This window comes from Duganella fentianensis (genome assembly GCF_964031615.1).
GTDB lineage: Bacteria > Pseudomonadota > Gammaproteobacteria > Burkholderiales > Burkholderiaceae_D > Rugamonas > Rugamonas fentianensis_A.
Window position 1 is genome coordinate 1 of the sequence record NZ_CAXIQN010000004.1, and the last position, 57,671, is coordinate 57,671.

Genomic DNA, 57,671 nt, shown 5'->3' on the forward strand with positions numbered 1-57,671 from the left:
TCCGCTCAATGTCGTGAGCAGAATTGTGTCGTATACGTGGGTCAGATTCGTTTGCAAATTACTGGGGTAAGTGGGTCAGATTTCGCTGCAAATCAACACGCCTGTATCTAGCTACCGTTTTAACTGCCGCAGCGACCTTGCAGCAATGGTAGCGCGCAGGGCTGCAGACTTGGTTTGCACTCGACCATACTCTAGACGACAGATATTGCAGCGCCCTGTGGTAAAGACATAATCAAGTAAAAAAAATTTGACATGAAAAGATCGTACCTACTGATCCTTTTAGCGATTCTATTATTTTTAATATTTTCTTTTATCATGGAAAATGAATCGCACTCCTCGTCAATAAATATCGCTAAGGAGCAAGGCATATCTGACAAAATAGAAGTAATGAAATCCAATGCAGAAAAATTATGCTTTACAAGATTCATCATTAATTTTCCTATTGGTTCAAAAATTTCTTTCGGTCGAATGACTATCAATTCAAAAATTTATAGGCTTCCCGGCGAAGCAGATAATCTTGAAAAGATAATAGATCGCGAGATAAAAGATAATAAAGACAGTGCCAGGATTTTTAACAAAGGACGAGAAATGGACAAAATTTCAGGAACTCCATTTTCTTCTTCTGATCCAAGATTTCTGCATTTACTCGGAATAGTCGGAACTTATAACTATTCAATTCATACGTTTGTTAAATTAGATCAGGATATCTATATTCTTGAAACTCCCGGGCTGGATAAAGATTTTGTAAAAAAGGCACTCGAATCGGATACCCAGATTGCAAAGAGTCTAACGTCACAAAAGCAATTCGATATTCCGAATGTACCAGGAATATGCATCGACCATGCGTTTTCATCCATCGAACCAACATTCGAGAATATCGAGTTTGGTATCAGGCTCAAAGACTTTCCAGACGTGCATTTTTCGGTCCAAACAATAAAGAACGGAGACGGCGTGATACCAGTAAATTTGGCACATGAGAAATCCGAATCAATGAAGCAAGGAATGACCTCAGGCCTCGAAACATGGCTTAGCCGCTTAAAAACACTTCGTGAGGGAAAACGTGTTGTAAGCGACTGGCACGGTGAGGAAATGTTGCTGAGAGTTCCGGGAGGCTTTGGAAAACCATCCATCCATAAATTCATTTTTAGGGCTAGCGGATTACCGCATGATCCATTGCATCCCTTTGTTGAATTAACCATGGATAGTGGCGTTGAGGGCAATCAAACTGCCTCCCGAGAACCGAGCCTTTCCGACGAAGAGGCCGTGGCACTATGGGACTGGTTACTGAACTCCATCCATGTACGCCCGAATGCTGTCGCGCACCGCTCAGAAATACCACAGCCCAATGAATAGGTGCCGCATTCAATCACCTGTTCGCCGAACGCAGCGCGACCTGCTAATGAACGAACTCCCATCCAAGGAGCAGACCATGACCGCAACGCTCAAAGTTTTGTGGACCGAAGGCCTCACGCTCGACGCCCAGCACCTGCAGCAACAGGACCGCTATCACGAATCGCGCCTGCAGCACGTGGCTGCCACCATCGAGCCGCACCACTGGGGCGTGCAGCACGCACGCTGGGCGCTGCCCGACATCACCAGTAACACCCTCTACGCACAGGCACTTAGCCTTATCTTCAAAGACGGCGAAATCTATCAGGCGCCGCTGGCGGATGCGCTACCGCTAGCCGTCGATCTAAGCAAGCTCCCCGCCGACGCACACTGCGTTACCTTCTACGCTGCGCTGCCCGTCACACACGCGCATGGTGGCAATCTCACCACCGAGGGCAGTGCGCGCAGCGAAGCGCGTTATACACTCGACAGCCGCGAAACACCCGACCTGTTTTCCGACAGCCTGCCAGCCCATATCGGCTATCTGCGCAAGGCTGTGCGCCTGCTGTCGGATTTCGATGTACGCGAAGGCTACGACTGCCTGCCCGTAATCCGCCTGCAACGCCGTGCTGACGGCAGCTTGGCGCTCGATCCTCACTTCATGCCGCCCTGCGTCAGCATAGGCGCCGACGCCGCCATGCAGGATCTGCTGCGCAGCGTGCTGGCCAGACTCAGCGCAAAGTGCGATTCACTACACCGCCTGCAACGCCAGCCGCGCGGCCACGTAGTGGAGCTGCACAGCGGCGACGTAGCGTCGTTCTGGATGCTGCAGACCATCATGTCCGCCAGCGCCACGCTGATGCATCTGTCACGCAGCGGCCACTGCCACCCCGAGCGCCTGTTCGAGCGCCTGATGGCCTTAGCGGGTGGCCTGATGGCCTTCTCGCGCAAGTACACCGTCACCGATCTGCCCAGCTACAACCATGAAGAACCTGCTAGCGGCTTCCACACCCTCAACGACATCATCCGCGATCTGCTCGACACCGTGGTGTCGTCGAAATACATCAGCATCCCGCTGTCCATCAGCGATCAGGGCATGCGCTACCACCACGCTACGCTAGACCCTACGCTAATCGAGCGCAAGGCAGCGCTCTACATTGCCGTCAACGCCAGCATGCCCGCGCTGAATCTGGTGGCCGAAGTGCCGCGCCAGCTCAAGATCGCCTCACCACACGAGATCGATGCGCTGGTACGCAGCGCCTTACCCGGCGTGCCGCTCTCGCACATGCCGCAAGTACCGATGGAAGTGCCAGTACGGCCAGAGACCTATTACTTCTCGCTCGAACATCGCAGCGACCTGTACGACGCCATACTCAAGGCGCAGGCGATCGCCATCTACGCGCCCGCCACGCTCACTGATCTACGTCTGGAATTATTCGCCATCTCGCCCTGACGGCGCTGGCGGTAGAACTAGCGCAGTGCGCGGCGCATATCGCCGCCCGTCTGTTCGAGCAGGCTTTGCGCCTGCTCCACATCGAGATCTTTGCGCAGCGCCACGATGGCCAGTTTGACCTGAAAGTGGCAGCGCTCCAGCATGGCGCGCGCACTTGTCTCATCGGCGCCGGCTACCCGCATGGTCAGGCGCAATGCCCGCTCCACCAGCTTGGCATTGGTGGCATGCAGATCCACCATCAGATTGCCGTACACCTTATGCAGCCGCACCATCAGCGCGCTCGATAACGTATTGAGTACGATCTTCTGCGCCGTACCCGCTTTCAGCCGCGTGCTACCGGCAATCACTTCGGGCCCCGTATCGAGACAGATACCCACATCGGCATCACGCAGCAGTGGCGTGGCGGGATTATTGGCGATGCCGATGGTCAGTGCTCCCACCGTGCGTGCTGCCTTGAGCGCACCTAGCACGTAGGGCGTAGTACCGGATGCCGCAATCAGCAGCACCACATCGTTATACACGGGATAGACCAGGCGCAGATCGGACGCACCTTTGCTGTCGTTATCTTCAGCGCCTTCCACCGCATCGAACATGGCACCGAGGCCACCAGCCAGCAGCGCCACCGCACGTTCATGCGGCCATGAGAAGGTAGGGAATAGTTCAACGCTATCGAGGATGCCGAGCCGGCCCGAGGTGCCTGCGCCCACATAGATCAGCCGTCCACCGGCGGCAATACGCGGCGCCATGGCGGCAACCGCAGCGCTGATGGCCGGTGCTGCCGCCTGCACGGCGCGCACCGCCAGCGCGTGATCGTCCACCAGTGCTGCCACCAGTTGGTCCACGCCGTACAGATCGAGTTCGGCATGTTCCGTGCTGGGGGTTTCGGTCTTCAGCATGGTGGCGCTGTGCCGTGCCTCAGGTGGCGCGGCGCATCTCCGCAACGAAGTCATAGTGGTCGCTATGACAGTAGGAATGAGTCAGTTCCATCGCTTCACCCGATTCCAGATAGGCGATACGGGTGATGTACAGCACGGCCTGACCTTCCGGCACGCCCAGCTGGCGCGCCAGATCGGCCGAAGCATTCATCGCACGGATGTGCTGCAAGGCGCGCACCGGCGCCTGACCGATACTTTCCAGATACTGGTAAAGCGAGTTGCCAACCGCATTCGGATCGTTCAGAACCGTCTGCGGCAGCACCGACACTTCGTAGGCCATCACCACATCGTCGGCCAGACGCAGACGTTCGAGCCGCGCCACTTTGGAGTATGGCGACAGACCCAGACTGAGCTGCTCTTCCGGCGTCGGCGTGACGACGGCGCGCTTGAGCCAGCGCGAACCCGGCACGTGGCCGCGCTGCTGCAGCTGCTCGGAAAAACTGGTCAGATTGGACAGCGGCTGCTCGATGCGGGGGGCAATATAATTGCCCGAACCGCGACGGCGCACCACCAGCCCCTGATCGACCAGCTGGTCGATGGCTTTACGGGCCGTCACGCGCGATACGTTCAGCAACTCCGACAGAGTGCGCTCGGACGGCAGCGCCTGGTCCACCTGATAGCGGCCATTGTGCACATCTTCGCTCAACTTGCGCGCAATCTGCATATACAGGGGCGAACTGTCGTTGGCGTCGGCTTTGAATTCGAAACTGGTCTGGCTCATGCAAAAATTCTCCTCACGCCTCTAGTGTAATAGCGTTACGGAAAAGGTGTGACCCCGTACCCCTGAATTTAGCAATATTTATTCAACTACCAGTCCGGCCAACGCGGCGCGGGGCCGTCATTTGACGGATAATGCTGGCTTGTTACACCAGTCCGACCTTGCTGCCATGTCCAAAAAGACCTCCGCCGCCCCTGCCTGCCCCTGTGGCGGACCTGCGCTGGCCACCTGCTGCGGCCCGTATCTGAGCGGCGCCGCCATCCCGCCCACCGCTGAAACCCTGATGCGCTCGCGCTATACGGCCTATGTGCAGGGCAATGAAGCCTATCTGTTATCAACTTGGCATGCCAGCACCCGACCGACCGAGCCCATCATCAATAGCGAAGAAAAATTGCAGTGGCTGGGACTTGAGGTAAAATCCGCTTTACGTTTACGTCAACGTAAAGCGGAAGACGATGAAAACCGCGATACGGTCGAATTTGTGGCCCGCTTGCGGGTGAATGGGCGCGGCCAGCGGCTGCACGAAATCAGCAACTTCGTGCGCGAGCCGGCTGAAGGCGGACTGCGCTGGTTTTACGTTGACGGTAGTTTTCCAGAATAAATCAGACGACGCGTCGGAGACCACGCGCATAAAGGAAAAGCAATGCCGCAGATCGAAAGCAAACTCAATCCCCGCAGTGAGGACTTCAAGGCCAACGCCGCCGCCATGCAGGCCGTGGTGGACGATTTGCGTGCCAAAGTGGCGCGTATCGCCGAAGGCGGTGGTGCCGCAGCCTGCGCCAAGCACGTGGCACGCGGCAAACTGCTGCCACGCGACCGCGTGCAGATGCTGCTCGATCCCGGCACGCCCTTCCTCGAACTGTCGCAGATGGCCGCCTATGGCATGTATGACGATGCCGCACCGGCAGCGGGCATCATCACCGGCATAGGCCGCGTAGCGGGGCAGGAATGCGTGATCGTCTGTAACGACGCCACCGTCAAAGGCGGCACCTACTACCCAATGACGGTGAAAAAACACCTGCGCGCGCAGGAAATCGCCGATCAGAACAACCTGCCGTGCATCTATCTGGTCGATTCGGGCGGCGCCAACCTGCCCAATCAGGATGACGTGTTCCCCGACCGCGACCACTTCGGCCGCATTTTCTACAATCAGGCCAATCTGTCGGCCAAAGGCATCCCACAGATCGCCGTGGTGATGGGCTCCTGCACGGCCGGTGGCGCTTACGTGCCAGCCATGAGCGACGAATCCATCATCGTCAAGGAACAGGGCACGATTTTCCTCGGCGGCCCGCCGCTGGTGAAAGCCGCTACCGGCGAAGTGGTGACAGCAGAAGATCTGGGTGGCGGCGATGTGCACACCCGTCTGTCCGGTGTGGCCGACCATCTGGCGCAGAACGATCTGCATGCGCTGTCGCTGGCGCGCACCATCGTGTCGAATCTGAACCGCAGCAAGCCGCAGCAGGGCGCTTTGCGTGCAGCCGAAGAGCCGAAATACCCGCCCGAAGAACTGTATGGCGTGATTCCCGTCGATACCCGCAAGCCATTCGATGTGCGCGAAGTCATCGCCCGCATCGTCGATGGCAGCGAATTCGATGAATTCAAGGCACGCTACGGCACCACGCTGATCTGCGGCTTTGCCCACATCTTCGGCATGAAGGTCGGCATCATCGCCAACAACGGCATTCTGTTCTCGGAATCGGCGCTGAAAGGCACCCACTTCATCGAACTGTGCGCCCAGCGCAAAATCCCGCTGGTGTTCCTGCAGAATATCACCGGCTTCATGGTGGGCCGCAAATACGAAAACGAAGGTATCGCCCGCAATGGCGCCAAGATGGTGACGGCGGTGGCCACTGCCGCGGTACCGAAATTCACCGTGATTATCGGCGGCAGCTTCGGTGCCGGTAACTACGGCATGTGCGGCCGCGCCTTCTCGCCGCGCTTCATGTGGATGTGGCCGAATGCGCGTATCTCGGTGATGGGCGGCGATCAGGCCGCGTCCGTGCTAGCCACCGTCAAACGCGACGGCATCGAGAGCAAAGGCGGTAGCTGGAGCGCGGAAGAAGAAGCCGCCTTCAAGCAGCCTATCAAGGAACAGTACGAACATCAGGGTCACCCTTACTACGCCACGGCGCGTCTGTGGGATGACGGCGTGATCGATCCGGCCGACACCCGCATGGTGCTGGGTCTGGGCTTATCCGCTGCACTGAATGCGGAAATCCCCGATACCAAATTCGGCGTATTCCGGATGTAATAGGGGGCTGACCATGACTTACACCACCCTTAACATCAGCCGCGCAGGCCACGTTGCCACCGTGACGCTGGATCGTCCCGACGTGCGCAACGCGTTCAACGAACTGACCATCGCAGAGATTACCCGCGCATTCCGCGAACTGGGCGAGCAGAGCGATCTGCGCGCTATCGTGCTGGCGGCCAATGGCCCCGCCTTCTGCGCCGGTGCAGACTTGAACTGGATGAAGAAAATGGCGGGCTATACGCACGCCGAAAATCAGGCCGATGCTCTGCAACTGGCTGAAATGCTGCGCACCATCTACCTGTGCCCGCACCCTGTGGTGGCGCGCGTGCAGGGCGATTGCTATGCCGGCGGTATGGGGCTGGTAGCGGCCTGCGATATCGTCATCGCGGCCGAACCGGTGCAGTTCTGCCTGAGCGAAGTGCGACTGGGTCTGATCCCCGCCACCATCGCGCCGTATGTGATCAAAGCCATGGGCGAACAGGCGGCACGCCGCTACTTCCTCACGGCTGAACGCTTCGATGCAGCGCAGGCGCTGCGCCTCGGCTTCGCCCACGAAGTGGTAGCCGTGGAAGCACTGGACGACAAGGTAGCCGAGATCGTCAAAGCGCTAGTGAATAACAGCCCGCACGCCGTGCAGCAAGCCAAAGTGCTGGTGCGCGAAGTCAGCGGGAAAACCGTCAACGATGCACTGCTGGCCGATACGGCCCAGCGCATTGCCCATATCCGCGCTTCGGAACAGGGCCGCGAAGGCGTGGCCTCCTTCCTCGAGAAGCGCAAACCCGCGTGGCTGCTGTAACGCGGTAGAACAGAGTCTGGAGTCGTTTTGGAATTGAATCAACAGAGTGACTGGGTGGCCCGCAGCCTACGCAGCGTATGGCACCCTTGCACGCAAATGCAGCACCACGAAACCGTCCCCCTGATCCCGGTAAGCCGGGGGCAGGGTGTCTGGCTGTATGACCATCAGGGTAAGCGCTACCTCGATGCCATCAGCTCGTGGTGGGTTAATCTGTTTGGTCATGCCAACCCGCGCATCAACGCGGCGCTCAAGCAGCAGCTCGATACGCTGGAACACGCCATGCTGGCCGGCTTTACCCATGAACCGGTCATCGAGCTATCGGAAAAACTGTCGGCGCTGACCGGCCATGTGCTCGGTCACAGCTTCTACGCCAGCGATGGTGCATCGGCCGTGGAAATCGCCCTGAAAATGAGCTTCCATTCGTGGCGCAATCGCGGCCATAGCGCCAAACAGGAATTCGTCTGCCTCAAAGGCAGCTACCACGGCGAGACCATCGGCGCGCTGGCCGTCACCGATGTGGCACTGTTCAAGGATGCCTACGGCCCGCTGCTGCGCGCCTCGCAAACGGTGATGTCGCCCGATGCACGTCAGGCTAGCGAAGGCGAAACGGCGGCCGATGTGGCACGCCGCGCGGCTGCCGACGTGGAGCGCCTGTTCATGGAAAAGAGCGATCGCATCGCCGCCATCATCATCGAACCACTGGTGCAGTGCGCAACCGGCATGGCCATGCACGATCCGCTGTATCTGCAACTGGTGCGCGAACTGTGCGACCGTTTTTCCGTGCACCTGATCCTCGACGAAATCGCCGTTGGCTGTGGCCGCACGGGCACTTTCTTCGCCTGCGAACAGGCCGGTATCTGGCCGGATTTCCTGTGCCTGTCCAAAGGCATCAGCGGCGGCTATCTGCCACTCTCGCTGGTGCTCACGCGCGATGAAATCTATCAGGCTTTCTACAGCAGCGACGTGACGCGCGGCTTCCTGCATTCGCACTCGTACACGGGCAATCCGCTGGCCTGCCGCGCGGCGCTGGCCACGCTGCAGATTTTCGAAGAGGACGATGTGCTGCGCACCAACCGCATCAAGGCGGAGCGCCTGACCGCGGCCTTGCAGCCACTTGCCCAGCATGAAAAAGTGCGCAACTTCCGCCAGCGCGGCATGATCTGGGCATTCGATGCCATCGACGCAGCACCGGACTTCTCGCGCCGCTTCTTTGCCACCGCCGTCGAGCACGAACTGCTGATGCGCCCTATCGGCGCCAGCGTCTACATGATGCCGCCGTATGTGCTGAGCGACGAAGAAATCGACACACTGGCCAACAACACGCTGGCCGTGTTCAATCAGGTCATGGCGGGGTAGGCATGCAACTACTCCAGCAACTTAGCCAGCAACTGCAGACGCTAGATCAGCACAACCTGATCCGCCAGCGCCGCACGGTGGACTCGCCCTGCGGCCCGCGTGTGCAGGTGGACGGGCGCGAACTGCTGGCCTTCTGCAGCAACGACTATCTGAGTCTGGCCAACCATCCGGCCATCAAACAGGCCTTGCAGGAAGGCGTGGAACTATATGGCGCCGGCAGCGGCGCTTCACACCTGATCAGCGGCCATGGCCGCGCCCACGTGCAGCTGGAAGAACGGCTGGCCGCCTTCGTGGGCGACCATCTGGAAGCGCCGCGCGCGCTGACTTTCTGCACCGGCTATATGGCTAATCTGGCCATCATCACGGGGCTGACGGTCGCCGATGCCGACGCTGCCATCTTCTCCGAATCGCTCAACCACGCTTCGCTGATTGACGGTGCTCGGCTGTCGCGCAAACGCGTGCAGGTCTATCCGCACGCCGATCTGGCCGCGCTCAAGCAGTTGCTGGCCGACTCCAACGCCGCCACCAAAGTGGTGGTGACGGACAGCGTATTCAGCATGGATGGCGACCTGGCTCCGCTGCCGCAATTACTGGCACTGTGCGAGCAATACGGCGCGTGGCTGGTAGTCGATGACGCACACGGCTTCGGCACGCTCGGTGCGCGCGGCCACGGTGCGCTCGAACACTTCGATCTGCGCTCGCCGTATCTGGTCTACATGGGCACGCTGGGCAAAGCTGCCGGCGTTGCGGGTGCTTTTGTCGCTGCCCACGAAACCGTGATCGAAACCCTGATCCAGAAAGCCCGTCCCTACATCTTCACCACAGCCACGCCACCGGCACTGGCGCATGCTCTGCTGACCAGCCTAGATCTGCTGGAAGGCGATGAAGGCGTGGCGCGCCGCGCTCACCTGCAAAGCCTGATCGCCCAGCTGGATAGCGGCCTGCAACTGCAGCGCTGGCAGCGTATGCCATCCAGCACCGCCATCCAGCCCATCGTGATCGGCGATAATGCTGAAACCATGCGCGCTGGCGCCGCCCTGTACGCACAAGGTCTGTGGCTGGGCACAATCCGCCCGCCCACCGTGCCAGCAGGTACGGCGCGCCTGCGCGCGACGCTATGCGCAGGCCATACCAGCGCCGATGTAGAACAACTGATAGTCGCGCTCAATGCGCTGGAAAGGACTTGAGATGAGTCTCGATGATCCGCTAATCGCCCAACCGGAGCACCAACTCCAGACCCAGCCTGCTGCTGCCAGCGCCGGTTTGCCGCCCCGCTTCAGCTGCTTCGTCACAGGCACGGATACGGAAATCGGCAAGACGCTGATTTCTTCGGCCATGCTGCATGCGCTGGTGGCGCGCGGCGTACGTGCCTGCGGCATGAAACCCGTTGCTGCCGGTGCCGAACTGCGCGACGGCGTATGGCATAACGATGATTGCGACCAGCTGGCCGCTGCCGGCAATATGCACCTGCCGCAGTCCATCACCACGCCTTTCCTGCTGAAAGAACCGGCAGCGCCGCACATCGCCGCTGCACTGGAAGGCAAAACCATCACCGCCGTGCCGATACTGGCGGCGTTCGTGGAAATCAATGCCGCCGCCGACGCCACCGTGGTGGAAGGCGTGGGCGGCTTCCGCGTGCCGCTCAATGACGATTTCGATACAGCCGATCTGGCCGCGCAACTGGAACTGCCCGTCGTACTGGTGGTCGGTCTGCGCCTCGGCTGCATCAGCCACGCGCTGCTGACGGTGGAAGCCATCGCCGCGCGCGGGCTCAAGCTGGTTGGCTGGGTCGCCAATGAAACCGTGGCCGATATGGCTTTTGCCGATGAAAACGTAGCAGCCCTGCAGCAGCGTATCGAAGCGCCGCTGCTGGGCCGCGTGCCCCGTCTGGCCGAACCGACTGCGCAGACAGCAGCGGCCCACCTCGATTTTACGCAGCTGCCCAACTGGCCAGCTCACACCAAACTCTGAAACTAGAAGGAAACACGATGTCCCAGAACACCCTGCAAGAACCTAAGACCGTCGAGCTGCACCGTCCTGCCGCCGCCATCAAGCTGCCGGAAGCAGCTACCTGGCCACTGGACGAAGTGATGGCCCTGTTCGATCTGCCGTTCACCGAGCTGATGGCGCGCGCTCAGGATACCCATCGTGCCAACTTCCCTGATGGCGACGTGGAGCTGGCGACCCTGCTGTCGATCAAAACGGGCGGCTGCGAAGAAGATTGCGGCTACTGCCCGCAGGCGGCACGCTACGACACGGGCGTGGAAGCGAAAAAAATCCTCGACATCGACACCGTGCTGGAAGCAGCCCGTCAGGCCAAGGACAATGGCGCGACCCGTTTCTGCATGGGCGCCGCATGGCGCAGCCCGAAAGACCGCGACATGGACAAGGTCGAAGAAATGGTGCGCGAAGTGAAGGCACTGGGCATGGAAACCTGCGCCACGCTGGGTATGCTGGAAGAAGCACAGGCCCAGCGCCTGAAAGACGCAGGCCTCGATTACTACAACCACAATCTGGACACGGCACCAGAGTTCTACGACAACGTCATCTCCACCCGCGAGTATCAGGACCGTCTGGACACGCTGGGTCGCATCCGCGAAGTGGGTCTGAAAGTCTGCTGTGGCGGCATCGTCGGCATGGGTGAAACCCGCTTGCAGCGCGCCGGCCTGATCGCCCAGCTGGCCAACCTGAATCCGTATCCGGAATCGGTGCCGGTCAACCATCTGGTACAGGTCGAAGGCACACCGCTGCACGGCCTCGATCCGCTCGATCCGTTCGAATTCGTGCGCACCATCGCCGTAGCCCGTATCACCATGCCGAAAGCGCGCGTGCGTCTGTCCGCAGGCCGCCGCCAGATGGGCGAAGCGGTGCAGGCCATGTGCTTCCTCGCTGGCGCCAACTCGATCTTCTACGGCGACAAGCTGCTGACCACCGACAATCCGGAAGCCGACGACGACCGCAAGCTGCTGGCCAAACTGGGCCTGAAAACCCGCGGCACGGTACTGGAATCGGCACCGAAGGAAAAGTGCGGCTGCTAAGTAGCCCAAGCCGCTATCTGCACCGACGTCTATCGCACCACAATAAAAAAACTTCCAGCCATAAGCTGCAAAGAGAGAGACCATGTTCACAAAAATACTGATCGCAAACCGGGGTGAAATCGCCTGCCGTGTGGCCGCTACCGCGCGCCGCATGGGCATCAAGACTGTCGCCGTGTATTCCGAAGCGGATGCCAATGCCAAACACGTCGCCGTATGCGACGAAGCTGTGCTGATCGGCCCTGCCGCTGCCAAGGAAAGCTATCTGCGCGCCGACAAGATCATCGAAGTGGCCAAGGCCACCGGTGCTCAGGCCATCCACCCCGGCTATGGTTTCCTCTCCGAGAATGCGGAATTCGCCGACGCCTGCGCGGAAGCAGGGCTGGTATTCATTGGCCCGCCCGCTTCGGCCATGCGTGCCATGGGTTCCAAATCGGCTGCCAAGTCGCTGATGGAAAAAGCCAATGTGCCACTGGTACCCGGCTACCACGGCGACCAGCAGGATGCCGACTTCCTGCACACGCAGGCTGACCGCATCGGCTATCCCGTGCTGCTGAAAGCTTCCGCTGGTGGCGGCGGTAAAGGCATGCGCGTGATCGAAAGCTCCGAGCAGTTCAAGGACGCGCTGGCCTCGTGCAAGCGCGAAGCGATCAGTTCCTTCGGCGACGACAAGGTGCTGGCAGAGAAGTATCTGCAGCGCCCGCGCCATATCGAAATTCAGGTGTTTGCCGATACGCTCGGCAATTGCAACTACCTGTTCGAGCGCGATTGCTCGGTACAGCGCCGCCACCAGAAAGTGCTGGAAGAAGCGCCAGCGCCGAACATGACGGCCGAACGCCGCGCAGCCATGGGCGAAGCCGCCGTGGCAGCCGCCAAGGCAGTGGGCTATGTGGGCGCCGGTACGGTGGAATTCATCGCCAATCAGGATGGTTCGTTCTACTTCATGGAAATGAACACGCGCCTGCAGGTAGAACATCCGGTTACGGAAATGATCACCGGTACCGATCTGGTGGAATGGCAGTTGCGCGTGGCCGCTGGCGAAGCGCTGCCGAAGAAACAGGACGAACTGACCATCCACGGTCACGCTATCGAAGCCCGTATCTACGCCGAGAATCCCGAGAAGGGCTTCCTGCCGTCGATCGGCACGCTGCGCCATATGCAGACGCCTGCCGCCGTCAGCTTCGAACTCGGTGGCACGGCATTCGAGCCGGCCGCTGTGCGGGTGGATTCCGGTGTGCGCAGCGGCGATGCGATTTCGCCGTTCTACGATCCGATGATCGCCAAGCTGATCGTCTGGGGTGCCGACCGCAAACAGGCGCTGGCCCGTATGGCGCAGGCGCTGGCGCAGTACCAGATCGTCGGTCTGGCTACCAACATCGCCTTCCTCAAACGTCTGGTGGAAGGGCAGGCATTCTCTACCGCCGATCTGGATACGGGGCTGATCGAGCGTCACCACGCCAGCCTGTTCCCTGCTGCGGCAGCAGCACCTGCCAGCGTGCTGGCACTGGCCGCTGTGGCATTGATCGAAGCGGAAAAGGATGTTTCGGCTGCCCAGTCGGGTGCCAACGCCGCCGATCCGTGGGGTCAGGCACTGGGCTGGCGCATGAATCAGGCGTATCTGCGCAAGCTGTCATTCAGCGACGAATTCAGCGCGGAACAACCCTACTGCGTGGGCGTGCGCTACCGCGCGCACGACTGGCTGTTTGGCGTAGGCGAGGCCGAGCCGCAAGTTCTCAGCCTGATGTCGCAGCAGGGCTGCGATTACAGCGTCAAGCTCGGTGATCTGGCCGTGCATGGCAGCGTGCGGCGCGATGGCGAGTTGCTGCATGTGTTCTGCAATGGCGCCCACTATCCGCTCCACTATCATGATCCGATGGCCCATGCGGGCGAAAGCGAAGCAGAAGGCGGCCGCCTGACGGCGCCTATGCCGGGCAAGGTAGTGGCGGTAATGGCCAGCGCCGGCCAGAGCGTGAAGAAGGGCGATGCGCTGGTCATCATGGAGGCGATGAAGATGGAGCACACCATCGCCGCGCCGCATGACGGCGTGGTGGAAGAAGTGCTGTACGGTGTGGGCGATCAGGTTGCCGACGGCGCTCCGCTGCTGGCATTCAAAACGGCTTAAGGAGTAGGTATGCGGATTCTTTTGCATCGCGCGGATGGCAACACGGGGCCATGGATAGAGGACTTTGCCCGCCATCTGCCGGAAGCTCAGGTAGAAGTGTGGAGCGAGGAGCATAGTCAGGGGCCATACGACTACGCCGTAGTGTGGTCGCCACCGCAGGCCATGCTGGCGCAACTGGCACAGGTCAAGGCGATTTTCCTTACCGGCGCCGGGGTCGATGCGCTGATGCGCTACAACGACGAAATCCCTGCCCACATACCCGTGATCCGGCTGGAAGATGCCGGCATGGCTGCGCAGATGGCCGAATACGTGAGCTACGCCGTGCTGCGCTACTTCCGCCGCCTGGACGAATACGAAGCGCAATCGCGCGCCGGTGTCTGGCAGCCGCTGGCGCAGCATGAGCGCGCCGATTTCAGCGTCGGCGTGCTGGGCATGGGCGTACTCGGTAGCCGCGTGCTGGAAGCGCTGAAAACCTTCGGCTTCCCGCTGCGCGGCTGGAGCCGCAGCCCGAAACAGGTGGAGGGTGTGGAATGCTTCCACGGCATGGATGGTCTGGACACCTTCCTGCGTGGCAGCCGCGTACTGGTCTGCATGCTGCCGCTGACGCCGGAAACCAGCAACCTGCTGGACCGCAGCAATATGAGCAAGCTGCCCGCTGGCGCTTACCTGATCAACGTGGCACGCGGTGCTCACGTGGCTGAACCGGATCTGCTCACGCTGATCAAATCCGGCCATATCAGCGCCGCCACACTGGATGTGTTCCGCAACGAACCGCTGCCGCAGCAGCATCCGTTCTGGCAGGAGCCGCGCATTACCATCACGCCGCATATTTCCGCGCTGACGCTGCGCAGCGAAAGCATTGCGCAGATGGCAGATAAGATACGCGCACTGGGCGCCGGCCAGAACGTGGCCGGTGTAGTCGACCGTAGCAAGGGGTACTGATATGAGTTTGAACAGCCACCTGCCCAAGCAGGTCAAAATCGTCGAAGTAGGGCCGCGCGACGGCCTGCAGAACGAGAAGGAAAACGTACCGGCCGAAGTCAAGATCGAGCTGGTCAACCGCCTCACCAGCGCCGGCTTCCGCAATATCGAAGCGGCGTCGTTCGTGTCGCCCAAGTGGGTGCCGCAGATGGCCACCAGCGCCGAAGTCATGGCCGCCATCGAACGCCGCCCCGGTGTGATCTATTCCGCGCTGACGCCGAACATGCAGGGCTTCGAAGCCGCACTGGCCGCCAAGGCTGACGAAGTGGTGATCTTCGGTTCTGCGTCGGAAGCGTTCTCGCAAAAGAATATCAACTGCTCGATCGCCGAATCGATTGCCCGTTTCGAGAGCGTGGCCAAGGCCGCCAAGGATCACGGTCTGCGTCTGCGCGGCAGTATCAGCTGCGCTTTCGGCTGCCCGTATCAGGGCGAAGTGCCGCTGTCGGCAGTGGCCGATGTCGTGGGGCGCATGCGCGATCTGGGCTGCGACGAGATCGACATTGCCGACACTATCGGTGTAGCCACGCCGCGCAAGACGCAGGCGGTGATGGAAGAGGCGATCCGCGCCTTCCGTATCGATGGCCTGTCCGGCCATTTCCACGATACCTACGGTCAGGCGCTGGCGAATATCTACGCCAGTCTGGAAGTGGGTATCTCGATTTTCCATTCGTCCGTCACGGGTCTGGGCGGCTGCCCATACGCCAAGGGCGCGACCGGCAATGTGGCGACCGAGGACGTGCTGTACATGATGCAGGGGCTGGGTATCGAGACGGGCATCGATCTGGACATCGTGGTCGATGCGGGCCAGTACATAGCCCAGTTCCTCGGCCGTAAGGGCAATAGCAGAGCGGGCAATGCGATTGCTGCCAAACGCGTAAGCTAATTTGAATAACTTGCGCGGCCATTGTGCCGCGCAAGGTTCAGATTCTGTCGGGGGAATAAAAAAAAGACTCAGGAGCCGAAACTCTTGAGTCTTTTTTCTTGAATCTTGGTCGGAGTACAAGGATTCGAACCTTGGACCCTCTGGTCCCAAACCAGATGCGCTACCGGGCTGCGCTACACTCCGAAGAAGCAAGATAATACCTTCCTGCGCTGCAGTCGTCAAGTGCCTCGCACACATTCAGTCCCACTTAAGCCTTTTTCGACGCTGTATGTAATCATGGCGCCTGCAGATCTTAGCGAAAATGCCATGAATTTCTCTCTCGCGCCTCACTCATCGCTGGCTGCGCCACGTTCGCGCATCAGTGCCGGTGTGGCCATTTCGCTGATCCTGCATGCCTTGCTGATACTGGGCTACCGCTACACCCGACCTGCGCCCGCCGAAAATCTGTCGCCGCCAAACCGGATGACAGTCTGGCTGCAACCGCTCAAGCCGACGCAGGCAGCATCGGCCCGCAGCACGACACCGCAAGCCAGCGTAAATCGCAGTCACACCAGCCCATCGACTACGAGTAAAGCCCCGACGCTACAGCGGCAGCCAGCGCCCATCGTGGCCATGCCAGCCGCCGCCGATGCGCCATCGGCCACAACAGCAACGGCTGAGGCCAGCACCAGCAAAGCGGCCGATCCGCTGCATCCGGAAACCCGCAGGGAGGGTTTCGATATGCAGGCAGCGTTAAAAATGGCGCGCAAGGAAGCGAACCGCAAAGATCCGGCGCGGGCCGCCATGCCGGTATCCCAGCTGGACGACCATCCGCTGTATCCGGAGCAGAGTGCCAGCGAACTGGCGCGCAATATCGATAGCGCCAAGCGCCCCAGCTGCCTGAAGGGCGGCAGCATTTTCTCGCCGCTGATCTGGCTGATGGATAAGAAGGATAGCGGCTGCAAATTCTAGTCAGCCGCTAGGGCAGACTAGGCTTCGTCCTTGAGCTGCAGGGCGCGCTCGTACAGCGCATTCTTTTTGCGCCCCGTAATCTGGGCCGCCAGATTGGCCGCCTGCTTGACGGGACATTCGGCCAGCAGAATTTTCAGGATACGTTCAGCCTCGGCGTCGTTTTCCTCGTCGGCCGCCGGTGCGCCTTCCAGCAGCACGACAAATTCACCTTTTTCGCGGTGGCCATCGGCCTTCAGCCACGCCTCGGCTTCGGACAGCGGGCAGCGGTGGATTTCCTCGAACATCTTGGTCAGTTCGCGCGCAAACACCACCTGCCGTTCCGGCTCGAATACAGCCGCCAGCGCGCTGGCGCAATCGAGAATGCGGTGCGGCGCTTCGTAAAACACCATGGTGGCGGTGACCGCACGCAACGTGCCGAGGAAGTTCTCACGCTGCTTGGCTTTGGCGGGCAGGAATCCGACAAAATAAAACTGGTCATTCACCAGTCCACTGGCCGACAGCGCCGTCACAGCCGCCGAAGCGCCGGGCAGCGGCAATACGCGCAGACCGGCCGCACGCACGGCATCGACGATGCGCGCGCCGGGGTCGGACACAGCCGGCGTGCCGGCATCGGACACCAGCGCAATGCGTTCACCGGCCTGCAGACGGGCGATCAGGGTTTGCGCCACTTCGCGCTCGTTGTGCTGGTGCGCGGCAATCAGCGGCTGGTGCAGGCCGAACCGGGTCATCAGCTGGGCTGTGTTGCGGGTATCTTCGCACGCTACCGCATTGACCAGACTCAAAACATGCAGCGCACGCAGACTAATATCAGTCACATTGCCGATCGGCGTCGCCACCACATACAGGGTTGCGCTAGGATAGGTCTGGTGTGCCATTTCGCCCATCACGGGCAGGTTGGCGATAGAGCTGGTGGCTTGAACAGTCATGGAGGTCGGATGAAAAGAATGAAGTGGTGGCCGTTGTGCATACTAGCGGCGCTGGTTAGTGCCTGCAGCACGCCGTTCTGCAACACGCCCGATGGATTGTGCGCGCCCAGCACGGCAAATACAAGTGCTGTGCCGATGCCCGTGGTGACGCCCCCTGCGCCAGCGCCGATATCAGCCCCCTCGGCTGCTCCTGTGGTAGCCGAGCCGGCGCCAGAAGCGCAGGGCGCGCAGGTGTTCGCTATCCAGCTCCCCCCGCCTGCACCCGGCGTCAGCGCCAACCCATCCTACGTTTCGGCACCGCCAAGCGGCAACGATGTTGCCCCTCGCGCGCAGACCGAGGCAGCCACCAGTGCGAGCGAGGGCAGCACGTCCGCTGCCAGCAGGAATTCGGGCACGCACGTACGCATTGCCCTGCTGCTGCCACTGCAGGCCGAAGCACTGGCGCAGGCTGCGGGCGCGGTGCGTGACGGCGTGCTGGCCGCGTGGCAGCGCGAACCGGACAACATAACCATCACGGCCATCGCTACCAGCGACGTGCCGCAGGATGTGCTGTACAGCTACGCCCACGCCGTTCAGCAGTACGATATGGTGATCGGCCCCTTGTCGCGCGCTGCCGTCGGCACGCTGGCCGACAGCGTGCTGGTGACCAAACCCACCATCGCCCTCAACCTGCCGGAAGCACATGGCAGCGCCAGCACGCTGCCGCCGCTGATGCTGGCCATGGGGCTGTCGCTGGAAGAAGAAGCGCGCCAGCTGGCACGCCGCGCCCTGCGCGATGGTGTCACGGCCAGCGCCAGCATCCTCAGCACCACCACCACATGGCAGCGGCGCGTCGCCAGCGCGTTTGCCGACCAGTGGCAGGATGATGGCAAGGTGGCCAATATCGAGGAACTGGGCACGCCCGACGGAGCAATCAGCGAAGCCGAAATCCTGCAATGGTATGCGCGTCTGCGTACCGAGCGCCCCGGCCTGCTGTTTTCCGCCATGGGCGCCGAGCAGACCCGCCGCGTACTGGCACTGCTGGCCGATGCCGATGCCGCAGAACCCGATCCCGTGCTGCCGCAACTACGCCTGTACGGCACTTCGGCGCTGAATAACGGCAGCACGCTGCCCGCCCTGAACGGCGTGCGCCTGCTCGATCTGCCCTGGCGACTGCAGCCCGACCATGCGGCGGTGATGAGTTATCCCCATCCCGCCAGCGCCATCGGGCCCGATCTGGAGCGGCTCTACGCGCTGGGGATCGATGCCTACCGTGTGGCGCGCGCCATTAGCCGCCAGCCGGACGGCGTGATCCAGCTGGACGGCGTGACGGGCCAGCTCAGTGTGGATTTCGGCCATGGGCCGGCACGCTTCGAGCGACATGAAGCCATGGCCGAATTCCGCAACGGCCAGCCGCAGGTGCTGATTCCGTAGGCTCGCCATGGCCAGCACTCTGCAGCAGCAGCTAGGCCAGCAAGGCGAGGACAGGGCGCTGGCCTATCTGCAGCAGCAGGGGCTGCAACTGCTGGAGCGCAATTTCCGCTGCAAGGTGGGCGAGCTCGATCTGATCATGCAGCACGGTGCGGTGCTGGTATTTGTCGAAGTGCGCCAGCGCGCCAGCCACCGTTATGGCGGTGCGGCCGCCAGCGTCACGCCGGCCAAGCAGCGCCGCCTGCTGCGCGCCGCCCAGTACTTTCTGCTACGCTATGCGGCACTGCCGCCATGCCGCTTCGATCTGCTGGCAATCGACGGGGAAAACTTGTCGTGGATGCAAAACGTGCTCGAAATGTAAGCATTTTTTTCAGCACTTGTCCGGCGTGCCGAACGCCTGCACTATAATCAGCACACTATGAATAATCAACGCATCCTCTCGCACTTCCACGAAAGTGCCGAAATCAAAATCCAGTCTGCCACCGTGCTGGCGCCGCATATCGCTCAGGCCATCGACCTGATGTTCTCGGCGTTGTCGAATGGCAATAAGATTCTCGTCTGCGGCAATGGCGGTTCTGCGGCCGATGCACAGCACTTCGCTGCCGAACTGGTGGGCCGCTTCGAACGCGAGCGTTTCCCACTGCCAGCACTGGCGCTGACCACCGATACGTCCATCCTGACGGCGGTGGCCAACGATTACAGCTACCGCGAGATTTTCTCTAAGCAGGTACAGGCTTTCGGCCAGGCCGGCGACATTCTGCTGGCGCTGTCCACTTCGGGCAATTCGGCCAACGTCATGGCCGCCATCGAAGCAGCGCTGGAGCGCGAAATGCGCGTGGTCGCGCTGACCGGCAAAGGCGGCGGCGCCATCGGCAAAATGCTGACCGATGCCGACGTGCATATCTGCGTACCGGCGGACCGCACGGCACGCATCCAGGAAGTGCATCTGGTAACCATACACTGCATTTGCGACGGTATCGACGTCGCCCTATTCGGAGGAGATGTGAATGAGTAAGTCGTCCACCATCTGGCAAACCATGCGCCGACCGCTGGCCATGAGCCTGCTGTGCGCCGGTCTGGTCAGCTCGCTGTCGGGCTGCGTCGCACTGGTGGCCGGCGGTGCCATCTCCGGCACGCTGGCCGCCACCGACCGCCGCACCTTCGGTGCCCAGACGGAAGACCGCGCCATCGAAGTCAAAGGCGGCATCAAGCTCAATAATGTGATCGGCTCGGCCGGCCACATCAACATCAATGCCTTCAACCGCCGCGCCCTGCTGACGGGCGAAGTGCGTGACGAAGCCACCCGCGCGCAGGCCGAACGCGAAGTGGCCGGTATCGAGGGCGTGCTGTCGGTGATCAACGAACTGGAAATCGCCGGTAACACCAGCTTCTCGTCGCGCTCGAACGACACCATGATTACCACCAAGGTCAAAGCCAGCCTGATCGACCGCAAGGACATTTCGGCCAATTCCTTCCAGGTCGTGACGGAACGCGGCAACGTGTATCTGCAAGGTCGCGTCACCCAGCGTGAAGGCCAGATCGCGGCCGATATCGCCCGTGGCGTGAGCGGCGTGGCCAAAGTGGTCAAAGTCTTCGAGTACATCAGCGAAGAAGAGTGGAAATCCTTCCAGCCCCGTCCAGCTAGCAACTCCTGATCATGTCTACCACGCAAGCTTCCAAAGGCTGGGTCAAACCCGTACTGGCCGCTGTCGTTCTGGCACTGGCCGGTGCTGGTGCCTATGTCAGCCTGAACCAGCGTCCATCTGCGCCGCAGGTGGCGTTCGTCAGCATCAAGGGCGAGAAAATCGCGCCCGAGAGCCTGAAGGGCAAGGTGGTGATGGTGAATTTCTGGGCCACGTCGTGCACCACCTGCGTGGCGGAAATGCCGAAGATGGTCGAGACCTACAACAAGTTCAAGGATCAGGGTCTGGAGTTTGTCGCCGTGGCGATGAGCTACGATCCGCCTAACTATGTGCTGAACTATGCGGAAACCCGTGCGCTGCCATTCAAAGTGGCGCTCGATGCCGATGGTTCGGCCGCGCGTGCCTATGGCAACGTGGCCATGACCCCGACCACTTTCGTGATCGGCAAGGATGGCACCATTCTCAAGCGCTATCTGGGCGAACCGGATTTCGCCGCCCTGCACAAGCTGCTGGAAGAATCACTGCACGGCTAAGCCGTCAGAATCCCGCCTGCACCGATAGATAAGCACCACGCTGACGTTTCGGGTTGAATACGGTGATGTCGCCCAGCACCGCATAGGCCAGTGTCAGCGATAGCTGCTTGTTCGGGAACCACGCGACAAACGCATCGTAGTAGGCCTTTTCGTGATCCACGCCGAGGTTGTGCGGTTTGCGCCGGTATTCCGCACCGATGGCCAGTTTGCGATCGGGCAGATAGGCGACAGAAAATTCCGGCATCAAACGCATACGGTTGCCCTGATCGCCGCCGAAGCCTAGCAGTCCCATCTGGTTGGCGCGGGTGGCGCGCACGGTCGCATTCAGCAGCAGGCTATGTTCTAGCATCAGCTTGGTCGCGGCCAGATAGTAATCGTAGCCATGGTCGTCACTGGCGCCTAGTTGCTGCACTTTGCTCACCCCGAGCGCACCCAGCCCGCCCAGCCGCTGATGGCGCTTGTATAGAATGCCCGCTGCCACTTGCGGCATGGCGCTATCCTGATCGTAGACGATATCGCCAGCCAGCTTCACTTTGACACCGACGATCTGCTGGCGGATATCGAGCTGATCCAGCGGCGCCAGACTGCCTTTGAATTGCTGATCAGCCAGCGAGATTTCCAGCCGGTCGGCGATGCCGACCGCCACGCCGTAGCTGGCCAGCTGATAATCCTGCGTGCCCAGATAGGTGTAGTGGGCGTTAGCGCCCCAGCTATCGCGCGTACCATAACCGCCGATCAGGGCCCACGGCACGATGCCGCCGCCCGCCGCACCTTCCACCGTACTGACGCCGCCCGTGGCCAGTAGCTTTCCCATGTCCGGCATGGCCGGTGTGGCACGGGCCGTCACGATCTGGCGCTGCATGGGAGCCAGTAGCGCCAGCAGACGATTCGATGCGCTATTGGCTACGCCGTGCTGCTGCAGAGCGATCTGCAGATCCTCGGCCAGCGCATTGAACATGGCGTTACTAATCTGCAGATCCTGATGCACGGTCGTCATATCGCGGACCGTGCCCACGCCGTCCATGGTTTTATCACGGTGTTGACCGGTATAGCGGCACGGCCCGCCACTGAGCTCGCAAAACTGCTCCTGCAGGCGCTGATTCAGCTGCTCCAGATCGAAGTCGGCAAAGTTATCCTTGATGCGGGCATCGGCCAGCACCAGCGGCAGGAAAGTATCAACCACCTTGCGGATGCCCTGCTGGCCACCCAGCGCGCGGTAGAGCGTATCGTCGGTAGCCGCGATAGCAAAGGGGGACTGTGCCAGCACCGATGCCAGCAGCAAGCTCAGGCCATAATAGCGGACAGCTTTTCGCATCACTCGCCCGCCTTATTTCGGATACAGAATCATCTGGGTGCAGCGGAACAGCGCCATGACTTTACCGCTGGCCTGACACACCACCGTGGCATCCCACACTTGCGTAGTGCGGCCCAGATGCACCGCCTTGGCAGTGGCCACCACCACGCCTTCGCGTGCCGTACCTAGATGATTGGATTTGAGTTCAATGGTAGTGAAGTTCTGCGCGCCATCGGGCAAGTGGGCAACGCAGGCATAGCCGCAGGCGGTGTCGGCCAGCGTCACCACGCTGCCTGCGTGCAGAAAACCATTCGGTGCCAGATGGTGCGGTGTCACCGTTAGCTGCGCTACCACTTCGCCTGCGCTGACGCTGGTGATCGTGATACCCAGATGATCGGGCAGGGTACCCTTGCCGAACTGGTTGAAATATTCCGGAGTAAATTTGCTGGCATCCATTGATGACTTTCGTTTTCGCAAGGCAGAGCCCGATAGTCACGATGATAGCAAGTTGTGGCCGGCGCTGCGCGGGGCGGCCAGATTCCGCTGCGGGCCAGTTACCAGCTAGGGCGGCGAAGCAACATAACCCAGCCCGTCGGCCTTGACGATGGTGGTGGCCGTGGTCAGCGTCAGGTTCAGCTGCACCCATGGAAAAATACTATCCAGTGTCACCGGCTGGCAGACCACGAGATCGGCCACATCGCACAGGCGTACCCGCACAAACTGCACACACTGTGCGCTGTACAGATCCGTGGTACAGGCGACGCGGTTGGCTGCCGGTGAGGCGGGCAGCAACACCATCGGCTGCAGGCTCAGGCTGCCATCCGCACTGCGGGCTATGCTCAGGTAGTCGATGCGGACATGGGCATCGCTGAGCGGTGCCGCGAACAGCAGTGGGCCGGGGCTGTTGCGGAACACGGCATCCTGACGGATCTGCTGTAGCGCCATGGCATCGGCCGGATCCGTCTTGGCAGCGGCCACAGCGGCGCGCCGGCTGACTTCCAGCACCATATTGCTGGCATACAGGCCCTGAGCGATGGCCATCAGACCGAACAGCAGCAGCAGAAACACCCCCAGCACCAGTGCAAATTCCACCGCCAGTGTGCCGTGCTGCTTGCGCCTTGTGGCAAGGGCATGCATTTACTGCCCCACGTAAAGCATGGTGACGTTAGCCCTGAGTAGCAGGCCTTGATCCCCCAGAAAAGTCCAGCTGAACGGTGTCAGCAGCTCGTCCGTCACCTGCATCTGTACCAGCACTCTGATCTTGTCCGGCACACTCAGTCCGGTGCAGCCATCAGGCACGCAATCGATCACCACCGCCAGCGTTGATGGCCCCGGATGCAGGCCCGCGGTTTCCTGCTGGGCGATATTCTGTGCCAGTAATACCGCCGGCACCTGCGCCGTGCCGGCCACCTGCGATTTGAATTCGCGGCGCGATACGGTGGCCAGATAGCGCGCCGCATCATGAGCAGCCTTGTGCGCCGCCGTGTAATAGGCGAAATAGCGGCCAAAATACACCATCGCCGCTAGAAACAGCAGCAGCACAGGCAGAGTCAGCAACAATTCCAGCGTCGCGACACCAGCCTGCGGACGCCAGCGCCCGCTCATCGCACAATCTCCAGTGGTCCAGCCAGCGTCTGCTCGGCGGCGATGCCGGCAAATTCCCCATACAGGTGACTGCTATCGGCCGGCACCGTCATGAAGAATTTCCCCACCGCTAATGCGGTCGCCATACTGATGCCTGTGACCGCGACCGGACAGCTGAGCAAAGCCACATTCAGCACACGCCGCCCGCGCTGGCCCGGTGCACCGGCAGCAGGCGCAGCAAAGAAATTGCCGCCACTGGCCTGATACGGCGTGGCCGTCGCGCCAGCCGGATAGACTGCCGTTTTCAGGCTGGGGGCCGCGCTGCCGCTATTGACGGGATAGAGCAGATTCCAGCTCGTCTGGGTGGCACTGTATGGCAGATAACCGCTCGCTGGCTCGGCTTCACTGGCCACATAGGCAGAAAACGGCACGGCCCGTGCATAGCTCCACAGCGGACCGTATTTATCCGCGCTCGTATTGGCCGGCAGTATGGCCGGATCGGCATAGGTCCACAACGCTTCCGTCGTACCGGACGGCGCCGCCGGATAGGTGGTTGCGGCCTGGGTACTCAGGGGTGGCACGCTACCATTCATCCATGCCGCCGCGCCGTTGAAAAAGCTGCTGACGCCATAGGCTTTGACGTTCACATCCGGCGGTGCCGTACTGGCATTACAGGGCGCCGCGTACTGGCCAAAACGCGAATTCAGCTGGGCATACAGCGCGGCTAGCGGAAAAGGCCCCTGCACAGTCAACGTTCCGCCCGTCACGCGCGCCATGGCCAGCGTGCCGCTGCAGACAAATGGCTTGACCGTATCGAGTGCAAAATCCTGCGCCATGCCGGCGTTACCGGGTGGCGCGACAGGATCGATCAGATAATGCGCCCCGACACCATCCGTGTCCGCCGGATCGAGCTTCATCAAATCATAGCTGACACCACGGCGGAAGCCATATTGCACCAGCTCCGTGCCACGCGCCGCAGCGGCCTGCGGCGATAGTGCGCAGATGGCCAGTGGCAGCACGTTGATGGCGCCAGGACCGGCGATGCTGGGGGCTCCCACCGCCACCTGTGCCAGCGCGGCCGAAAATGCCCGTATAAAGACTGTGGAGAACAGGGTCAGCGCGGGGTCCAGCTGGAATGGATCGACTTTTACGTAGGCCAGCCCCTGCGCTGCACTGGCCGCAGCCGATGCATCCAGCCACGGGCCCTGTGCGCTGGCGGCAAATGCCAGCGCCGCCGGGTTCCAGCTGATACGCGCACGGCCATACTGGTAAAGCAGCCCATCGGTGCTCGTCAGGCGCTCGCTGGCTGCTGCCAGTGCCGCGTTCACACCGCTACTACTGCCATTCAACTGGCGCGCGGCAGCCAGCGCCAGCGCTTCTGTCAGACTCTGCACTTCGGCACGCCGGTTAAACAGCTGCCCCGTTTCCAGTGCTAATCCGGCCAGCCCCAGCAGCACCATCAGCATGGCGGCAAACAACACGATGACGGCGCCATGCTGGCCAGCATGCCCGCTACGCCGCCATCCCCCTGTTTGCACACGCATGGTCCGCTCCTCGCGCCGTCAGGCACTACAGAAGTTGCTATCAGGAGAGATTTTAGGCAGACCGGACCCTGTGTTCTTGCGTGTACTCAAGAACACGGGATAAAAAAAATGCCGGCCTCGATTGGCCGGCATCATCGCGCTTACAGTGGCTTATTCCACTGTGACGGATTTGGCCAGATTGCGTGGCTTATCCACATCCGTGCCACGTGCCAGCGCCGCATGGTAGGCCAGCAGCTGCAGCGATACCACGTGCAGGATAGGCGACAGCAGACCATAGTGTTCCGGCAAACGGATCACATGCAGGCCTTCGCCAGAAGTGATGCGCGAATCCACGTCAGCGAATACATACAGCTGGCCGCCGCGCGCGCGCACTTCCTGCATATTCGATTTCAGCTTCTCGATCAGGGTATCGTTAGGCGCGATCGTCACCACCGGCATTTCTTCCGTCACCAATGCCAGCGGGCCGTGCTTGAGCTCACCGGCCGGATAGGCTTCCGCGTGGATGTACGAAATCTCTTTCAGCTTGAGGGCACCTTCCAGCGCGATCGGATAGTGCATGCCGCGGCCGAGGAACAGGGCATTTTCCTTGCGGGCGAAATCTTCTGCCCATGCGATGATCTGCGGCTCCAGTGCCAGCACCGACGAAATCGCTACCGGCAGGTGGCGCATGGCTTTCAGGTGGGCTTCTTCTTCCGCATCGCTGAGCAGGCCATTGACTTGTGCCAGCGACAGCGTCAGCAGGAACAGCGCGGCCAGCTGGGTGGTGAAGGCTTTGGTCGAAGCCACGCCCACTTCCACACCGGCGCGGGTGATGTAGGCCAGTTTGCATTCGCGCACCATGGCGCTGGTGGCCACGTTACAGATGGTCAGCGTGTGTTCCATGCCCAGACTGCGCGCATGTTTGAGTGCGGCCAGCGTATCGGCCGTTTCGCCACTTTGCGAAATCGTCACCACCAGCGTGTTCGGGTGCGGCACGCTGTCGCGGTAGCGGTATTCGCTGGCGATTTCCACGTTGACGGGAATCTTGGCGACCGATTCGATCCAGTACTTGGCCGTCAGACCGGAATAGTAGCTGGTACCGCAGGCCAAGATCAGCACGCGATCGATCTGCTTGAAGACATTGTAAGCGCCGTCGCCAAACAGTTCCGGCATGATGCCGGTGACGCCTTCGAGCGTATCGCCAATCACGCGCGGCTGCTCGAAGATTTCTTTCTGCATGTAGTGGCGGTAAGGGCCCAGTTCGGCTGCACCCGTGTGGGCGTGCACGGTTTTCACTTCGCGCTCGACCGGCTTACCGGCACTATCGACCACCCAGATACGGCCCAGTTGCAGGTCGACCACATCGCCTTCTTCCAGATAGATGATCTGGTCGGTGGTGCCGGCCAGCGCCATGGCATCCGAGGCGACGAAGTTTTCGCCTTGGCCCAGACCGACGATCAGCGGTGAACCCTGACGGGCTGCCACCACGCGGTGCGGTTCTTCGCGGGCGAACACCGCGATTGCATAGGCGCCATGCAGACGCTTGACGGCTTGTTGCACGGTATCGAACAGGTCGCCGTTATACATGTGATCAACCAGGTGGGCGATCACTTCCGTATCGGTCTGGCTCTGGAATACATAGCCGAGGCCCACCAGTTCGGCGCGCAGTTCGTCGTGGTTTTCGATGATACCGTTGTGGACCAGCGCAATGCGGGCCTGTTCCGTGCTCGGCGAAAAGTGCGGGTGAGCGTTGTGCGATGCCGGTGCGCCGTGAGTAGCCCAGCGGGTGTGGGCAATGCCGGTGAAACCGTGCATACCGGCTTCTTCGATCTGCTTTTCCAGATCCGCTACACGCGAGGTGCTGCGCGAACGCTGCAGCTGGCCATCCAGATGCAAGGCCACACCGCAGGAGTCATAGCCGCGGTATTCCAGGCGTTTCAAGCCTTCGATCAGAATAGGAGTGATGTTACGCTGCGCAACTGCGCCGACGATGCCGCACATAGAAAACCTCGACTAGAAAAAGGAATCAACATGCTAGTGCAGGCATCATGAAATAAGCTTTCTATTTGATGTATATTGTGGAATATTATTTCACGATCACATTGATGTGAAATTTTCTTTCATTTTATTGGAAAATTTTTATGGATGAGATAGATCGTCGCATATTAAATGCCCTTCAAGTTGACGCTTCGCAAACAAATGCGGAACTGGCGCAGGCGGTGCACGTCTCCGCGCCCACTTGTTTGCGCCGAGTAAAGCAATTGACCGAGAACGGCTTGATCCAGCGGCAAGTGGCTATCATCGCACCGGAAAAGGTCGGCCCCAGCCTGACGGCAATTGTCGAAATCTCGCTGGACAATCAGGCGGCCGAACGCATGAGCGAATTCGAAGCTCATGTGGCTGACGAAAGCGCCGTCCTGCAATGCTACCGCGTGGCACCGGGGCCGGACTTTGTACTCATCGTGCAAGTCAGTGATATGCCCGCCTATCACGCGCTGGCGCACCGTCTGTTCACGGCCCATCGCAATGTGCGTAACGTGAAAGCCTATTTTTCTACGCTACGTAGCAAATTCGAAACGCGCATCCTGCTATAGCAACTTATCCTCTGACTATCCCCTGCTTATCCCTGCGCTTACTCACAGCTTTATACACAGGTAATTTCCAGCAGGGATAGTTTTCCCGCATTTCCCACCGACTATTCCCACGCTATCCACGGGCTTATGCCCAGCCTTATCCACAGTTAAAACTTATCCAGTTCAATCCACAGCATTTTCAACAAGCTTATCCACAAACCCTGGAAAAGCGCCTGAATTCGTATCTCGGAAACATTTCCAGTATTCGTATGCGCTTTTTATGCACTGCTTATCCCATGCTTATCCGCTCACTACACACCTGATATACGCAAGCTTCTCCACATGTTTATCCACAAGCCGATAGACTTGGAAAAAATATAGACGGCAATAAAAAAAGCCGGGACAAGTCCCGGCTAGGCTAGCGCAATGGCTGGCTTATTTTGGCTTCTTGACTGGACGGCTCCAGTTTTCGATGGTCACCTGACGGGGACGCGAAATGGTCAGCTTGCCGGCCGGCGCATCCTTGCTCAGCGTAGTACCCGCACCCAGCGTCGCGCCTTTGCCCACCGTCACGGGAGCGATCAGCTGGCTATCGCTGCCGATGAACGCGTCGTCTTCGATCACGGTACGGAATTTATTCGCGCCATCGTAATTGCAGGTGATGGTGCCAGCGCCAATATTTACGCGCGACCCCACGGTGGCATCGCCGATATAGGCCAGATGGTTGGCCTTGCTATGGGCGGCCACCTGACCATTTTTGATTTCAACGAAGTTACCCACATGGACGTCTTCCGCCAGCACAGTACCGGGACGCAGGCGCGCATACGGGCCGATAATGGACACCGGCCCCACCACCGCTTCTTCAATATGGCAGAAGGGCTTGATCTGGGCGCCAGCTTCGATACGGGCATTTACCAGCACGCTATGCGCGCCCACCTGTACGCCATCGGCCAGTTCGACCGTGCCTTCGAATACGCAACCGACATCGATCACTACATCGCGCCCACAGATCAGTTTGCCACGTACATCGATACGGGCCGGATCCATCAGCGTCACGCCCTGTTCCAGCAGTTTTAGTGCGATATTGCCCTGATGGATGCGTTCCAGCTCGGCCAGTTGCACTTTGCTATTCACGCCCGCCACTTCCCACTGGGCCGACGGCTGTGCCGCCACCACTGGGACGCCATCGGCTACAGCCATGGCAACGATATCGGTCAGGTAGTACTCGCCTTGCGCATTGTTATTCTTCAGTGCGCCCAGCCATTGCTTCAGGCGCGCCGTCGGCACCACCATGATGCCGCTGTTGATTTCCTTGATCGCGCGCTCGGCCTCGGTGGCATCCTTCTGCTCGACGATACGCTTGATTTCACCGTTTTCGCGCACGATACGACCGAGACCGAATGGATCATCCTGTACCACCGTCAGAATGCCCAGCTTGTCCTGACCGGCCACATCGATCAGGCGCTGCAGCGAAGCCGCCGTGGTCAGCGGCACGTCGCCGTACAGAATCAGGGTAGGCACCTGATCATCGAGTTCCGGCAAAGCCTGCATCACGGCATGGCCGGTACCCAGCTGAGGTTCCTGCAGGGCCGTTGCCACTTTTTCTGGCTGTTTAGCCAGCATCTCCAGTACGGCTGCGCCACCGTGGCCGTAAATCACGCATAATCGGCTAGCCGCAAGACTACGTGCCGTATCCAGTACATGCGACAGCAGGGGCTTGCCCGCCAGCGGATGCAGAACTTTCGGCAAAGCCGATTGCATGCGTTTGCCCATGCCTGCTGCGAGGATCACTACGTTCATAGGTGCCAGTTCAAAAGAGTTAACGAATGCGAAAGTTTAACATGGCCGTTCCAGCTTCTAGTGCACTCTGGCGTTACACCTGCGGGCTATTATTGCTGCTGGCGCTGGGCGCCTGCAGTTCGCTGCGGCTCGCCTACAACCATGGCGATACCCTGATCTACTGGTGGCTGGATGGCTATGTTGATCTCGACCATGATCAGAAAAACCGCGTCAAACAGGATATCAACCAGTTATTCCAGTGGCACCGCAGTACCCAGTTGCAGGATTACGCGCTATTGCTGCAGAACAGTCAGCAGCAGCACCTGAACCAGCCCACTGATGCGGCACGACTGCGCGCCAGCTGGAACGAAGTACGCCAGCGCAGCCGCCTGCTGCTGATGCATGCAGTGCCACAACTGGCCGATCTGCTGCGCTCGCTGCGGCCGGAGCAGATCACCGCACTGGAAAAGAAGTTTGCCGCCAACAACGCCGAATTCCGCCAGAAGTATATGCAGGGCGATAGCACCGCCCAGCATAAAGTACGCTACCAGCAGGCGCTGGACCAGTTCGAACTCTGGTTTGGTGACTTCAGCCGCGCGCAGGAAGCCCAGATCCGCCGCTATTCCGACGCCCGTCCCCTGATCAATCAGCAGATACTGGACGACCGCATCCAGCGCCAGCACGATATCGTTGCGCTGGCCCGCAAAGTCCAGAAGGAGCAGCCGGACCGCGACACCACCATGGAATTGCTGCGCCAGCAGATCAACGAGACTTTCCGCCACATGGAAACGGGCGCCCGCGCACCCGAATTCGACGACTACGAAGCTGCCACCACCCAGATGGTACTGGGCGTGATACAACTGGCGACGCCGGCCCAGAAGGCCCACGCCAGCAAGAAAATCCAGGGCTGGATCCACGATCTGCGCCTGCTGGCGCAGGAAGGCCAGAGCGGCAGGCCGTAAAGTTCCGTATGTTATAGTCGCGCCTGATTATCAATGACCAGCAAGTCGCCGCATCATGCCTAGAAAGCCCCCCAGCAAACCCGCCAAACCGGCCAAAGTTCCCGTCCATGGCCCGCAGCACAGCCATCAGGTGCGCATCATCGGCGGTAGCTGGAAACGCACGCCGCTGCCCGTACTCAGTGCTTCCGGCTTGCGCCCGACGCCGGATCGCGTACGCGAGACCGTGTTCAACTGGATCAACCACCAGCGCGATGCCAACTGGAGCAACGCCCGCGTGCTCGATCTGTTTGCCGGTAGCGGCGCACTGGGCTTTGAAGCGGCTAGCCGCGGCGCGCTCAGCGTCACCATGGTCGATACCGTTGCACCCGTGATCCAGCAGCTGGAAGCCATCAAGCAGAAACTCAAGGCCGACAACGTGCAGATCATGCGCGGCGACGCGTTAGCCGTGGCCCAGTCGGCCGCCAGTCGTGGCCAGCGTTACGACCTGATCTTCCTCGATCCGCCTTACCAGCAAAGTTTTATCGAACGCGCTTTGCCGCTGTGCAGCAATTTGCTGGAAGAGGGCGGGCTGGTATATGCCGAATCAGGCATACCACTGGAATTTGCCGATGACGCCACGCCGGAATGGATGGCGGGCTGGGAAGTAATCCGCGCCGATAAAGCGGGCATGGTGCATTTCCATTTACTAAAACGCAAGATTTAACCCACCCGCAACGGAAAAACCGACCGACCGTCTGCCGCAAATGCGGGCAGCCGGCATTTTTCAGGCATAATGGCGCGTTCTAAATTGGTGCACTGCAAGGAGCCGACATGGTCGTAGCTGTTTATCCGGGAACTTTTGATCCGCTGACCCGTGGTCACGAGGATCTGGTGCGTCGCGCATCGGGTCTGTTCGACACGCTGGTGGTCGGAGTGGCCGATAGCCAGAGCAAAAAACCATTCTTCACGCTGGAAGAACGCCTGACCATCGCCAACGAAGTGCTGGGCCACTATCCCAACGTGAAAGTGCAGGGCTTTTCCGGCCTGCTGAAAGATTTCGTGCGCGAGCATGACGCCCGCGTGATCGTGCGCGGCCTGCGCGCCGTGTCCGACTTCGAATACGAGTTCCAGATGGCGGGCATGAACCGCTACCTGCTGCCCGATGTCGAAACCATGTTCCTGACACCGTCGGACCAGTATCAGTTTATCTCCGGCACCATCGTGCGTGAAATTGCCGTACTCGGTGGTGACGTCTCCAAATTTGTGTTCCCCTCGGTCGACCGCTGGCTGCAAAAGAAAATTGCCGCCACCCGTGACCAGTAAGCAGCGAGTACTAGCATGGCCTTAATGATTACCGACGACTGTATCAATTGCGACGTTTGCGAGCCCGAGTGCCCCAACGATGCGATTTTCATGGGCGCCGAAATTTACCAGATCCACCCTGACAAATGCACCGAGTGCGTGGGACACTTCGACGAACCGCAGTGCCAGCAGGTCTGCCCGGTGAGCTGCATTCCCTTCAATCCTGCCATGCGGGAAAGCAAAGAAGAACTGCAAGCCAAGTTCGAGCGCCTGCAGGCCACCAAGGCCTGAGCGGCCACACCAGCATGCCGCAGCGGCCAAACGGCGCCGCTTGCGGTATTCCCTGCCTGCTGTCACCCTGACGGTGGTATATTCCGATCGAGTCCTGCCCGCTCTGAGCGCCGGCCCTACTATCTTTCGGAGACCCACTATGAAACGCAGAAATATCCTGAAAAGCCTGTTTGCCGCCACCATGCTGGCTGGCAGCTGCTGCCTGCCCGCGCTGGCGGCCGTAGACGTGGCAGGTGTAAAGTTTGACGATAGTATCAAGGTCGCCGGCAGCGAACTCAAACTCAATGGCGCCGGTGTGCGCACTAAAGTGATTTTCAAGGTGTATGCGGCGGGCCTGTACCTGACGGAAAAGAAAACCACGGTGCCGGAAGTGCTGGCCACCAGCGGCCCGCGCCGAGTCGCCATCACCATGCTGCGCGAAGTAAGCTCGGATGATTTCGGCAAGGCCTTCATGGAAGGTCTGAACAACAATACCGACAAGAGCGAGCGTACCCGCATCCTGCCGCAGACCATGAAATTCGGTGAGGTGTTCGCCCAGATTCCCGCCCTGAAAAAAGGCGACCAGCTGACGCTGGACTGGACCCCGAACGAAGGCACCCAGTGCTATCTGAACGGCAAGAAGATCGGTGAACTGATGCCCGACGTGGCGTTCTACAACGCCGTGCTGCGCATCTGGCTGGGCGAGCATCCGGTCGATAGCGACCTGAAGCCAGCCCTGTTAGGAACGAAGTAAGTACCTACTTATGCTTAGCTGAACTGATTCAGACGCGCGAAGCAATCGCGCGCAGTTCGGCTACGTGGCTGGGTTCGCCTTCGATGGAATTCAGCATACGCTTGAGCAGCATAGCGTCGCGCATCTGGCGACGCTGCAACTGCTCTTCCTTGCTCAGTTTCGGGCGCACCAGCAGCATGGCGGCACGGCCCAGACCCAACAGCAGCGGCTTGAACAGGACCAGTACGGCGCACACGGCGCCGCTGGCCAGCGCCAGCTCGCCAGCGCTAATCAGCGAGATATTTTGTAGAGCAGAAATCAGAGTAGACATGGTGTTACAAGGCATTTAGAATCAGGCGGTACTATAGTGCAGTGCAACATAAGTATCCAATTTACTTCCCCGATAACAATTATTCATTTGGTGAATGGAATGTCGTATCATTGATAAAAAATGATATTTCTTCTCCCACCCACCATCTGAGCCACGACTGAGCCGCCATGAGCTTTCTGACGCTAGACTTGAACCTGTTACGCGTCTTTGACGCCGTGATGACCGAGCAAAATCTGACCCGCGCGGCCGGCCATCTGGCCATGACCCAGCCGGCTGTCTCGAATGCCATCAAGCGTCTGCGCGAAAGTCTGGGCGACGAATTACTGATCCGCACCGCCTACGGCGTGAAACCGACACCGCGCGCCGAATCGCTATGGCCATCCGTGCGCAGCGCGCTGGCCAGTCTGGAAGCAGCGGTCGCACCGGAGACCTTCGATGTGTCGGCCGCCCACGCTACCTTCCGTATGGCCATGGCCGATGCCACGGCCGCATTCTGGCTACCCGCACTGATGCGCTCGATCGAAAACGAAGCGCCGGGCGTGAATGTGCGCATGGTGCCGCTGACCACGCGCGAACCGCGCCCCATGCTGCTGCGTGGCGACATCGATCTGGCGGTAGGTTTCTTCCCCGGCGTCGCCGCCCAGCTATCGTATGAAACGGGTTCACCGATCCGCCACGAGCGGCTGTATTCCGGCCATTATGTGTGCGTGATGCGGCGCGACCATCCGCTGTCGAAAGTCGAGCTAACGCTGGATAACTATTGCGCGGCTAATCACTTGCTGGTGAGCTTCTCCGGCCGCGCCCACGGTCTGGTGGACGAAGCGCTGGCCCAGATCCAGCGCGAGCGCCGGATTCTGCTGACAGTGAACCAGTTCTTCACGGCCGGACGGGTGGTCGCCAACTCCGACCTGATTACCGTGCTGCCGCGCCACCTGATCGCCTCGACGGGGATGACGGATGCGCTGATTTCCAAGGAATTGCCGTTCCAGCTGCCGGCCGTCCACCTCGACATGCTGTGGCACGAACGCGATGCCCGTAGCCCGGCCCACAAATGGCTGCGCCGCCATCTGGAAGGCATGAACAGCGTGGCCCAGCGCACGGCGCCCGGTTCGGCGCCCCGTAGCGATACCTACTAACACTACGCAGCCATAGCGCGCTAGCTGTGGCTGGAACGGTAGCCGACGCGGAAGCCGCCCCAGTGGCGGCCATTCACATAGATGGGCACGGACAGATCGTGCATCACTTCGCCCGTATCGCGCTTATAGGTCTGTAACAAAAACGGTTGGGTATTGCTGCCGCAGCGCTTGCCTGTACGGTCGCTAAAAATCCGCTTGGTGCGGTTATTCACCATATCGATGTCGTAGTTACCCGTCAGCGGCTGGGAGAATTTGCGATTATGGGTGGGGAAATAGCCATTGCTATCCACAGCCCCCGCATAGGCCAGTTGCGGCATGGCTTCCAGCACAGCTTCCTGCAGGGGCGGCAACACCCGATCAGTAAAGTCATCGAAACGCGATTTGTGTTTTTGCGGATTGGTGTTCGGTATCGGCGTGTAATGGCGGTCGAACAGGGCATCCTGACTGATCTGACCGCTGGCAATCGCCGATTCGAACAAGCGCCCCACATCGCGCGCAGCCTGCTGGGCCGCAAGCCGGATCGGATCATGCGAACTCTCGATGGCCGATGCGCTTAGCGCACGGGTAATCACTTCGGCCCGTTCAGCCAGCGCCTGCGCCGAACCGGCCGCACGCGGCAGTTGCTGCTCGGTCGAATGCAGGCTGTCACGGATACTGCCCACACCCTGCGCGATGAATTCACTGGTATCCACATGCTCGCGCGCAGCCTGGGCGATCTGGCCAATCTGCTGTTCCGATACGCTGGACGACTGTTCTATATTGCCCAGCAATCCATGCACGGTTTCCACATTGCCGGCCGCTACACTAACGCTCTGGGCCAGTATGGTCATGCCGCTGGCAGCCTGCTCGGCCTGCAAGTTAATTTCGCGCACCATGGCGCTGATTTCATCGGTGGCTTCCTTGGTACGGAAAGCCAGCTGGCGCACTTCATTGGCCACGACAGCAAACCCTCGTCCCTGTTCGCCGGCGCGGGCCGCTTCGATGGCGGCATTCAGCGCCAGCAGATTGGTACGGGCAGAAATCTCGCTGATGGCTTCGGTAAAGCTGTAGATTTTGCGGGCATTCGTCTGCAAGCTGGCCATCATGGTGGCAGCGGACTGGGCTTCGGTGCGTGCCGCCTTGATGCGCTGCAAGCCCAGATCGACTTCATTGCGTCCCGCCACCGTTTCGCCTTTGACTTGCGCGGCAATGCGCGCGGCCTGTTCCGCATTGGCGGCGATGGTACTGGAGGATGTGAGATTTTCCGTGGCGCGGTCGGCAATTTCGGTGCTGGTGCCGACATCGAGCGCCACTTTGGCTTTGACGGAATCGACAAAGAAGGAAGTTTCCGCCGCGCCTATCATGATGGCGTCGATTTCATCGCCCACTACGCGGGCAAAACGGCGCGCGCCATCTTCCCTATGCTGGCGGGCGTCCAGCCAGCGGATCAGCCCGGCAGCAGCCAGTGCAGCAGGGATGCTTAACGCTGCGGTGGCGAGCAGGGACAGGGGGCTATCCGTCAGCCAGCCCAGTAAGAGAGCGATTACCGTGCCGAGCAGCGCTGCCGCGCCCAGCCCAAGTCCCCTGAACAGCCAAGGCTGCTGTAAAAGCTTCATCTGTCTCCCCCGTTACGGTGTACAGCAGGAGAACGGTGTAAATTTCGTTCTCTGCTGCTATTTTATGGGCAACTTGGTGGTATTCTTCACCTCTTCCATAACGGCGTAAGTGTGGGTTTCACGTACACCTTTCTGGAGCAGGGTTTTGCCAAGGAATTCACGGTACGCCGCCATGTCCTTGACGCGGGCTTTAACCAAGTAGTCAAAACCACCAGCAACCATATGGCATTCTAATACTTCTGGTATCAGCTGAACGCTATGTTTGAAGGCATCGAACACTTCGGGGGTGGTGCGATCGAGCACAACCTCGATGAAAACCAGTAAGGAAACGTCCAGTAACTGGGGATTGAGCTGGGCCGTGTAACCCATGATGTAGCCGGATTCGTGCAATTTGCGCACGCGTTCCAGGCAAGCTGCTGGTGACAGATTCACCCGCGCAGCCAGTTCTACGTTGCTGATGCGGCCATCGCTCTGCAATTCCATCAAGATTTTTTTACTGATCTTGTCTAGCATTTCCGGGGACTCCAAAATTAATATTATTTGGTTAAATTGTCTCACCAAAAACAATCTATTGCTAGTCCCTTGTAATACCAGAATTAATCCAGAAGAAATCGCTTTACAATCGAATCATTAGCAGTTCACTTCGAAACACGCTCGCCAGCACTCGCCGGTCGAGCGTTTTTTCTAATGTACGGCACTAAAATTTCTTACTGAAAGTTATCCATGTCTGCTGCCAACAGCCCACGTTTTACTCCCTTCTCCGCGCTACAGGACGAGATTCTGCGCGACCCGATTCCCCTGCGCGCCGCAGTGACCGCCGCCTACCGGCGCGATGAAGTCAGCGCTGTACAGTGGCTGCTGGAACAGATAACCAACAATGACGATGCCACCCTGAAGCAGTCGCAGCAACTGGCCCATAAACTGGTCAGCTCGGTACGCGCCCAGCGCACCCGCGCCTCCGGTGTGGATGCCCTGATGCATGAGTTTTCCCTGTCGTCTGAAGAAGGGGTAGCGCTGATGTGTCTGGCTGAAGCATTGTTGCGTATTCCCGACAACGCCACAGCCGACCGTTTGATCGCTGACAAGATCAGCAAAGGCGACTGGCGCAAGCATCTGGGCGAATCGCCTTCGCTGTTCGTGAATGCCGCCACCTGGGGTCTGCTGATCACGGGCAAACTGGTCAGCACCAGCAGCGAAACGGGTCTGGGCTCGGCTCTGACCAAGCTGATTTCCAAAGGCGGCGAACCGCTGATCCGCAAAGGCGTGGATCTGGCCATGCGCATGCTGGGCAACCAGTTCGTAACGGGCCAGACCATCGATGAAGCGATCAAGAACGGTCAAACCAATGAAGCGCGCGGTTACCGCTATTCCTACGACATGCTGGGTGAAGCGGCGCTGACGGAAGCGGATGCCAAAAATTACTACGCCTCCTACGAAACCGCCATTCACGCCATCGGCAAAGCCTCGAATGGCCGCGGCATCAAGAACGGCCCCGGCATTTCTGTCAAACTGTCGGCCCTGCACCCCCGTTACAGCCGTGCCCAGCGCTCCCGCGTGATGGAAGAGCTGCTGCCGCGCGTACGTGCACTGGTACTGCTGGCCAAGCAATACAACATCGGCCTGAATATCGACGCGGAAGAAGCCGACCGTCTGGAACTCTCGCTCGACCTGATGGAAGCACTGGCACACGATCCTGCACTGGCCGGTTTCGAAGGCATAGGCTTCGTGGTGCAGGCTTACCAGAAACGCTGCCCGTTCGTGATCGACTACCTGATCGACCTGGCCAAGCGCAGCGGCCGCAAATTCATGGTGCGTCTGGTCAAAGGCGCTTACTGGGATGCGGAAATCAAGCGTGCACAAGTCGATGGCATGAGCGGCTATCCCGTCTACACGCGCAAGGTCTACACCGACGTGTCGTATCTGGTCTGCGCACAGAAACTGCTGGGCGCCACCAGCGTGATCTACCCGCAGTTTGCCACCCACAATGCACAGACCTTGTCGACCATCTACACCTGGGCCAAGCGTGACGGTGTGACCGACTACGAATTCCAGTGCCTGCACGGCATGGGCGAATCGCTGTACGATCAGGTCGTGGGCAAGGATAATCTGGATAAAGCCTGCCGTATCTATGCGCCGGTCGGCACCCACGAGACCCTGCTGGCCTATCTGGTGCGTCGTCTGCTGGAAAACGGTGCCAACTCGTCCTTCGTCAACCAGATCGTCGATGAAGCAATTCCCGTCGAATCGCTGATCAAAGATCCCGTGGCGCTGGCCCGCGAACAGGGCGGGCAGCCGCATCGCGGCATTCCGCTGCCACTCGATATGTTTGGCACGGAACGTAAGAACTCGGCCGGCTTCGATCTGGCCAATGAAAACGTGCTGCGCCGCGTGGCCGCCGAACTGGCCGAGCCACATAGCTGGCACGCTACGCCACTGCTGGCCGGTGGTGTCAGCGCGGGTCAGCCAGTACAGAACGTCACCAATCCGGCCCAGCGTAGCGATGTCGTGGGCCAGCTGGTAGAAGCCAGCGCAGCCGATGTGGAAACCGCGCTGACCAGCGCCAGCCAGTTCGCCATGGACTGGCAAGTCACGGAACCGGCCGTTCGCGCTGCCGCACTGGACCGTGCGGCCGAGCTGTTTGAAACCAACGCCATGGAACTGATGACGCTGGCGATCCGCGAAGCGGGCAAATCGCTGCCGAATGCCATCGCCGAACTGCGCGAAGCGGTCGACTTCCTGCGTTACTACGCGCAGGAAGTACGCGGCGGCACGAATACGCTGGCGCTGGGCCCTGTCACCTGTATCAGCCCATGGAACTTCCCACTGGCAATTTTCACGGGTCAGGTTGCCGCCTCGCTGGCTGCCGGTAACGTGGTTCTGGCCAAGCCGGCCGAACAGACCCCGCTGATCGCCCACCGCGCGGTGGAACTGCTGCACGAAGCAGGTATTCCGCGCGCTGCGCTGCAGTTCCTGCCCGGCCGCGGTGAAGTAGTGGGTGCCGCGCTGACGGCCGATAGCCGTATCAAAGGCGTCATCTTTACCGGCTCGACCGAGGTAGCCCAGCTGATCAATCGCACCCTGGCCAAACGTGCCGCCAGCGAAAACATCGACATTCCCCTGATCGCCGAAACGGGTGGCCAGAACGCCATGATCGTGGATTCATCGGCATTGCCGGAGCAGGTGGTACAGGATGCCATTTCGTCGGCTTTCGATAGCGCGGGCCAGCGCTGCTCGGCACTGCGCGTACTGTTCCTGCAGGAAGATATCGCCGACAAGACCATCAAGATGCTCAAAGGCGCTATGCAGGAACTGAATGTGGGCTGCCCGGATCGTCTGGTGACGGACATCGGCCCTGTGATCGATGCGGAAGCCCAGCAGAATCTGCTGTCGCACATCAACAAGCTGAAAGCCACGGCGCTCAACTACTTCTCGCTCGATCTGCCAGCCCACGTGACGTCGGCCGGCACCTTTGTGCCGCCGACGGTACTGGAAATCCGCTCGCTGGAGGAACTGACGCAAGAAGTCTTCGGCCCCGTGCTGCACGTAATCCGCTACCAGCGCGCTGACTTGCCCAAACTGATCGACCAGATCAACGGCAGCGGCTTCGGCCTGACGCTGGGCGTGCATTCGCGTATCGATGAAACCATCGATTACATCACCAGCCGCGCACATGTGGGCAATATCTACGTGAACCGTAACATTGTGGGTGCCGTGGTGGGCGTCCAGCCTTTCGGTGGTGAAGGCAAATCGGGCACCGGCCCGAAAGCCGGCGGTCCGCTCTACCTGAAGCGTCTGCAGCGCGATGCCGTGGCCAGCCACGACCATGTTGCCAGCGATTCGCCTGCCCTCGATACCTTCAAAGCCTGGGCCAGCACCCATGGCCACGATCATCTGGCCCATCTGGCCGAGGCCTATGGCCGCCATACCCAGCTGGGTCAGTTGACGGTCTTGCCCGGCCCTACGGGCGAGCGCAACACGCTGGCACTGGTAGCCCGTGGCGCAATCGCCTGCGCCGCGGCTAGTCAAGCGGTGCTGCTCAATCAGCTGGCCGCCACGCTAGCAACGGGCAATATCGCGTTGATGAGCACGGAAACGGCAGAATATCTGCCTAAAGACTTGCCTGCAGCCGTGAAAGACCGGATACAAGTAATCGCCCAGCTCGATCACTTTGAAGCCGATTTCCAGATCGCGCTGGTGGAATCCGCACTGACAACCAGCCTGCGCAGCCGTCTGGCAGCCCGTGACGGGGCACTGGTGGGCGTGATCGACACCAATGCCAACGATGCCATCCCGCTGTGGCGTCTGCTGGCTGAGCGTGCTCTGTGCGTGAATACCACCGCAGCGGGCGGTAATGCCAGCCTGATGACGCTAGACGCATAAACCAGACGCTGAATACAACGATTACCTGTTGCTGTCTTGAGGCCGGAAGAAATTCCGGCCTTTTTTTATGCTTTGCAGAACTTTTCGATGATGTCGTAAGCGTAACGGGAAGCTACCGTTTTAACGAAACGCATGAAATCCACTGCCGCATCATCATTGGCGTTATCCGAGATCGTGCGGATCACGGCAAATGGAATGCCGAGCTCGAAACATACTTGCGCCACGGCGGCGCCTTCCATTTCTACCGCCAAAATATCAGGTAGTGCCCCTTTCAAGGCTTCGATCTGCTGACGTTTGCCGATAAATTGATCCCCACTGGCAATCAGGCCGCGATGTACCCGTCCCGTTTTAGCGGCAACAGTAGCCAGTTTATCCGTCAGGGCTCGGTCACTGGCAAAACGGGTCAGCCCCGTCAGAGGTATTTCATAACGGGGAAACAGGGGACTGGCATCGAAATCGTGCTGGATCAGTTCTTCCGCGACGACGATATCACCCACATGGACGTTTTTATCCCCGCTACCGGCCACGCCGGTAAAGATGATGTGGGTAACTTCAAACTTTTCCACAAGGATGGCAGCTGTCATTGCCGCAGCAACCTTGCCTATACGCGATAAAACGCACACAGCGTCGATTTCCCACAGTTTTCCGGCTGTGTACTCACGCATGCCGTAAAAACGCCTGGTGGGGCTCTCCATGGCTTCTATCAAGCCATGCTGTTCTTCCGCCAACGCACTGATGATGCCTAAACGCATACTTTTTTCCCTGTAATGGCGATTCAGACTGTGGATGAATCAGGATTTTTCCACAGTTAATCGCTTGAAACGGTGCATTTTAAGGCGTTTCTTATGGGTCAGTGGCTTTTCAGATGGCGAGCAGGGCTTCAGATTTCACGCAGAGTTCGCGTTTTCGCGGTTTAGTAGTTTACAAAAGGTTTTATATAAAAATAGTAGTAGTAGTAAACGTATAAGTAGCTGTGGATAAGTCTTGTATACGTTTACAAATCATTTGTTTACGCGAAAGATAAGGATCTGCATAAGCGCTGTACCATTTCAGGAGCAATTCTGTATAAAATGCGGCCGTTTGGAAAACTTTGTCCTTACTCACAACTCGTCCTGTGGATATTCAGCGAGTTATTCACAGCCGCCTAGCCGTTTTTCAGTTTTTGCTCCAGTTCGGCACCTGAAATAGGGCGCGAAAACAGATAACCCTGCCCCAGATCGCAACCTGCCTGCTTCAGTATGGCCAGTTGTTCCAGCGTTTCGATACCTTCCGCGATGACTTTGATGTCGAGTTTGTGCGCCATCACGATAATGGCTTCCCATAAAGCATGGCCGGGCCGGTCGTGGCTAAGATCCGTGATCAATGAGCGGTCCAGTTTGATGTAATCGACATTGAAGCGTTTGAGGAAAGCCACCGAACAGTAACCGGTACCGAAATCATCCAGCGAAATCTGCATATGGGCTTGCTGGAATGCGGCCAGACGCTGGGCCACCTGATAAGTGCTGTCCAATAACAGGTTTTCCGTCACTTCAATGATGATGTTTTCCGTTGGAACCTCTAGTTCACGTAGGTAATCAAGCCAGTTCTGATAGTTGCTGCCGTTTTCACGGAATTGCCAGGCTGATTTATTGACGCCGATCTGGAAGTTTTTATGGCCAGACTGGCGCAAACGCTGGACTTCCTGGGCGGCCTGACGGAACACCCAGTCACCGATTTCAACGATCATGCCGCTACTTTCGGCAATGCTGATGAATTCTGCCGGGTTGAGCAGGCCCCGTTCCGGATGTTCCCAGCGCACCAGTGCTTCCGCTTTGCAGATTTTTCCTGTTTGTAGATCGACGATGGGCTGGAAAAGTAGCCGTAATTCGTTGCGCGCCACGGTTTCGCGCAGCTCGCTAATCAGTTCCATACGGACCCGCGTGGCTTCCTGCATATAGGGCGCGAAATAATGGAAGCGGTTACGGCCTTCCTGTTTAGCGATATACATCGCCTGATCGGCATTTTTGATTAAAGTTTCAGCATCTTTGCCATCTTCAGGATAAAGCGTAATACCTATGCTGCTGGAAACATGGGCCGTATGCTCATTTAGCTCAAACGGCGTGCTCATCTGACGCAAAATTTCCTGTGCAATCCGTGCGACATCGCTGGCGTTACGCAATTCACTGAGAATGATGGTGAATTCGTCGCCCCCCAAGCGGGAAACAATATCGGTACCGCGCACACAGGAAGTCAGGCGCTGTGCTACTTGTTTCAGCAGTAGATCGCCTTGATCGTGGCCCAGCGTGTCATTAACCTGTTTGAAATGATCAACATCGAGGAAAACCAGCGCCATCGGTAGTTTGGAGCGGTCGGTTTTCTTCATTTCCAGACGCAGATGTTCATGGAACATGCGCCGGTTCGACAAGCTTGTCAGTGCATCGAAATTGGCCTGACGCCAGATCAGTTCTTCCGAAGCTTTTTTCTTGGTGATGTCTCTTAGTAATGCAACATGGCGAATCGGATTACCTTCTTCATCAAATACTGTATTGACCCGCATGGAAACCAGGAAAGTTTCACCATCTTTATGTTGCTGCCAGATTTCACCTTCCCATTCGCCATGTTCGAGGATGGATTCCGACATACGGTCAAATACACTCTGTTCCTGCTGGCCAGCTGCCAGTTCATAGCCGCGATGATCGATCAGGTCTTTTTCTAAATAGCCATATAACAGGGAAAAGGCTGGATTGACGGTCAGAATTTTGCCTTCCACGTCCGTCACCATCATGGCTTCGCTACTGTTCTGGAAAAGCAATGCTGCCAGGCGCATCGATTCTTCGTTGGCCCGTAATTTTTTTTCCATTTCACTACTAGCGACGTACAAGGCGCGATAGCGCTGCTCTTTTTCCTCCTGCCGTTGATAAGTCCGTAGTGAAAAATGACCGGCGCCTATCATCAGCAATAGTAAAGCCGTTAAACCAGCGCCGGCGATCAAATAATTTTGCTGCAGAATCCGGTTTGCTTCGGCGTCGTTACTACCAACTACGATAATCAGCGGCATTTCGTCCAGTGCGCGATAGCTGTACACCCGTTTTAGACCATCGATGGCACTGACATCGTGATAAGTCCCTGTACTGCTGCGCTTCAGATATTCAAATAACTGGCTGGGAGCCAGATTGTGGCCAAAAGTGGCAATGAAATTCGGCACGCGAACGATGACTTTGCCTTTTCCATGTATCAGTGCGATGACGATGTCGGCATCAAAGCGCGAATTTTCAAATACGGTAACAAAGCGTTCAATGTTCACAGGCGCGACTATTACGCCGAGAAATTCTCCGTGATCATTTTCTACCCGTCGACTAAGAAACAGCATCGGTATCTTTTTCGCTGTAGTCAGTTCGGGCTCGCCAATGTAGAGGTGGCCACGAAGATTGCTATCAAGATGGGCTTTAAAAAAGTCTTTATCCCGATACTGCATGTTCAGTAGCTTGCTTCCGTCCGAGGAGGCAATGCTGTTGCCCTGGTTATCCAGAAAGATGATGGCGTAGTCGCCACTGAAATTGGCATTGTGAGAAGACAACAGCTCCGACATGGTGGTGCTGGAGCGACTTTGCTGGCGAGTCAGTACTTTGATTGCACTGGAAAAACTCAGCAGAGAAAGGTCGACTGACTGGATGGAGTAGAGCACATGGGCTTCCATCGCTTTGGCGTAGTGCTCGGTCTGGCTGCGAACAGCATGTTCGCGTTCGTTGTAACTGGTGCGGAATTGGGAAATAACGACGGCAATAGCCAGTATTGCCATCAAAAAAAGGCCAGTAAGCAAGCGTCGCCGGAATTTTAGATAGCCGGGCGACCGTTGATTGTTGCGCAGTTCAGGCAAGTCATCTCCGGCAAAGGCTTGATGCTTTACAAAAAGAAGCTAGTGCTATTTATACCGAATTCCCTATTCGGAGTCATGGAATTTTTTCACTGTTGGGTGGTGTCGCCTGCGGCTTTTGCGGTTATGGTTTACTTTAAAGATGTATACATAAAAAATAGTAGTAGTTGTTAACGCAGACACTATTCTGTGGATAAGTCTTCATTTCGGATTAAAATCAGCTGTTTACGAGCTGCATAAGCAGGCGAGCAAGCCGTGTATGAGCAGAGAACTGTTTTGGGATAAAAAAATGGTTGTCCCGAATACTTTTGTTTACTCACATTCGATGCCTGTGGATATCCAAACACTTATCCACAGAAGATTTCGCCTCAAAAGTGAGAAATCTGATGAAGCTCGCAACGGTTTTCCCTCATCCCATTGTTCAAGGGCCGACTGCCGGTGGCTGTAATACGCCGGCGCAGGTGGCTGCCGTGTCGAATGCTGGCGCACTCGGTAGTCTGGCTTGTTCCTTATTGAGTCCTGATGCCATTCGTAGCCAGACGGAACAGATACGTGCTTTGACGCAGCGACCGTTTTGCCTGAATTTTTTTGTGCTGGAAACGCCACAAGCTGATCCTGCCGAGGTAGCACAGGCGGCGGAATATTTACGGCCAGTCTGGTCGGCGCTGGGCTGGACGGAACTGCCCATGCCTGCCAAATGGTGCGAAGACTTCACCGCCCAGTTTGAAATGTTGCTGACTTTAAAGCCCGCCGTAGCGAGTTTTACTTTCGGAATTTTGAGCGAAGAACAGATCAGAAGACTGCATGATGCCGGGATTCTGGTGGTGGGAACGATTACCCACGTGGCCGAAGCGCTGGCCTGGCAGGAACGTGGCGCCGATGCCGTCATCGCTTCCGGCATCGAAGCGGGCGGCCATCGCGGCACGTTTATCGGACGGCAGGAAGATGCGCAGCAGGGTATAGATCAGTTGTTGGGGGCGGTGGTGGCCGCTGTCAGTATTCCTGTAATTGCGGCAGGTGGTTTCATGACGGGCGCCGATATCAAGCGGGCATTGCAAGCCGGTGCACAGGCCGTACAGATGGGCACCGCTTTTTTGGCCTGTGAGGAATCGGCCATACCAGCCATCTATAAACACCGTCTGCTGGATGCAGGCCACCATCCTACCCGTTTGACGCGCAGTTTTTCTGGTCGTTATGCACGCGGTCTGGATAACCGTTTCATGCAGGTGATGGCAGTGCACGAACAGCAAGTACCGCCTTATCCTATCCAGAATGCGTTGACAGGGGCGATCCGTGCCGAAGCAGCCCGACGAGGCGAAACGGAATGGATGTCGCTCTGGTGCGGCACGGGCGTTGCCCGCATCCGCAGCATGCCCGCTGCCCAATTAATTTCCACTTTGCTGGCGGAGCTCGCTGCCGCCTGATCGCAATACAAGAAATACGACGCTGGAAGGAGACGTTTTGGACTCTGCAGGGACGTACGATTACATCATCATTGGTGCCGGTTCTGCCGGTTGTGTGCTGGCCAACCGCCTCAGTGCCGACAGTAGTAAGCGCGTGCTGTTGCTTGAAGCGGGAGGCAAGGACGATTACCTATGGATCCATATCCCCGTCGGTTATCTGCATTGCATCGACAATCCCCGTACGGACTGGCGTTTCCGCACCGAAGCGGATGCGGGACTAAATGGCCGCAGTTTGCTGTATCCGCGCGGGAAAGTACTAGGCGGCTGTTCTTCCATCAACGGCATGATTTACATGCGCGGTCAGCGCGAAGATTACGAGCGCTGGGCTGAACTGGTCGATGACGATAGCTGGCGCTGGCCGTCCGTGCTGGAACTGTTTAAAAAGAGCGAGGATTACCATGGCGGTGCGTCGGAACTACATGGCACGGGCGGCCTGTGGCGGGTAGAAAAACAGCGCCTGTCGTGGCAGGTACTGGATGCTTTCCGCGATGCGGCAGAACAGACGGGCATAGCCAAAGTCGATGATTTTAATAGGGGTGACAATGCCGGTTGCGGCTATTTCGAGGTCAACCAGCGGCGCGGCATACGCTGGAATACAGCCAAAGCCTTCCTCAAGCCGGCCAGAGGAAGGCCGAATCTGACCATCATGACCGCGTGTCACGTGGAACAACTTCAGATCGAAAACGAGGCGAGGGGCGCTATCTGTCGTGGCGTGATTTTTACTGCGAGCGGCAGCCGTTACAGCGCACAGGCGACACAGGAAACCGTGCTGGCCGCTGGCGCCATCGGTTCACCGCAGATACTCCAGTGTTCCGGCATCGGCGCGGCGGGCCGATTGCATGAACTGGGCATCAGGCCGCAGCTAGACCTCGCAGGCGTGGGTGAAAATCTGCAGGACCATCTGCAGTTGCGCATGATATTCAAATTGAATGGCAAAGCCCGCACGCTCAATACCATGGCGGCGTCGGCGTGGGGCAAGTTCCGTATCGGTCTGGAATATGCGTTGTTCCAGAGCGGGCCGATGTCTATGGCGCCGTCCCAGCTAGGCGCATTTGCCCGTTCCGACGCGGGCCAGTCCACCCCGAATCTGCAATACCACGTGCAGCCGCTGTCGCTGGAAAAGTTCGGCGACCCGCTGCATGCTTTCCCCGCCTTCACGGCCAGCGTATGCAATCTGCGTCCCACCGCGCGGGGCCATGTGCACATCGCCAGCGCCGATAGTTACGTCGCACCAAAAATCGCCCCCATGTATCTAAGCACGCCGGAAGACCGCAAAGTGGCGGCCGATGCGCTGGCACTTACGCGCCGTATTGTGGCTGCCCCCGCCATGCAGCAGTACGCGCCGGAAGAATACAAACCGGGACTGTCTTATCAGACGGAGCAGGAGCTAGCCCATGCTGCCGGCAATATCGGCACGACGATTTTCCATCCGGTCGGAACCTGCAAGATGGGGCGGCGCGATGATCCCATGGCCGTAGTCGATAGCAGTTTGCGTGTAATCGGGGTACAGAATTTGCGCGTGGCCGATGCATCCATCATGCCCTTGATCACCTCGGGCAATACCAATTCTCCGACCGTGATGATTGCCGAAAAAGCTGCTGAGCTGATCATTTCAGGCCGGCAATGAATCGTCGCGCACGCTAGGTCTAGATCAAAAGTTAACCGTAGTTATACTGTATTGTTAGCCAATTTGTTACTGTGTATGATAAAAAAAAATAAGTAGTTTGAGAAAAAATTACTAGGAGACGGGATGTCTGGCTTTATTCTGGAGACCAAGCATCTGACCAAGGAATTCAAAGGATTCACTGCGGTCAATGATGTAAACCTGAAAGTACAGCGCGGCCACATCCACGCGCTGATCGGCCCTAACGGCGCCGGTAAAACCACGTGCTTCAATCTGCTGACGAAGTTTCTGGTACCTACGTCGGGCCAGATTCTGTTCAACGGCAAAGACATTACGGCCGCCAAACCGGCCCAGATCGCCCGCATGGGCGTGATCCGTTCTTTTCAGATTTCAGCCGTTTTCCCCCATCTGACGGTGTTGCAGAATGTCCGTATCGGCCTGCAGCGCCAGCTTGGTACCAGCTTCAATTTCTGGCAGAGCGAACGTTCCCTCGATACGCTCAATGACCGTGCCATGCAGTTACTGGCCGATGTAGACCTGAGCGAGTTTGCCGACACCATTACCGTGGATATGCCGTATGGCCGCAAGCGCGCGCTGGAGATTGCCACCACGCTGGCGATGGAGCCGGAACTGATGCTGCTCGATGAGCCGACTCAGGGCATGGGCCATGAAGATGTGCACCGTGTAACGGAACTGATTAAGAAAGTGTCGGCCGGGCGCACCATCCTGATGGTCGAACACAATATGAAAGTGGTATCCGGTATCTGCGACAAAATCTCCGTTCTGCAGCGCGGTGCCATGCTGGCCGAAGGTAGTTATGCGGAAGTTTCCAGTAATGCGCAGGTGATGGAAGCGTATATGGGCACGGAAGCCACGGTGCTGGAAGGAGCGCACTGATGACGGCCGCATTGGAAATTTCCAAGCTCCATGCATGGTATGGCGAATCGCATATTTTGCATGACGTAAATCTGGTGGTGCAGCCCGGTGAAGTGGTGACGCTGCTGGGGCGCAATGGCGCCGGCCGCACTACCACGCTGCGCGCCATCATGGGTCTGACGGGCGCACGCACGGGTTCTATCAAGATCAATGGAGTAGAAGCGCTGGGCCTGCCCACGCACAGGATTGCGCACCTCGGTGTGGGCTACTGCCCCGAGGAACGGGGCATCTTTTCTTCTCTATCGACGGAAGAGAACTTGCTGTTGCCGCCGCAACTGGCGACGGGTGAAAAAGGCATGTCGATCGATGAAATCTACGCCATGTTCCCCAATCTGGCCGAGCGCAAACATAGTCAGGGCACCCGATTGTCTGGTGGCGAACAGCAGATGCTGGCGGTGGCGCGCATTCTACGTACGGGGGCACGGCTGCTGCTGCTCGATGAAATTTCCGAAGGGCTGGCGCCGGTCATCGTGCAGGGGCTGGCGCGCATGATTACCACCCTCAAAGCCAAGGGCTACACCATCGTGATGGTGGAGCAGAATTTCCGCTTTGCGGCACCGCTGGCAGACCGGTTCTACGTGATGGAACACGGTCAGATTGTCGAGACTTTTGTTGCATCGGAATTGAGCGCCAAGATGCCGATATTGACTGAGCTACTAGGCGTGTAATCAGTTAAGCAGGTTAAGTAAGTTAAGCAGGTTCTGGTCTGTGTAAAACAATAAACAAACACACTTTTTTAGAGACGGAGACACCATGAAACTCAAAGCCATCACCCTTGCAGCTACTGCAGTCTGCACCTTCGGCCTGTCCTTTGCCGCCCAGGCGCAGGTATCGGGCGACACCATCAAGATCGGTATGATTACCGACATGTCCGGCCTGTACGCCGATATCGACGGTGCCGGTGGCGCCGAAGCCATCAAGATGGCGATAGCCGATGCGGGCGTGGTCATCGCCGGTAAAAAGGTCGAGTTCATTTCAGCCGACCACCAGAACAAGGCCGATATCGCCGCCTCCAAAGCGCGCGAATGGTTCGACCAGCAGGGCGTGGACATGCTGATCGGCGGCACCAACTCGGGCGCCAATCTGGCCATGGCCAAAGTGGCTGCGGAGAAGAAAAAAGTCTTCATTTCCATCGGTGCCGGTTCGGCCCGTTTGACCAATGAAGAATGCACGCCTTACACCATCCACTACGCTTACGACACCATCGCACTGGCGCGCGGCACGGGCGGCGCGATTGTGAAGCAGGGCGGCAAGAGCTGGTATTTCATGACGGCGGACTATGCCTTCGGCGCATCGCTGGAAAAAGATACCTCGGACGTGGTGAAAGCTTCGGGCGGTAAAGTGCTGGGTGCCGTCAAGCACCCGCTGTCCGCTTCCGACTTCTCGTCCTTCCTGCTGCAGGCGCAATCTTCCGGTGCGCAGATTCTGGGTCTGGCCAATGCCGGTGGCGATGCCATCAACTCCATCAAGGCCGCCAACGAATTCGGCATCACCAAGAAAATGAAGCTGGCCGGTCTGCTGATCTTCATTAACGATATTCATTCGCTGGGTCTGAATCTGACGCAGGGTATGTATCTGACCGACGGCTGGTACTGGGATGCGAATGCGGAAACCCGTGCCTGGTCGAAGCGCTATTTCGAGAAGATGAAGAAAGAGCCGTCGATGCTGCAGGCTGCCGACTACTCGGCCGCTGGCAACTATCTGAAAGCCGTCAAAGCAGTGGGTACGGATGATACGGAAAAAGTCATGGCCTACCTCAAGGCCAACAAGATCAACGATATGTTCGCCAAGAACGGCGTGATCCGTCCGGACGGCCGCATGGTGCACGATATGTACCTGATGGAAGTGAAGAAGCAGTCGGAATCGAAGTATCCATGGGACTACTACAAAGTGGTGGCCACCATCCCGGGTGATCAGGCTTACGCCACCAAGGCGGAAACCAAATGCGCCCTGTGGAAATAAGCTGAGTTGTACACAGGCCGGAACGCATCCGGCCGTTTCCCTGCTACACGCCGGTCCGGCTGGACCGGCGATCTTTATATTGTGATCTCATGGAAATCTTCGGCGTTCCTCTGCCTGCCATGCTGAGCCAGTTATTACTGGGACTCGTCAATGGCTCGTTCTACGCAATGCTGTCGCTCGGTCTGGCTGTGATCTTCGGTCTGCTGAACGTGATTAATTTTTCCCACGGCGCGCTATACATGATGGGCGCGTTTCTGGCGTGGATGGGTATGGCGTATTTCGGCCTCAATTACTGGGTGATGCTGGTGCTGGCTCCGCTGATCGTGGGGGCCTTCGGCATCATCATCGAAAAGACCATGCTGCGCTGGCTGTACAAGCTCGATCATCTGTATGGTCTGCTGCTGACTTTCGGCATCACGCTGCTGCTGGAAGGCGTGTTCCGTTCGTTCTACGGCGTTTCGGGGCAGCGTTTCGAAGTGCCCGAAGCACTGGCTGGCGCGACCGATCTGGGCTTCATGATGCTGCCGAATTACCGTGCCTGGGTGGTGGTGGCATCGCTGGCAGTGTGTCTGGGCACGTGGTTCGTGATCGAGAAAACCAAGCTGGGCGCCTATCTGCGTGCCGGTACGGAAAATCCCAAGCTGGTGGAAGCGTTCGGCATCAATGTGCCGCTGATGGTCACGCTGACCTATGGCTTCGGCGTGGCACTGGCCGGCTTTGCCGGTGTGCTGGCCGCGCCCGTCATTCAGGTGCAGCCGCTGATGGGGCAGAACCTGATCATCGTGGTGTTTGCCGTGGTGGTGATCGGCGGTATGGGCTCGATTATCGGCTCCATCCTCACGGGGCTGGGGCTGGGCGTGATCGAAGGTCTGACCAAAGTGTTCTATCCCGAGTTTTCCTCCACCGTGGTGTTTCTGGTGATGGTGATCGTGCTGCTGATCCGTCCTGCCGGCCTGTTCGGTAAAGAAAAATAAGAGGCCGACTATGCATAAGAAAATTGCTTATACCCTCGCACTGCTGGTGGCGCTGCTGGCGCCGTTTATCGGCTATCCCGTGTTTCTCGCCAAGCTGCTGTGCTTCGCACTGTTTGCCTGCGCCTTCAATCTGCTAATCGGCTATACGGGCTTGCTGTCGTTCGGCCATGCGGCCTTTTTTGGCACCGCCGGCTATGTGGCCGGCAATGCCATGAAAGTCTGGGGCTGGCCCGTCGAGCTGGGCATGCTGGCCGGTGTGGCGGCCGGTGCGCTGATCGGTCTGGTAATGGGCGCGCTGGCAATCCGCCGGCAGGGCATCTACTTCTCCATGATTACGCTGGCGCTGGCGCAGATGGTGTACTTCGGTGCGCTGCGTGCCGGTGAATTCACGGGCGGTGAAGATGGCTTGCAAGGTGTTCCACGTGGCAAACTGTTCGGCGCTATCGATCTGGCCAATGATGTGGCGCTGTACTTCTTCGTGCTGGCCGTGTGCGTGCTGGCCTTCATGCTGATTGTGCGCACCATCCATTCGCCTTTCGGTCAGGTGCTCAAAGCTATCAAGGAAAACGAACCGCGTGCCATTTCGCTGGGCTATGACGTGGATCGCTACAAGTTGCTGGCGTTCGTGCTGTCGGCGGCACTGGCCGGGCTGGCCGGTGCGTCGAATATGCTGGTGCAGGGTTTCGAAACGCTAACCGATGTGCACTGGAGTATGTCGGGTCTGGTGATTCTGATGACGCTGGTGGGCGGCATGGGCACGCTGGCCGGTCCGGTGCTGGGCGCCATCATCATCATCGCGCTGGAGAATAAGCTGGGCGATCTGGGCATCGCGCTGGCTAGCCGCAGCGGTATCGAATGGTTTAACACGCTCGGTGAAGCGGTCAGCATGGTGACGGGGCTGATCTTCATTGCCTGCGTGCTCCTGTTCCGCCGCGGCATCGTGGGTGAAATCATCGCCCGTCTGCCTGATGGCAATAGCAAGAAAGCGGCATAACTTTTCGGTTTGATACAGCACAGGCGCCGGACGAACAGTCCGGCGCTTTTTTTTCGTCCGGCGTACATTGGCATTCCACCTTTATTGTGGCGAGGCCGATATGTCGATCAGGACGCGCGTGCTGTTACCGGTGCTGGCGCTGGCGGGAGCTACGCTGGCCGCTTGCGGTGCCTATCACCACCATGATGACGAGCCGGAAGTGCTCAATCTGGCGCCTGACTTTCTCGGCACAGTCAGCGCTACCAGTTACGATGGCCTGAGCGACGATTTGCTGACGGCAGGGCTGGGCGCTATCGGTCTGGCAGGGCCTACCCCTGCCTATGCCGATCCGGCGCGTCCTACGGCCTCTGAGCTGCGTCGTAACGCGATCTATGCCAACTACCGTGCTGTGCTCGATATCGCCGCCTACAGCGGCTATGGCACGCTGTATGGCCCGAATGTGGATGCGGCAGGCACAGTGACTAGCACACAGGGGCTGATCGCCGGCACCGAGTATCTGGCTTATGCCGACGATGGCAGTGGCCAGCAGAATGTGACGCTGATGGTGCAGGTGCCTGCCAGTTTCGATCCGGACCAGCCCTGCATCGTCACCGCCACGTCCAGCGGCTCGCGCGGCGTGTATGGCGCTATCGGCAGTGCGGGCGAGTGGGGGCTGAAGAACCGCTGTGCCGTGGCGTATAGCGACAAGGGCAGCGGCACCGGTTTGTACACTTTCGATGACGACAGCGTGAACTTGCAGAACGGCGTGCGCGCGCCACGTCTGGCGACCGGCAAGGCGGCCAGTTTTGCGCCGCTGCTCAGCGATGCCGATCGGTCTGCTTTTGCGGCAGCCTATCCCGCGCGCATCGCTTTCAAGCATGCGCACTCGCAGCAGAATCCGGAACGTGACTGGGGCGGGATGACGCTGCAGTCCGTAGAGTTTGCCTTTTACGTGCTGAATGAAAAGTTCGGTGTGCTGGCACGCGATGGCCAGCATCATCTGCAGCGCTTCTCGCCACGCAACACCATCACGATAGCCTCGAGTATTTCCAATGGCGCAGGCGCAGCCTTGCGCGCTGCCGAACAGGATAGCAAGGGGCTGATTAGTGGCGTGGCGGTCAGCGAACCCCAGGTGCAACCAGCGGCAAGTGCCCGCTATGAGGTGCGGCAGGGCGCTGCGGTGGTCAGCGGCTATGGCAAGGCGCTGCTCGATTACAGTACCTATGCGGCACTGTATCAGCCGTGCATTGCTGCGCTGCCAGCCGCGCCGGGACGCTGTACGGCGCTGGTGGCCAAGGGCTTGCTGGCGGGCGCCGATCTGCCCGCGCAGCAGGCCGATGCTAAGGCGCGCTTGAAGGCCTATGGCTGGCTGGCCGATTCGGATGTGCTGCAGGCGGCCCACGCGGGCACCAATGTACTGGTGGCGGTGAGCTACGCTTATGCATATGGCAAGTTTTCCGTGACCGATAGATTGTGCGGTTTTTCCTTTGCGGCGACCGATGCTAACGGTGTTCCGCTGGCGCTGACGGCAGCCCAGCGCGCCAGCAGTTTCGCCAGTCAGAACGGCATCGTCGGCAATGTGATCTACGAAGACGCAGCGGGTGGCGCGCGCGCCTATCAGTTCGGTGTGTCGCCGAGTAGCAATCTGGCCGATCAGTCGCTCGATGGTTTTCTCTGTCTGCGGGCGCTGGTGACGGGCGTGGACCCGGTGAGCGGTGCTGCGCTGAATCCGGCGCTGGCGGCGCAGAGCGCGCGGGTCAGAGCCGGTATGGCGCAAGTGCAGGCGAGCGGCAATCTGCATGGCAAGCCGGCCATCATCGTGCAGGGACGCAGTGATACTTTGATACCCGTGAACTTTGCCTCGCGCGCCTATCTGGGATTGAATGCGGCGGTGGAGGGAAGGTCGAGCCAGTTACGCTACATCGAGGTGCTCAACGCCAATCACTTCGATTCGTTTAGCAATGTACTACCTGCCAGCATTGTGCCGCTGCATGTGTATCTGTTCCGTGCACTTGATGCCATGCTGGCGCACTTGCGTCATCCGGCGCAGGCGCTACCGCCATCGCAGGTGGTGCGCACGCTGGTGCGCAGCGATAACACTAGCCCGATCACCGTGCTGAATGTGCCGCCGCTAGCGACGGCGCCGCCAGTCGCGGACGCGATTATCGTCAGCGGTAATACCGTGACGGTGCCTGACTGAACTTGCTCCCGTCCGCTTATAGCGCTGCCGCATAGATGGCGCGTGCATCGTCCCAGCCGACATGGCGCAGATTGTTGCCAAGCAGGCGGGTTTGTAGCATCGCATCGTCGGCCAACTTGTCCAGATCCCCTGCCGTGATGCCCACCTGCTGCAAGCGTCGTTCGATACCGGCGGCCGCTGCAAGTTGCTCCATTGCAACCACAAGCGCTTCGGCGCGTGCCTCCGTACTACCGCTGGCCTGTGGCACGACGACTTCCGCCAGTTCGGCGTAGAGGGGTGTGGCGACTGGCATATTGAAGCGCAGCACATGGGGCAGCACCAGCGAATTCGATAAGCCATGTGGCACGTGGAAATTGCCGCCTATGGGATAGGCCAGCGCATGCACGGCAGCGACCGGCGCATTCGAGAAAGCCTGCCCTGCCAGCATGGCACCGAGCAGCATGGCCTGACGGGCGGCCAGATCGCGCCCGTGTTCGCAGGCATGCAGCAGATTGGCCGACAGCAGACTGAGCGCCTGCTTCGCCAGCATGTCCGACAGAGGATTCTTTTTATGTCGTGTCGTGTAGGCTTCGATGGCATGCACCATGGCATCGATACCCGTGGCCGCCGTCACGGCAGGCGGCAGTCCCAGCGTGAGTTCGGCATCGAGCAATGCCAGATCGGCATAGAGTTGCGGCGCGACGATGCCCATTTTTGTGGTAGCACCGGTCGTCACGATGGCGATGTTGGTGACCTCGGAACCCGTGCCGGCCGTGGTAGGAATCTGGACCAGCGGCAAGCGCTGGCCCGCCACATTGCCGATGCCGTAGATGGCGCTGAGTGCCTGATCGCTATTGGCCAGCACGGCGATCAGTTTGGCCACATCCATGGAGCTGCCACCGCCTATGCCGATGATGATATCGCTGGCGGCTACCCGTGCCACTCCCACGGCATCGAGTATGGTCTGCTCGGGGGGATCGGCAATTACTTCCGCATAAATCTCGCAGCTGAGTCCCGCCGCTTTGACGCTGGCCATGGGCGCCTGCACCAGTCCGGTCCGGAGTAAGCCAGCATCGGTGACAAACAGCGCACGCCGCGCATGGGGAAAATGTTGGCGCAGCAGGGCGCCTAGATTTGCTGCAGCACCCGTTTCGGCAACGATGTGGGCGACGGTGCTGAAAGCAAACGGAGGGAAGTCGGGCATGGGATTTCCTCGTTTAGCGGTGTTTGAGCAGACCGTTCTAGCTTACCCCATGTATGCGTGATCGGCATGATCGTGGTGAAATTTCTTACGTACAATGTAGCCTTTCCCCAAACGGGGTAGTGCGGGATTGCAGAAAGTTTTTATGGTTGATTATCTGTTGTTGGGTGTGGCGGCATTCAGTGCCGGTCTGGTGGATGCCGTGGTGGGTGGCGGCGGGTTGATACAGTTGCCCACCATGTTCTCGGTGTTTCCGAATATGGCACCAGCCACGCTGATCGGTACCAACAAACTGGCCAGCATCTTCGGCACCAGTGTGGCGGCCGTCAGTTACGCACGACGGGTAGCGATTGCATGGTCGGTGGCAGCACCGGCGGCAATTGCTGCACTGGTGTTTGCCTTCCTCGGCGCGTACACAGTAACGCAAGTCTCTGCCGAATTCATGCGCTTGCTGTTGCCCGTCGTGCTGGTGGCAGTGGCTATCTACACGTTTGCGCGCAAGGATTTCGGTTCAGTACACGCACCCGTGCATAGCGGGGTGAAGGAGCAGACGCTGGCGCTGCTGGTTGGTTCCGGCATCGGTTTCTACGATGGCTTCTTCGGTCCCGGTACGGGCAGTTTTCTGGTCTTCTTGTTCGTGCGTATCTTCGGCTTCGATTTCCTTGGTGCGTCGGCAGTCGCCAAGATCGTCAACGTCGCTTGTAACTTTGCCGCGCTGATCTGGTTCGGTTATAGCGGCCACTTGATCTGGCAGCTGGGTCTGCTGATGGCGATCTGCCAGATAGCTGGCGCTTTCATTGGCTCGCGTCTGGCGATGAAACATGGCAGCGGGTTTGTCCGGCAATTGTTCCTGATCGTGGTGTCCTTGCTGATCCTGAAGACAGGCTACGATGCATGGCTTAGGTGGTAACGGAGGCGACTGACTGTTCCACGTGAAACAATTTTGAAGACTGAAGAGGGCACCGGATCATCATCCTGTGCCCTTTTTTCATTGTTTCACGTGGAACAAAATCAGAAAAATTTGTGCTTAAAAAAGTCGCAGCTGCAAAAAGACTCTATAATCTGACCTTGATCCCCACGCTTTAAAGCATTCCAACATGTTATTTCCTACTCAATTCGACGTCATCGTGGTCGGCGGTGGTCACGCCGGTACCGAGGCTGCGCTCGCTTCTGCCCGTATGGGACAGAAGACTTTGCTGCTCACGCACAATATCGAGACGCTGGGCCAGATGTCGTGCAATCCGTCCATCGGCGGTATCGGCAAGGGCCATCTGGTCAAAGAAGTCGACGCCATGGGCGGTGCTATGGCCATCGCAACCGATGAATCGGGCATCCAGTTCCGTATTCTGAACTCTTCCAAAGGCCCTGCCGTTCGCGCTACGCGCGCGCAGGCCGACCGTATTCTGTACAAACAGGCCATCCGTTCGCGGCTGGAAAATCAGCCTAACCTGTGGCTGTTCCAGCAGGCCGTGGATGATCTGATGGTGGAGGGCGACCGCGTGGTCGGCGCCGTTACCCAGATCGGTCTGAAATTCCTCGCACCGGCCGTGGTGCTGACGGCCGGTACTTTCCTCGACGGGAAGATCCACGTGGGCTTGCAGAACTATTCTGCAGGCCGTGCCGGCGATCCGCCAGCCATCTCGCTGTCGGCCCGTCTGAAGGAACTCAAGCTGCCGCAAGGCCGTCTGAAAACCGGTACGCCGCCCCGCATCGATGGCCGCAGCATCGATTTCGCTGCCA

52 protein-coding genes and 1 tRNA gene (1 of these 53 running past the window's edge) are annotated in these 57,671 nt (G+C 58.9%); 36 read left to right on the top strand and 17 right to left on the bottom strand.

Annotation, left to right across the window (positions count from 1 at the left end; genetic code table 11):
- The first annotated feature begins 387 nt into the window (after positions 1–387).
- The gene (locus ABNT42_RS01930; protein WP_348693300.1) at positions 388–1,353 is read left to right on the top strand and encodes a T6SS immunity protein Tli4 family protein; all 966 of its coding nucleotides are present in this window, start codon (positions 388–390) and stop codon (positions 1,351–1,353) included.
- A gap of 76 nt (positions 1,354–1,429) precedes the next feature.
- Positions 1,430–2,782 (top strand): type VI secretion system baseplate subunit TssK, encoded by a 1,353-nt coding sequence (gene tssK, locus ABNT42_RS01935; RefSeq protein ID WP_348693301.1) that lies wholly within the window; start codon positions 1,430–1,432, stop codon positions 2,780–2,782.
- A 17-nt stretch (positions 2,783–2,799) separates the two neighbouring features.
- Here tssK and murQ read toward each other — a convergent pair whose 3' ends face one another.
- Together murQ and ABNT42_RS01945 are read right to left on the bottom strand one after the other, a co-directional pair.
- Positions 2,800–3,678 (bottom strand): N-acetylmuramic acid 6-phosphate etherase, encoded by an 879-nt coding sequence (gene murQ, locus ABNT42_RS01940; RefSeq protein WP_348693304.1) that lies wholly within the window; start codon positions 3,676–3,678, stop codon positions 2,800–2,802.
- A 19-nt stretch (positions 3,679–3,697) separates the two neighbouring features.
- On the bottom strand, positions 3,698–4,438 hold the full coding sequence (locus ABNT42_RS01945; protein ID WP_348693307.1) for a GntR family transcriptional regulator: 741 nt from the start codon (positions 4,436–4,438) through the stop codon (positions 3,698–3,700).
- 166 nt (positions 4,439–4,604) lie between these two features.
- On the opposite strand from ABNT42_RS01945, the gene ABNT42_RS01950 reads away from it, so the two are divergent.
- The 10 genes from ABNT42_RS01950 (at position 4,605) to ABNT42_RS01995 (ending at position 15,862) form a co-directional block, all read left to right on the top strand.
- The gene (locus ABNT42_RS01950; RefSeq protein ID WP_348693309.1) at positions 4,605–5,036 is read left to right on the top strand and encodes a YchJ family metal-binding protein; all 432 of its coding nucleotides are present in this window, start codon (positions 4,605–4,607) and stop codon (positions 5,034–5,036) included.
- Positions 5,037–5,078: 42 nt separating this feature from the next.
- Positions 5,079–6,686 (top strand): carboxyl transferase domain-containing protein, encoded by a 1,608-nt coding sequence (locus ABNT42_RS01955; RefSeq protein WP_348693312.1) that lies wholly within the window; start codon positions 5,079–5,081, stop codon positions 6,684–6,686.
- 13 nt (positions 6,687–6,699) lie between these two features.
- Entirely contained in the window at positions 6,700–7,485 is a 786-nt protein-coding gene (locus tag ABNT42_RS01960; protein WP_348693314.1) for an enoyl-CoA hydratase/isomerase family protein, read from the top strand.
- Positions 7,486–7,512: 27 nt separating this feature from the next.
- Complete coding sequence (gene bioA, locus ABNT42_RS01965) at positions 7,513–8,841, top strand: adenosylmethionine--8-amino-7-oxononanoate transaminase (RefSeq protein WP_348693316.1); 1,329 nt, start codon at positions 7,513–7,515, stop codon at positions 8,839–8,841.
- 2 nt (positions 8,842–8,843) lie between these two features.
- The gene (gene bioF, locus ABNT42_RS01970; protein ID WP_348693319.1) at positions 8,844–10,028 is read left to right on the top strand and encodes an 8-amino-7-oxononanoate synthase; all 1,185 of its coding nucleotides are present in this window, start codon (positions 8,844–8,846) and stop codon (positions 10,026–10,028) included.
- 1 nt (position 10,029) lies between these two features.
- Positions 10,030–10,812 (top strand): dethiobiotin synthase, encoded by a 783-nt coding sequence (gene bioD, locus ABNT42_RS01975; RefSeq protein WP_348693322.1) that lies wholly within the window; start codon positions 10,030–10,032, stop codon positions 10,810–10,812.
- Positions 10,813–10,829: 17 nt separating this feature from the next.
- Entirely contained in the window at positions 10,830–11,879 is a 1,050-nt protein-coding gene (bioB, locus tag ABNT42_RS01980) for a biotin synthase BioB (protein ID WP_348693324.1), read from the top strand.
- A gap of 82 nt (positions 11,880–11,961) precedes the next feature.
- A complete protein-coding gene (locus ABNT42_RS01985) occupies positions 11,962–13,998 on the top strand; it encodes an acetyl/propionyl/methylcrotonyl-CoA carboxylase subunit alpha (RefSeq protein ID WP_348693326.1) in 2,037 nt (678 codons plus the stop codon).
- Positions 13,999–14,007: 9 nt separating this feature from the next.
- Entirely contained in the window at positions 14,008–14,940 is a 933-nt protein-coding gene (locus ABNT42_RS01990; protein WP_348693329.1) for a glyoxylate/hydroxypyruvate reductase A, read from the top strand.
- Between the two features lies 1 nt (position 14,941).
- Complete coding sequence (locus ABNT42_RS01995) at positions 14,942–15,862, top strand: hydroxymethylglutaryl-CoA lyase (RefSeq protein ID WP_348693331.1); 921 nt, start codon at positions 14,942–14,944, stop codon at positions 15,860–15,862.
- 106 nt (positions 15,863–15,968) lie between these two features.
- Here ABNT42_RS01995 and ABNT42_RS02000 read toward each other — a convergent pair.
- Positions 15,969–16,045: transfer RNA gene (locus ABNT42_RS02000), tRNA-Pro, on the bottom strand.
- Positions 16,046–16,168: 123 nt separating this feature from the next.
- On the opposite strand from ABNT42_RS02000, the gene ABNT42_RS02005 reads away from it, so the two are divergent.
- A complete protein-coding gene (locus ABNT42_RS02005) occupies positions 16,169–16,813 on the top strand; it encodes a hypothetical protein (RefSeq protein ID WP_348693334.1) in 645 nt (214 codons plus the stop codon).
- Between the two features lie 17 nt (positions 16,814–16,830).
- On the opposite strand, the gene rsmI is transcribed toward ABNT42_RS02005, so the two are convergent.
- The gene (gene rsmI, locus ABNT42_RS02010; RefSeq protein ID WP_348693337.1) at positions 16,831–17,739 is read right to left on the bottom strand and encodes a 16S rRNA (cytidine(1402)-2'-O)-methyltransferase; all 909 of its coding nucleotides are present in this window, start codon (positions 17,737–17,739) and stop codon (positions 16,831–16,833) included.
- A gap of 9 nt (positions 17,740–17,748) precedes the next feature.
- Here rsmI and ABNT42_RS02015 point away from each other — a divergent pair, with 9 nt between their 5' ends.
- Genes ABNT42_RS02015 through ABNT42_RS02035 form a run of 5 tightly spaced genes read left to right on the top strand, consistent with a single transcriptional unit; the run spans position 17,749 to position 21,325 of the window.
- A complete protein-coding gene (locus ABNT42_RS02015) occupies positions 17,749–19,152 on the top strand; it encodes a penicillin-binding protein activator (protein WP_348693339.1) in 1,404 nt (467 codons plus the stop codon).
- A gap of 7 nt (positions 19,153–19,159) precedes the next feature.
- The gene (locus ABNT42_RS02020; RefSeq protein WP_348693341.1) at positions 19,160–19,510 is read left to right on the top strand and encodes a YraN family protein; all 351 of its coding nucleotides are present in this window, start codon (positions 19,160–19,162) and stop codon (positions 19,508–19,510) included.
- 57 nt (positions 19,511–19,567) lie between these two features.
- Positions 19,568–20,164: a phosphoheptose isomerase gene (locus tag ABNT42_RS02025; protein ID WP_348693344.1), complete on the top strand. Its 597-nt coding sequence runs from the start codon at positions 19,568–19,570 to the stop codon at positions 20,162–20,164.
- Positions 20,157–20,804 carry a BON domain-containing protein gene (locus ABNT42_RS02030; RefSeq protein WP_348693347.1) on the top strand — a complete coding sequence of 216 codons (648 nt, stop codon included), beginning with the start codon at positions 20,157–20,159 and terminating at the stop codon, positions 20,802–20,804. The genes ABNT42_RS02025 and ABNT42_RS02030 overlap by 8 nt, the downstream gene beginning before the upstream one ends.
- Positions 20,805–20,806: 2 nt before the next feature.
- On the top strand, positions 20,807–21,325 hold the full coding sequence (locus tag ABNT42_RS02035) for a TlpA disulfide reductase family protein (RefSeq protein WP_348693350.1): 519 nt from the start codon (positions 20,807–20,809) through the stop codon (positions 21,323–21,325).
- Between the two features lie 4 nt (positions 21,326–21,329).
- Here the strand turns inward: ABNT42_RS02035 and ABNT42_RS02040 are convergent, their stop codons facing one another.
- The 6 genes from ABNT42_RS02040 to glmS all read right to left on the bottom strand — a co-directional run bounded on the left by ABNT42_RS02040 (position 21,330) and on the right by glmS (position 27,727).
- On the bottom strand, positions 21,330–22,640 hold the full coding sequence (locus ABNT42_RS02040; RefSeq protein ID WP_348693353.1) for a DUF3034 family protein: 1,311 nt from the start codon (positions 22,638–22,640) through the stop codon (positions 21,330–21,332).
- A 12-nt stretch (positions 22,641–22,652) separates the two neighbouring features.
- Positions 22,653–23,075 carry a PaaI family thioesterase gene (locus tag ABNT42_RS02045; protein WP_348693356.1) on the bottom strand — a complete coding sequence of 141 codons (423 nt, stop codon included), beginning with the start codon at positions 23,073–23,075 and terminating at the stop codon, positions 22,653–22,655.
- A 105-nt stretch (positions 23,076–23,180) separates the two neighbouring features.
- Positions 23,181–23,756 carry a TadE/TadG family type IV pilus assembly protein gene (locus ABNT42_RS02050; protein ID WP_348693358.1) on the bottom strand — a complete coding sequence of 192 codons (576 nt, stop codon included), beginning with the start codon at positions 23,754–23,756 and terminating at the stop codon, positions 23,181–23,183.
- Entirely contained in the window at positions 23,757–24,224 is a 468-nt protein-coding gene (locus ABNT42_RS02055; protein ID WP_348693361.1) for a TadE/TadG family type IV pilus assembly protein, read from the bottom strand. It lies immediately after the preceding gene.
- A complete protein-coding gene (locus ABNT42_RS02060; RefSeq protein WP_348693364.1) occupies positions 24,221–25,747 on the bottom strand; it encodes a pilus assembly protein TadG-related protein in 1,527 nt (508 codons plus the stop codon). Before ABNT42_RS02060 ends, ABNT42_RS02055 begins: the two co-directional genes overlap by 4 nt.
- A gap of 150 nt (positions 25,748–25,897) precedes the next feature.
- Positions 25,898–27,727, bottom strand: coding sequence for a glutamine--fructose-6-phosphate transaminase (isomerizing) (gene glmS / locus ABNT42_RS02065; protein ID WP_348693366.1), 1,830 nt, complete (start codon positions 27,725–27,727; stop codon positions 25,898–25,900).
- 140 nt (positions 27,728–27,867) lie between these two features.
- Between glmS and ABNT42_RS02070 the strand changes: the two genes are divergently transcribed.
- Positions 27,868–28,320 carry an Lrp/AsnC family transcriptional regulator gene (locus ABNT42_RS02070; RefSeq protein ID WP_348693369.1) on the top strand — a complete coding sequence of 151 codons (453 nt, stop codon included), beginning with the start codon at positions 27,868–27,870 and terminating at the stop codon, positions 28,318–28,320.
- Between the two features lie 414 nt (positions 28,321–28,734).
- Here ABNT42_RS02070 and glmU read toward each other — a convergent pair whose 3' ends face one another.
- Entirely contained in the window at positions 28,735–30,099 is a 1,365-nt protein-coding gene (glmU, locus tag ABNT42_RS02075; protein ID WP_348693372.1) for a bifunctional UDP-N-acetylglucosamine diphosphorylase/glucosamine-1-phosphate N-acetyltransferase GlmU, read from the bottom strand.
- Between the two features lie 41 nt (positions 30,100–30,140).
- On the opposite strand from glmU, the gene ABNT42_RS02080 reads away from it, so the two are divergent.
- The 5 genes from ABNT42_RS02080 (at position 30,141) to ABNT42_RS02100 (ending at position 33,345) form a co-directional block, all read left to right on the top strand.
- Complete coding sequence (locus ABNT42_RS02080; protein WP_348693375.1) at positions 30,141–31,040, top strand: DUF6279 family lipoprotein; 900 nt, start codon at positions 30,141–30,143, stop codon at positions 31,038–31,040.
- 55 nt (positions 31,041–31,095) lie between these two features.
- Positions 31,096–31,743: a 16S rRNA (guanine(966)-N(2))-methyltransferase RsmD gene (gene rsmD / locus ABNT42_RS02085; protein ID WP_348693378.1), complete on the top strand. Its 648-nt coding sequence runs from the start codon at positions 31,096–31,098 to the stop codon at positions 31,741–31,743.
- A 107-nt stretch (positions 31,744–31,850) separates the two neighbouring features.
- Entirely contained in the window at positions 31,851–32,342 is a 492-nt protein-coding gene (gene coaD / locus ABNT42_RS02090; protein WP_155435614.1) for a pantetheine-phosphate adenylyltransferase, read from the top strand.
- 15 nt (positions 32,343–32,357) lie between these two features.
- Positions 32,358–32,612 carry a YfhL family 4Fe-4S dicluster ferredoxin gene (locus ABNT42_RS02095; RefSeq protein ID WP_348693381.1) on the top strand — a complete coding sequence of 85 codons (255 nt, stop codon included), beginning with the start codon at positions 32,358–32,360 and terminating at the stop codon, positions 32,610–32,612.
- Positions 32,613–32,751: 139 nt separating this feature from the next.
- Positions 32,752–33,345: a chalcone isomerase family protein gene (locus tag ABNT42_RS02100; protein ID WP_348693382.1), complete on the top strand. Its 594-nt coding sequence runs from the start codon at positions 32,752–32,754 to the stop codon at positions 33,343–33,345.
- A 28-nt stretch (positions 33,346–33,373) separates the two neighbouring features.
- Here the strand turns inward: ABNT42_RS02100 and ABNT42_RS02105 are convergent, their stop codons facing one another.
- A complete protein-coding gene (locus ABNT42_RS02105) occupies positions 33,374–33,655 on the bottom strand; it encodes a hypothetical protein (protein ID WP_348693384.1) in 282 nt (93 codons plus the stop codon).
- Between the two features lie 167 nt (positions 33,656–33,822).
- On the opposite strand from ABNT42_RS02105, the gene ABNT42_RS02110 reads away from it, so the two are divergent.
- Entirely contained in the window at positions 33,823–34,791 is a 969-nt protein-coding gene (locus ABNT42_RS02110; RefSeq protein ID WP_348693386.1) for a LysR family transcriptional regulator, read from the top strand.
- Between the two features lie 20 nt (positions 34,792–34,811).
- Here the strand turns inward: ABNT42_RS02110 and ABNT42_RS02115 are convergent, their stop codons facing one another.
- On the bottom strand, positions 34,812–36,386 hold the full coding sequence (locus ABNT42_RS02115) for a methyl-accepting chemotaxis protein (RefSeq protein WP_348693388.1): 1,575 nt from the start codon (positions 36,384–36,386) through the stop codon (positions 34,812–34,814).
- A gap of 57 nt (positions 36,387–36,443) precedes the next feature.
- Positions 36,444–36,899: an Lrp/AsnC ligand binding domain-containing protein gene (locus ABNT42_RS02120; protein ID WP_155435608.1), complete on the bottom strand. Its 456-nt coding sequence runs from the start codon at positions 36,897–36,899 to the stop codon at positions 36,444–36,446.
- 210 nt (positions 36,900–37,109) lie between these two features.
- Here ABNT42_RS02120 and putA point away from each other — a divergent pair, with 210 nt between their 5' ends.
- Positions 37,110–40,766, top strand: coding sequence for a trifunctional transcriptional regulator/proline dehydrogenase/L-glutamate gamma-semialdehyde dehydrogenase (gene putA / locus ABNT42_RS02125; protein ID WP_348693390.1), 3,657 nt, complete (start codon positions 37,110–37,112; stop codon positions 40,764–40,766).
- 65 nt (positions 40,767–40,831) lie between these two features.
- Here putA and ABNT42_RS02130 read toward each other — a convergent pair whose 3' ends face one another.
- Positions 40,832–41,518 carry a 5'-methylthioadenosine/adenosylhomocysteine nucleosidase gene (locus ABNT42_RS02130; protein WP_348693392.1) on the bottom strand — a complete coding sequence of 229 codons (687 nt, stop codon included), beginning with the start codon at positions 41,516–41,518 and terminating at the stop codon, positions 40,832–40,834.
- A gap of 392 nt (positions 41,519–41,910) precedes the next feature.
- Complete coding sequence (locus ABNT42_RS02135; RefSeq protein WP_348693395.1) at positions 41,911–44,622, bottom strand: EAL domain-containing protein; 2,712 nt, start codon at positions 44,620–44,622, stop codon at positions 41,911–41,913.
- Positions 44,623–45,005: 383 nt separating this feature from the next.
- On the opposite strand from ABNT42_RS02135, the gene ABNT42_RS02140 reads away from it, so the two are divergent.
- The 8 genes from ABNT42_RS02140 to ABNT42_RS02175 all read left to right on the top strand — a co-directional run bounded on the left by ABNT42_RS02140 (position 45,006) and on the right by ABNT42_RS02175 (position 54,751).
- Entirely contained in the window at positions 45,006–46,043 is a 1,038-nt protein-coding gene (locus tag ABNT42_RS02140; protein WP_348693397.1) for a nitronate monooxygenase, read from the top strand.
- Between the two features lie 37 nt (positions 46,044–46,080).
- Positions 46,081–47,709, top strand: a complete 1,629-nt coding sequence (locus ABNT42_RS02145; protein ID WP_348693400.1) for a GMC family oxidoreductase N-terminal domain-containing protein — start codon at positions 46,081–46,083, stop codon at positions 47,707–47,709.
- A 123-nt stretch (positions 47,710–47,832) separates the two neighbouring features.
- Positions 47,833–48,603: an ABC transporter ATP-binding protein gene (locus ABNT42_RS02150; protein WP_348693402.1), complete on the top strand. Its 771-nt coding sequence runs from the start codon at positions 47,833–47,835 to the stop codon at positions 48,601–48,603.
- Complete coding sequence (locus ABNT42_RS02155; protein WP_348693404.1) at positions 48,603–49,310, top strand: ABC transporter ATP-binding protein; 708 nt, start codon at positions 48,603–48,605, stop codon at positions 49,308–49,310. The genes ABNT42_RS02150 and ABNT42_RS02155 overlap by 1 nt, the downstream gene beginning before the upstream one ends.
- A gap of 85 nt (positions 49,311–49,395) precedes the next feature.
- The gene (locus ABNT42_RS02160; RefSeq protein ID WP_348693407.1) at positions 49,396–50,604 is read left to right on the top strand and encodes an ABC transporter substrate-binding protein; all 1,209 of its coding nucleotides are present in this window, start codon (positions 49,396–49,398) and stop codon (positions 50,602–50,604) included.
- A gap of 89 nt (positions 50,605–50,693) precedes the next feature.
- Positions 50,694–51,578 carry a branched-chain amino acid ABC transporter permease gene (locus tag ABNT42_RS02165; RefSeq protein WP_348693410.1) on the top strand — a complete coding sequence of 295 codons (885 nt, stop codon included), beginning with the start codon at positions 50,694–50,696 and terminating at the stop codon, positions 51,576–51,578.
- Between the two features lie 10 nt (positions 51,579–51,588).
- Positions 51,589–52,572, top strand: coding sequence for a branched-chain amino acid ABC transporter permease (locus ABNT42_RS02170; RefSeq protein ID WP_348693413.1), 984 nt, complete (start codon positions 51,589–51,591; stop codon positions 52,570–52,572).
- 100 nt (positions 52,573–52,672) lie between these two features.
- Positions 52,673–54,751: a 3-hydroxybutyrate oligomer hydrolase family protein gene (locus ABNT42_RS02175; RefSeq protein WP_348693416.1), complete on the top strand. Its 2,079-nt coding sequence runs from the start codon at positions 52,673–52,675 to the stop codon at positions 54,749–54,751.
- A 16-nt stretch (positions 54,752–54,767) separates the two neighbouring features.
- Here ABNT42_RS02175 and ABNT42_RS02180 read toward each other — a convergent pair whose 3' ends face one another.
- A complete protein-coding gene (locus ABNT42_RS02180) occupies positions 54,768–55,934 on the bottom strand; it encodes an iron-containing alcohol dehydrogenase (protein ID WP_348693418.1) in 1,167 nt (388 codons plus the stop codon).
- 142 nt (positions 55,935–56,076) lie between these two features.
- Here ABNT42_RS02180 and ABNT42_RS02185 point away from each other — a divergent pair, with 142 nt between their 5' ends.
- Both ABNT42_RS02185 and mnmG read left to right on the top strand, forming a co-directional pair.
- A complete protein-coding gene (locus tag ABNT42_RS02185) occupies positions 56,077–56,841 on the top strand; it encodes a TSUP family transporter (RefSeq protein ID WP_348693421.1) in 765 nt (254 codons plus the stop codon).
- A gap of 187 nt (positions 56,842–57,028) precedes the next feature.
- Positions 57,029–57,671, top strand: the 5' end (the start) of a protein-coding gene (gene mnmG / locus ABNT42_RS02190) for a tRNA uridine-5-carboxymethylaminomethyl(34) synthesis enzyme MnmG (RefSeq protein WP_348693423.1). Its footprint extends 1,301 nt past the window's final position; 643 of the gene's 1,944 nt are visible here — the first part of the coding sequence; it begins with the start codon at positions 57,029–57,031; its stop codon lies beyond the right edge, outside the window.

Coding starts and splice junctions, on each gene's coding strand:
- ABNT42_RS01950 (WP_348693309.1), top strand. CDS start 4,605: ATGTCCAAAAAGACCTCCGCCGCCCCTGCCTGCCCCTGTGGCGGACCT.
- ABNT42_RS02115 (WP_348693388.1), bottom strand. CDS start 36,386: ATGAAGCTTTTACAGCAGCCTTGGCTGTTCAGGGGACTTGGGCTGGGC.
- ABNT42_RS01945 (WP_348693307.1), bottom strand. CDS start 4,438: ATGAGCCAGACCAGTTTCGAATTCAAAGCCGACGCCAACGACAGTTCG.
- ABNT42_RS01960 (WP_348693314.1), top strand. CDS start 6,700: ATGACTTACACCACCCTTAACATCAGCCGCGCAGGCCACGTTGCCACC.
- ABNT42_RS02120 (WP_155435608.1), bottom strand. CDS start 36,899: ATGCTAGACAAGATCAGTAAAAAAATCTTGATGGAATTGCAGAGCGAT.
- murQ (WP_348693304.1), bottom strand. CDS start 3,678: ATGCTGAAGACCGAAACCCCCAGCACGGAACATGCCGAACTCGATCTG.
- rsmI (WP_348693337.1), bottom strand. CDS start 17,739: ATGACTGTTCAAGCCACCAGCTCTATCGCCAACCTGCCCGTGATGGGC.
- ABNT42_RS02155 (WP_348693404.1), top strand. CDS start 48,603: ATGACGGCCGCATTGGAAATTTCCAAGCTCCATGCATGGTATGGCGAA.
- bioD (WP_348693322.1), top strand. CDS start 10,030: ATGAGTCTCGATGATCCGCTAATCGCCCAACCGGAGCACCAACTCCAG.
- rsmD (WP_348693378.1), top strand. CDS start 31,096: ATGCCTAGAAAGCCCCCCAGCAAACCCGCCAAACCGGCCAAAGTTCCC.
- ABNT42_RS02100 (WP_348693382.1), top strand. CDS start 32,752: ATGAAACGCAGAAATATCCTGAAAAGCCTGTTTGCCGCCACCATGCTG.
- ABNT42_RS02185 (WP_348693421.1), top strand. CDS start 56,077: ATGGTTGATTATCTGTTGTTGGGTGTGGCGGCATTCAGTGCCGGTCTG.
- ABNT42_RS02015 (WP_348693339.1), top strand. CDS start 17,749: ATGAAAAGAATGAAGTGGTGGCCGTTGTGCATACTAGCGGCGCTGGTT.
- bioB (WP_348693324.1), top strand. CDS start 10,830: ATGTCCCAGAACACCCTGCAAGAACCTAAGACCGTCGAGCTGCACCGT.
- ABNT42_RS02035 (WP_348693350.1), top strand. CDS start 20,807: ATGTCTACCACGCAAGCTTCCAAAGGCTGGGTCAAACCCGTACTGGCC.
- ABNT42_RS02045 (WP_348693356.1), bottom strand. CDS start 23,075: ATGGATGCCAGCAAATTTACTCCGGAATATTTCAACCAGTTCGGCAAG.
- ABNT42_RS02040 (WP_348693353.1), bottom strand. CDS start 22,640: ATGCGAAAAGCTGTCCGCTATTATGGCCTGAGCTTGCTGCTGGCATCG.
- ABNT42_RS02160 (WP_348693407.1), top strand. CDS start 49,396: ATGAAACTCAAAGCCATCACCCTTGCAGCTACTGCAGTCTGCACCTTC.
- ABNT42_RS02165 (WP_348693410.1), top strand. CDS start 50,694: ATGGAAATCTTCGGCGTTCCTCTGCCTGCCATGCTGAGCCAGTTATTA.
- ABNT42_RS02180 (WP_348693418.1), bottom strand. CDS start 55,934: ATGCCCGACTTCCCTCCGTTTGCTTTCAGCACCGTCGCCCACATCGTT.
- ABNT42_RS02060 (WP_348693364.1), bottom strand. CDS start 25,747: ATGCGTGTGCAAACAGGGGGATGGCGGCGTAGCGGGCATGCTGGCCAG.
- glmS (WP_348693366.1), bottom strand. CDS start 27,727: ATGTGCGGCATCGTCGGCGCAGTTGCGCAGCGTAACATCACTCCTATT.
- ABNT42_RS02150 (WP_348693402.1), top strand. CDS start 47,833: ATGTCTGGCTTTATTCTGGAGACCAAGCATCTGACCAAGGAATTCAAA.
- ABNT42_RS02140 (WP_348693397.1), top strand. CDS start 45,006: ATGAAGCTCGCAACGGTTTTCCCTCATCCCATTGTTCAAGGGCCGACT.
- ABNT42_RS02070 (WP_348693369.1), top strand. CDS start 27,868: ATGGATGAGATAGATCGTCGCATATTAAATGCCCTTCAAGTTGACGCT.
- ABNT42_RS02025 (WP_348693344.1), top strand. CDS start 19,568: ATGAATAATCAACGCATCCTCTCGCACTTCCACGAAAGTGCCGAAATC.
- ABNT42_RS02030 (WP_348693347.1), top strand. CDS start 20,157: ATGAGTAAGTCGTCCACCATCTGGCAAACCATGCGCCGACCGCTGGCC.
- tssK (WP_348693301.1), top strand. CDS start 1,430: ATGACCGCAACGCTCAAAGTTTTGTGGACCGAAGGCCTCACGCTCGAC.
- ABNT42_RS02175 (WP_348693416.1), top strand. CDS start 52,673: ATGTCGATCAGGACGCGCGTGCTGTTACCGGTGCTGGCGCTGGCGGGA.
- bioF (WP_348693319.1), top strand. CDS start 8,844: ATGCAACTACTCCAGCAACTTAGCCAGCAACTGCAGACGCTAGATCAG.
- ABNT42_RS02020 (WP_348693341.1), top strand. CDS start 19,160: ATGGCCAGCACTCTGCAGCAGCAGCTAGGCCAGCAAGGCGAGGACAGG.
- ABNT42_RS02055 (WP_348693361.1), bottom strand. CDS start 24,224: ATGAGCGGGCGCTGGCGTCCGCAGGCTGGTGTCGCGACGCTGGAATTG.
- ABNT42_RS02050 (WP_348693358.1), bottom strand. CDS start 23,756: ATGCATGCCCTTGCCACAAGGCGCAAGCAGCACGGCACACTGGCGGTG.
- ABNT42_RS01955 (WP_348693312.1), top strand. CDS start 5,079: ATGCCGCAGATCGAAAGCAAACTCAATCCCCGCAGTGAGGACTTCAAG.
- ABNT42_RS02095 (WP_348693381.1), top strand. CDS start 32,358: ATGGCCTTAATGATTACCGACGACTGTATCAATTGCGACGTTTGCGAG.
- glmU (WP_348693372.1), bottom strand. CDS start 30,099: ATGAACGTAGTGATCCTCGCAGCAGGCATGGGCAAACGCATGCAATCG.
- ABNT42_RS02105 (WP_348693384.1), bottom strand. CDS start 33,655: ATGTCTACTCTGATTTCTGCTCTACAAAATATCTCGCTGATTAGCGCT.
- coaD (WP_155435614.1), top strand. CDS start 31,851: ATGGTCGTAGCTGTTTATCCGGGAACTTTTGATCCGCTGACCCGTGGT.
- ABNT42_RS02080 (WP_348693375.1), top strand. CDS start 30,141: ATGGCCGTTCCAGCTTCTAGTGCACTCTGGCGTTACACCTGCGGGCTA.
- ABNT42_RS02110 (WP_348693386.1), top strand. CDS start 33,823: ATGAGCTTTCTGACGCTAGACTTGAACCTGTTACGCGTCTTTGACGCC.
- ABNT42_RS01995 (WP_348693331.1), top strand. CDS start 14,942: ATGAGTTTGAACAGCCACCTGCCCAAGCAGGTCAAAATCGTCGAAGTA.
- ABNT42_RS01990 (WP_348693329.1), top strand. CDS start 14,008: ATGCGGATTCTTTTGCATCGCGCGGATGGCAACACGGGGCCATGGATA.
- ABNT42_RS02170 (WP_348693413.1), top strand. CDS start 51,589: ATGCATAAGAAAATTGCTTATACCCTCGCACTGCTGGTGGCGCTGCTG.
- ABNT42_RS01985 (WP_348693326.1), top strand. CDS start 11,962: ATGTTCACAAAAATACTGATCGCAAACCGGGGTGAAATCGCCTGCCGT.
- putA (WP_348693390.1), top strand. CDS start 37,110: ATGTCTGCTGCCAACAGCCCACGTTTTACTCCCTTCTCCGCGCTACAG.
- ABNT42_RS02005 (WP_348693334.1), top strand. CDS start 16,169: ATGAATTTCTCTCTCGCGCCTCACTCATCGCTGGCTGCGCCACGTTCG.
- ABNT42_RS02130 (WP_348693392.1), bottom strand. CDS start 41,518: ATGCGTTTAGGCATCATCAGTGCGTTGGCGGAAGAACAGCATGGCTTG.
- ABNT42_RS01930 (WP_348693300.1), top strand. CDS start 388: ATGAAATCCAATGCAGAAAAATTATGCTTTACAAGATTCATCATTAAT.